General features: G+C 60.3%; 46 protein-coding genes, 2 tRNA genes and 1 pseudogene. 38 read left to right on the top strand and 11 right to left on the bottom strand.

Going from position 1 to position 57,671, the window contains the following annotated elements; all coding sequences use genetic code 11:
• Positions 1-10 precede the first annotated feature (10 nt).
• The 5 genes from AC1DIG_RS25435 to AC1DIG_RS25415 all read left to right on the top strand — a co-directional run bounded on the left by AC1DIG_RS25435 (position 11) and on the right by AC1DIG_RS25415 (position 6,777).
• Complete coding sequence (locus AC1DIG_RS25435) at positions 11-619, top strand: YqiA/YcfP family alpha/beta fold hydrolase (protein ID WP_477769505.1); 609 nt, start codon at positions 11-13, stop codon at positions 617-619.
• Positions 620-661: 42 nt separating this feature from the next.
• Positions 662-2,566, top strand: a complete 1,905-nt coding sequence (gene parE, locus AC1DIG_RS25430) for a DNA topoisomerase IV subunit B (RefSeq protein WP_477769504.1) — start codon at positions 662-664, stop codon at positions 2,564-2,566.
• Positions 2,566-3,549, top strand: a complete 984-nt coding sequence (locus AC1DIG_RS25425; RefSeq protein WP_477769503.1) for an esterase-like activity of phytase family protein — start codon at positions 2,566-2,568, stop codon at positions 3,547-3,549. The genes parE and AC1DIG_RS25425 overlap by 1 nt, the downstream gene beginning before the upstream one ends.
• Before the next feature lie 78 nt (positions 3,550-3,627).
• Positions 3,628-5,892 carry a DNA topoisomerase IV subunit A gene (parC, locus tag AC1DIG_RS25420; RefSeq protein ID WP_477769502.1) on the top strand — a complete coding sequence of 755 codons (2,265 nt, stop codon included), beginning with the start codon at positions 3,628-3,630 and terminating at the stop codon, positions 5,890-5,892.
• Between the two features lie 177 nt (positions 5,893-6,069).
• On the top strand, positions 6,070-6,777 hold the full coding sequence (locus tag AC1DIG_RS25415) for a PqiC family protein (protein ID WP_477769501.1): 708 nt from the start codon (positions 6,070-6,072) through the stop codon (positions 6,775-6,777).
• 309 nt (positions 6,778-7,086) lie between these two features.
• Here AC1DIG_RS25415 and AC1DIG_RS25410 read toward each other — a convergent pair whose 3' ends face one another.
• Complete coding sequence (locus AC1DIG_RS25410; protein WP_477769500.1) at positions 7,087-8,628, bottom strand: AhpA/YtjB family protein; 1,542 nt, start codon at positions 8,626-8,628, stop codon at positions 7,087-7,089.
• A gap of 134 nt (positions 8,629-8,762) precedes the next feature.
• Between AC1DIG_RS25410 and serB the strand changes: the two genes are divergently transcribed.
• A complete protein-coding gene (gene serB, locus AC1DIG_RS25405) occupies positions 8,763-9,977 on the top strand; it encodes a phosphoserine phosphatase SerB (protein ID WP_019691491.1) in 1,215 nt (404 codons plus the stop codon).
• A 143-nt stretch (positions 9,978-10,120) separates the two neighbouring features.
• Here serB and asd read toward each other — a convergent pair whose 3' ends face one another.
• From asd to AC1DIG_RS25390, 3 genes are read right to left on the bottom strand one after another with little or no spacing between them, the layout of a single operon-like run.
• A complete protein-coding gene (gene asd, locus AC1DIG_RS25400; protein ID WP_477769499.1) occupies positions 10,121-10,981 on the bottom strand; it encodes an archaetidylserine decarboxylase in 861 nt (286 codons plus the stop codon).
• Between the two features lie 18 nt (positions 10,982-10,999).
• A complete protein-coding gene (locus AC1DIG_RS25395) occupies positions 11,000-11,815 on the bottom strand; it encodes a rhodanese-like domain-containing protein (protein WP_477769498.1) in 816 nt (271 codons plus the stop codon).
• Positions 11,816-11,858: 43 nt separating this feature from the next.
• Positions 11,859-13,397, bottom strand: coding sequence for an HDOD domain-containing protein (locus AC1DIG_RS25390; protein ID WP_477769497.1), 1,539 nt, complete (start codon positions 13,395-13,397; stop codon positions 11,859-11,861).
• A gap of 166 nt (positions 13,398-13,563) precedes the next feature.
• Here AC1DIG_RS25390 and motA point away from each other — a divergent pair, with 166 nt between their 5' ends.
• Complete coding sequence (gene motA, locus AC1DIG_RS25385; protein WP_427534273.1) at positions 13,564-14,415, top strand: flagellar motor stator protein MotA; 852 nt, start codon at positions 13,564-13,566, stop codon at positions 14,413-14,415.
• 3 nt (positions 14,416-14,418) lie between these two features.
• Positions 14,419-15,465: a flagellar motor protein MotB gene (gene motB / locus AC1DIG_RS25380; RefSeq protein WP_477769496.1), complete on the top strand. Its 1,047-nt coding sequence runs from the start codon at positions 14,419-14,421 to the stop codon at positions 15,463-15,465.
• Positions 15,466-15,563: 98 nt separating this feature from the next.
• Here the strand turns inward: motB and rsgA are convergent, their stop codons facing one another.
• On the bottom strand, positions 15,564-16,595 hold the full coding sequence (rsgA, locus tag AC1DIG_RS25375; RefSeq protein WP_477769495.1) for a small ribosomal subunit biogenesis GTPase RsgA: 1,032 nt from the start codon (positions 16,593-16,595) through the stop codon (positions 15,564-15,566).
• Between the two features lie 107 nt (positions 16,596-16,702).
• Here rsgA and orn point away from each other — a divergent pair, with 107 nt between their 5' ends.
• Positions 16,703-17,245 (top strand): oligoribonuclease, encoded by a 543-nt coding sequence (gene orn / locus AC1DIG_RS25370; protein WP_477769494.1) that lies wholly within the window; start codon positions 16,703-16,705, stop codon positions 17,243-17,245.
• Between the two features lie 198 nt (positions 17,246-17,443).
• Positions 17,444-18,055: a trimeric intracellular cation channel family protein gene (locus AC1DIG_RS25365; protein WP_477769493.1), complete on the top strand. Its 612-nt coding sequence runs from the start codon at positions 17,444-17,446 to the stop codon at positions 18,053-18,055.
• A gap of 182 nt (positions 18,056-18,237) precedes the next feature.
• Here the strand turns inward: AC1DIG_RS25365 and queG are convergent, their stop codons facing one another.
• Entirely contained in the window at positions 18,238-19,311 is a 1,074-nt protein-coding gene (gene queG / locus AC1DIG_RS25360) for a tRNA epoxyqueuosine(34) reductase QueG (protein ID WP_477769492.1), read from the bottom strand.
• Between the two features lie 63 nt (positions 19,312-19,374).
• Between queG and AC1DIG_RS25355 the strand changes: the two genes are divergently transcribed.
• From AC1DIG_RS25355 to AC1DIG_RS25300, 12 genes are all read left to right on the top strand, one after another.
• The gene (locus AC1DIG_RS25355) at positions 19,375-20,874 is read left to right on the top strand and encodes an NAD(P)H-hydrate dehydratase (RefSeq protein WP_477769491.1); all 1,500 of its coding nucleotides are present in this window, start codon (positions 19,375-19,377) and stop codon (positions 20,872-20,874) included.
• Entirely contained in the window at positions 20,862-21,332 is a 471-nt protein-coding gene (gene tsaE, locus AC1DIG_RS25350) for a tRNA (adenosine(37)-N6)-threonylcarbamoyltransferase complex ATPase subunit type 1 TsaE (RefSeq protein ID WP_477769490.1), read from the top strand. The genes AC1DIG_RS25355 and tsaE overlap by 13 nt, the downstream gene beginning before the upstream one ends.
• Complete coding sequence (locus tag AC1DIG_RS25345) at positions 21,333-22,769, top strand: N-acetylmuramoyl-L-alanine amidase (RefSeq protein WP_477769489.1); 1,437 nt, start codon at positions 21,333-21,335, stop codon at positions 22,767-22,769. It abuts the gene before it with no gap.
• Between the two features lie 8 nt (positions 22,770-22,777).
• Positions 22,778-24,682, top strand: a complete 1,905-nt coding sequence (gene mutL / locus AC1DIG_RS25340) for a DNA mismatch repair endonuclease MutL (RefSeq protein ID WP_477769532.1) — start codon at positions 22,778-22,780, stop codon at positions 24,680-24,682.
• Complete coding sequence (miaA, locus tag AC1DIG_RS25335; protein ID WP_477769488.1) at positions 24,682-25,653, top strand: tRNA (adenosine(37)-N6)-dimethylallyltransferase MiaA; 972 nt, start codon at positions 24,682-24,684, stop codon at positions 25,651-25,653. Before mutL ends, miaA begins: the two co-directional genes overlap by 1 nt.
• Before the next feature lie 93 nt (positions 25,654-25,746).
• Entirely contained in the window at positions 25,747-26,007 is a 261-nt protein-coding gene (hfq, locus tag AC1DIG_RS25330) for an RNA chaperone Hfq (RefSeq protein WP_123423785.1), read from the top strand.
• Between the two features lie 12 nt (positions 26,008-26,019).
• A complete protein-coding gene (hflX, locus tag AC1DIG_RS25325) occupies positions 26,020-27,321 on the top strand; it encodes a ribosome rescue GTPase HflX (RefSeq protein ID WP_019691506.1) in 1,302 nt (433 codons plus the stop codon).
• Between the two features lie 96 nt (positions 27,322-27,417).
• Positions 27,418-28,584: an FtsH protease activity modulator HflK gene (gene hflK / locus AC1DIG_RS25320; RefSeq protein WP_477769487.1), complete on the top strand. Its 1,167-nt coding sequence runs from the start codon at positions 27,418-27,420 to the stop codon at positions 28,582-28,584.
• The gene (gene hflC, locus AC1DIG_RS25315) at positions 28,584-29,453 is read left to right on the top strand and encodes a protease modulator HflC (RefSeq protein ID WP_427547397.1); all 870 of its coding nucleotides are present in this window, start codon (positions 28,584-28,586) and stop codon (positions 29,451-29,453) included. Before hflK ends, hflC begins: the two co-directional genes overlap by 1 nt.
• Positions 29,454-29,770: 317 nt before the next feature.
• Positions 29,771-30,958: an ATP phosphoribosyltransferase regulatory subunit gene (locus tag AC1DIG_RS25310; protein ID WP_477769486.1), complete on the top strand. Its 1,188-nt coding sequence runs from the start codon at positions 29,771-29,773 to the stop codon at positions 30,956-30,958.
• A gap of 54 nt (positions 30,959-31,012) precedes the next feature.
• Positions 31,013-32,305 (top strand): adenylosuccinate synthase, encoded by a 1,293-nt coding sequence (locus tag AC1DIG_RS25305; RefSeq protein WP_123423781.1) that lies wholly within the window; start codon positions 31,013-31,015, stop codon positions 32,303-32,305.
• Positions 32,306-32,443: 138 nt separating this feature from the next.
• The gene (locus AC1DIG_RS25300) at positions 32,444-34,378 is read left to right on the top strand and encodes a methyl-accepting chemotaxis protein (protein ID WP_477769485.1); all 1,935 of its coding nucleotides are present in this window, start codon (positions 32,444-32,446) and stop codon (positions 34,376-34,378) included.
• 121 nt (positions 34,379-34,499) lie between these two features.
• On the opposite strand, the pseudogene AC1DIG_RS25295 reads toward AC1DIG_RS25300, so the two are convergent.
• The 3 genes and pseudogenes from AC1DIG_RS25295 to AC1DIG_RS25285 all read right to left on the bottom strand — a co-directional run.
• Positions 34,500-34,641, bottom strand: a pseudogene (locus tag AC1DIG_RS25295) (hypothetical protein); the annotation flags it as partial.
• 110 nt (positions 34,642-34,751) lie between these two features.
• Positions 34,752-34,838, bottom strand: a tRNA-Leu gene (locus AC1DIG_RS25290).
• A 165-nt stretch (positions 34,839-35,003) separates the two neighbouring features.
• Positions 35,004-35,090: transfer RNA gene (locus tag AC1DIG_RS25285), tRNA-Leu, on the bottom strand.
• Positions 35,091-35,315: 225 nt separating this feature from the next.
• On the opposite strand from AC1DIG_RS25285, the gene rnr reads away from it, so the two are divergent.
• The 15 genes from rnr (at position 35,316) to AC1DIG_RS25210 (ending at position 55,252) form a co-directional block, all read left to right on the top strand.
• Entirely contained in the window at positions 35,316-37,946 is a 2,631-nt protein-coding gene (rnr, locus tag AC1DIG_RS25280) for a ribonuclease R (protein WP_477769484.1), read from the top strand.
• Positions 37,943-38,710, top strand: coding sequence for a 23S rRNA (guanosine(2251)-2'-O)-methyltransferase RlmB (gene rlmB / locus AC1DIG_RS25275; protein WP_054595361.1), 768 nt, complete (start codon positions 37,943-37,945; stop codon positions 38,708-38,710). The genes rnr and rlmB overlap by 4 nt, the downstream gene beginning before the upstream one ends.
• A gap of 318 nt (positions 38,711-39,028) precedes the next feature.
• Positions 39,029-39,451, top strand: coding sequence for a 30S ribosomal protein S6 (gene rpsF / locus AC1DIG_RS25270; RefSeq protein WP_007939579.1), 423 nt, complete (start codon positions 39,029-39,031; stop codon positions 39,449-39,451).
• A 28-nt stretch (positions 39,452-39,479) separates the two neighbouring features.
• Positions 39,480-39,710, top strand: a complete 231-nt coding sequence (gene rpsR / locus AC1DIG_RS25265; RefSeq protein ID WP_002551829.1) for a 30S ribosomal protein S18 — start codon at positions 39,480-39,482, stop codon at positions 39,708-39,710.
• Between the two features lie 36 nt (positions 39,711-39,746).
• Positions 39,747-40,640 (top strand): hypothetical protein, encoded by an 894-nt coding sequence (locus AC1DIG_RS25260; protein WP_477769483.1) that lies wholly within the window; start codon positions 39,747-39,749, stop codon positions 40,638-40,640.
• A 19-nt stretch (positions 40,641-40,659) separates the two neighbouring features.
• Positions 40,660-41,106, top strand: coding sequence for a 50S ribosomal protein L9 (gene rplI / locus AC1DIG_RS25255; protein ID WP_008157007.1), 447 nt, complete (start codon positions 40,660-40,662; stop codon positions 41,104-41,106).
• A 137-nt stretch (positions 41,107-41,243) separates the two neighbouring features.
• On the top strand, positions 41,244-42,641 hold the full coding sequence (dnaB, locus tag AC1DIG_RS25250; RefSeq protein ID WP_427534445.1) for a replicative DNA helicase: 1,398 nt from the start codon (positions 41,244-41,246) through the stop codon (positions 42,639-42,641).
• A gap of 187 nt (positions 42,642-42,828) precedes the next feature.
• Positions 42,829-45,132 carry a YgiQ family radical SAM protein gene (locus tag AC1DIG_RS25245; protein WP_477769482.1) on the top strand — a complete coding sequence of 768 codons (2,304 nt, stop codon included), beginning with the start codon at positions 42,829-42,831 and terminating at the stop codon, positions 45,130-45,132.
• A 201-nt stretch (positions 45,133-45,333) separates the two neighbouring features.
• The gene (locus AC1DIG_RS25240) at positions 45,334-46,260 is read left to right on the top strand and encodes an NAD synthetase (protein WP_477769481.1); all 927 of its coding nucleotides are present in this window, start codon (positions 45,334-45,336) and stop codon (positions 46,258-46,260) included.
• Entirely contained in the window at positions 46,260-46,697 is a 438-nt protein-coding gene (locus tag AC1DIG_RS25235) for a hypothetical protein (RefSeq protein WP_477769480.1), read from the top strand. Before AC1DIG_RS25240 ends, AC1DIG_RS25235 begins: the two co-directional genes overlap by 1 nt.
• 102 nt (positions 46,698-46,799) lie before the next feature.
• A complete protein-coding gene (locus AC1DIG_RS25230) occupies positions 46,800-47,732 on the top strand; it encodes an NAD synthetase (protein ID WP_477769479.1) in 933 nt (310 codons plus the stop codon).
• A complete protein-coding gene (locus AC1DIG_RS25225; RefSeq protein WP_477769478.1) occupies positions 47,729-48,178 on the top strand; it encodes a hypothetical protein in 450 nt (149 codons plus the stop codon). Before AC1DIG_RS25230 ends, AC1DIG_RS25225 begins: the two co-directional genes overlap by 4 nt.
• Before the next feature lie 188 nt (positions 48,179-48,366).
• Positions 48,367-51,657: a transglutaminase family protein gene (locus AC1DIG_RS25220; RefSeq protein WP_477769477.1), complete on the top strand. Its 3,291-nt coding sequence runs from the start codon at positions 48,367-48,369 to the stop codon at positions 51,655-51,657.
• Between the two features lie 218 nt (positions 51,658-51,875).
• On the top strand, positions 51,876-54,362 hold the full coding sequence (locus AC1DIG_RS25215) for a circularly permuted type 2 ATP-grasp protein (protein WP_477769476.1): 2,487 nt from the start codon (positions 51,876-51,878) through the stop codon (positions 54,360-54,362).
• On the top strand, positions 54,362-55,252 hold the full coding sequence (locus AC1DIG_RS25210; RefSeq protein ID WP_477769475.1) for a transglutaminase family protein: 891 nt from the start codon (positions 54,362-54,364) through the stop codon (positions 55,250-55,252). The genes AC1DIG_RS25215 and AC1DIG_RS25210 overlap by 1 nt, the downstream gene beginning before the upstream one ends.
• 205 nt (positions 55,253-55,457) lie before the next feature.
• Here AC1DIG_RS25210 and AC1DIG_RS25205 read toward each other — a convergent pair whose 3' ends face one another.
• Both AC1DIG_RS25205 and AC1DIG_RS25200 read right to left on the bottom strand, forming a co-directional pair.
• Positions 55,458-55,649 carry a hypothetical protein gene (locus tag AC1DIG_RS25205; protein ID WP_019691520.1) on the bottom strand — a complete coding sequence of 64 codons (192 nt, stop codon included), beginning with the start codon at positions 55,647-55,649 and terminating at the stop codon, positions 55,458-55,460.
• Between the two features lie 68 nt (positions 55,650-55,717).
• The gene (locus tag AC1DIG_RS25200; RefSeq protein ID WP_477769474.1) at positions 55,718-56,305 is read right to left on the bottom strand and encodes an LOG family protein; all 588 of its coding nucleotides are present in this window, start codon (positions 56,303-56,305) and stop codon (positions 55,718-55,720) included.
• A 342-nt stretch (positions 56,306-56,647) separates the two neighbouring features.
• Between AC1DIG_RS25200 and azu the strand changes: the two genes are divergently transcribed.
• The gene (gene azu, locus AC1DIG_RS25195) at positions 56,648-57,094 is read left to right on the top strand and encodes an azurin (RefSeq protein ID WP_216744678.1); all 447 of its coding nucleotides are present in this window, start codon (positions 56,648-56,650) and stop codon (positions 57,092-57,094) included.
• Positions 57,095-57,671 lie beyond the last annotated feature (577 nt).

Raw genomic sequence — 57,671 nt, 5'->3', positions numbered from 1 at the left:
GGGAGCTCGCATGTCTGGTTCGATCCTTTATATCCACGGTTTCAACAGCGCACCCGCGTCGAAAAAGGCCTGTCAGCTGGTCGGCGTGATGGATCGTCTGGGTTTGGGCGACCAGTTGCAGGTGCCGGCCTTGCATCACCATCCGCGCGAGGCCATCGGCCAGTTGGAGCAGGCGATTGCCAGGCTGGGGCGGCCACTGCTGGTCGGCAGCTCCCTCGGCGGCTACTATGCCACTCACCTTGCCGAGCGCCATGGCCTCAAGGCCCTGTTGATCAACCCTGCCGTCAGCCCGCACCGGATGTTCGACGGATACCTGGGCACGCAGAAGAACCTGTATACCGAAGAGACCTGGGAATTGACCCACGACCACGTGACGGCCCTGGCCGAGCTGGAAGTACCGGCGCCCCAGGACCCGCAGCGGTTTCAGGTGTGGTTGCAAACCGGGGACGAAACGCTGGACTATCGCCTCGCCCAGCAGTATTACCGAGCCTGTGCCTTGCGTATTCAGGCTGGCGGCGACCATAGTTTCCAGGGATTCGCCGGGCAATTGCCGGCCTTGTTGAGTTTTGCCGGCATCGGCGCAGATGTGTACCAGGCGATCGATTTCACAGCACTGTGAACCCTCGCCCCTATTTTCATGAACGACTGACGACGAGACCCCATGGCCACTCCCAGCGCTAGCTCTTATAACGCAGACGCCATCGAAGTCCTCTCGGGCCTCGACCCGGTGCGCAAACGCCCCGGCATGTACACCGACACCAGTCGGCCGAACCACCTTGCCCAGGAAGTCATCGACAACAGTGTCGACGAAGCCTTGGCCGGGCATGCGACATCGGTGCAGGTCATTCTCCATGCCGACCACTCCCTGGAAGTCAGCGATGACGGCCGTGGCATGCCGGTGGACATTCACCCTGAAGAGGGTGTCTCGGGCGTCGAGCTGATCCTCACCAAGCTGCACGCCGGCGGCAAGTTCTCGAACAAGAACTACCAGTTCTCCGGCGGTTTGCACGGGGTGGGTATTTCGGTGGTCAACGCCCTGTCGACCCAGGTCCGGGTGCGCGTCAAACGCGATGGCAACGAGTACCAGATGACCTTCGCCGATGGCTACAAAGCCACCGACCTGGAAGTGGTCGGCACCGTTGGCAAGCGCAACACCGGGACCAGCGTGTACTTCGCGCCGGACCCGAAATACTTCGATTCACCGAAATTCTCCATCAGCCGTCTCAAGCACGTACTCAAGGCCAAGGCCGTGTTGTGCCCGGGGCTGCTGGTCAGCTTTGAAGACAAGGCCACCGGCGAAAAAGTCGAATGGCATTACGAAGACGGTCTGCGTTCTTATCTGGTAGACGCGGTCAGCGAATTCGAACGTCTGCCGAACGAACCTTTCTGCGGCAGCCTGGCCGGTAATAAAGAAGCGGTCGACTGGGCACTGCTGTGGCTGCCTGAAGGTGGCGACAGCGTTCAGGAAAGCTACGTCAACCTGATCCCGACGGCCCAGGGCGGTACTCACGTCAACGGTCTGCGTCAGGGCTTGCTCGACGCGATGCGCGAGTTCTGCGAGTTCCGCAGCCTGCTGCCGCGAGGCGTGAAGCTGGCGCCGGAAGACGTCTGGGAACGTATTGCTTTCGTCCTGTCGATGAAAATGCAGGAGCCACAATTTTCCGGCCAGACCAAAGAGCGCCTGTCGTCCCGCGAGGCGGCGGCGTTTGTTTCCGGTGTGGTCAAGGACGCCTTCAGTCTGTGGCTGAACGCGAATCCCGAGTTGGGCCTGCAACTGGCTGAGCTGGCGATCAATAACGCTGGCCGCCGTTTGAAGGCCAGCAAAAAGGTCGAGCGCAAACGCATCACCCAAGGACCGGCCTTGCCGGGCAAACTCGCCGATTGCGCCGGGCAGGACCCGATGCGTTCCGAGCTGTTCCTGGTGGAAGGTGATTCCGCCGGCGGTTCGGCCAAGCAAGCGCGGGACAAAGAGTTCCAGGCGATCCTGCCGCTGCGCGGGAAAATTCTGAACACCTGGGAAGTCGACGGCAGCGAAGTGCTGGCCAGCCAGGAAGTGCACAACATTGCCGTAGCCATTGGTGTCGATCCGGGCGCTGCGGACATGAGCCAGCTGCGTTACGGCAAGATCTGCATCCTCGCCGACGCCGACTCCGACGGCCTGCACATCGCGACCTTGCTGTGTGCCTTGTTCGTCCAGCATTTCCGTCCGTTGGTGGATGCCGGTCACGTCTACGTGGCGATGCCGCCGCTGTACCGTATCGACCTCGGCAAAGAGATTTACTACGCCCTCGACGAAGCCGAACGCGATGGCATTCTCGATCGCCTGGTGGCCGAGAAGAAACGCGGCAAGCCGCAGGTCACCCGATTCAAAGGTCTGGGTGAAATGAACCCGCCGCAACTGCGCGAAACCACCATGGACCCGAACACTCGACGCCTGGTGCAACTGACGCTGGATGATTTTGAAGCCACCTCGGAAATGATGGACATGCTGCTGGCGAAAAAACGCGCTGGCGACCGCAAGTCCTGGCTGGAGTCCAAAGGTAATCTGGCCGAGGTTCTGGGCTGATGCGGAGCGGTTTCGCCCTCGCATTGCTGCTGTTGGCGTCCGCTGTTGCAGCGGAGCCTGCGCCGGAACTGACACTGGTTGCCGAGCATGCCGTGGATGGCATGCGCGGCGGTAACTTGTCGGGGCTGGCGCAATGCGGCAAAGACCTGTGGGCGGTTTCCGATCGTGATGATGATCAGATCTACCGGCTCGATACCAGCGAACGCGTCTGGCAGGCCGAAACCGTGCGCATCAATGTGCCGCCGGTGCCTGACACCGGGTTGCCCTGGGGGCTGAAGTCGCGCACCTGGGCGGCATCGTTCGTGCGCGGTGGAAACCTCGACTTCGAGGGGATTACCTGCGACAAGGCCGGTAACCGCTACATCGTCAGCGAAGCCCATGCGGCGGTGCTGCAAGTACCGGTACAGGGGCCAGCCGCGTGGCTGAGAATTTCACCAATCATGGTTCGCGAAGCGCGAGCCAGTGGCATGTTGCTGCACTTCAACGCGCTGTTCGAAGGGTTGGCGATCAATCCGCAAGGTGATCAGCTATGGCTGGCGGCCGAGCGCGAGCGGCGCGGTCTGTTGCTGGTCAAGCGCCAACAGACCGTCTGGGATTGTGACGGCAGTTGTGTGCTGTTGAGCGAAGCTGGCAAGGAAATGCAGCCCGCGCAATTTCCCAACGCCAAGCCGGTATCCAAAGATTTTGCGGATCTGGCGCTGTTCAACGGCAAGCTCTTTACCCTGGAGCGCAACGCTTTTCAAATCTGTCGTCGCGATGCGCTGAGTGCCAAGGTCGAACGTTGCTGGTCATTTGCGGCTGAAGCCTTGCAGGAACATCGACGTTATTCACAGCCCTACGGTCTGGCCGAAGCACTGGTGGTCGATGCCGATGGCGCCTGGATCGGCATCGACAACAACAATGGTGTTCGCGCGGACGGCGAAGCCCGGCCGATAGTCTGGCGCTTTGCCGCACCGCAAAGTGGCTGGAGCGCGAAGCTGTGAGCGTCCTGAAAAAACTTGAATTTACCCAGCGCAGTGGCACCTTGTTGCTGCGCCAGACAACGAACTGATGAGGCCCGCATGAGCGACTCCCTGGATCTCAGCCTGGACGGCGTTGAACGCCGCTCACTGGCCGACTTCACCGAAAATGCCTACCTCAACTACTCCATGTACGTGATCATGGACCGTGCATTGCCGCACATCGGCGACGGCTTGAAACCTGTACAGCGGCGTATCGTCTACGCCATGAGCGAGTTGGGGCTGGACGCTGACTCCAAGCACAAGAAATCCGCGCGTACGGTCGGTGACGTGCTCGGCAAGTTCCACCCGCACGGTGACTCGGCGTGCTACGAAGCCATGGTGCTGATGGCCCAGCCGTTCAGCTACCGCTACACGCTGGTGGACGGGCAGGGCAACTGGGGTGCGCCGGATGATCCGAAATCCTTCGCCGCCATGCGTTACACCGAGGCGCGCCTGTCGCGTTATTCCGAAGTGCTGCTCAGCGAACTGGGCCAGGGCACGGCGGATTGGGGCCCGAACTTCGACGGCACCCTCGACGAACCGCTGGTATTGCCGGCACGTTTGCCGAACATCCTGCTCAACGGCACCACCGGCATCGCCGTGGGTATGGCCACCGACGTTCCGCCGCACAACCTGCGGGAAGTCGCCACGGCTTGCGTGCGTTTGCTCGATGAACCGAAAGCCACGGTCGAGCAGCTCTGTGAACATATCCAGGGCCCGGATTATCCGACCGAAGCGGAAATCATCACGCCGCGCGCCGACCTGCTGAAAATCTACGAAACCGGTCGCGGTTCGGTGCGCATGCGCGCCGTGTACCACATCGAAGACGGCGACATTGTCGTCACCGCATTGCCACACCAGGTCTCCGGCGCCAAAGTGCTGGAACAGATTGCCGCGATGATGCAGGCCAAGCCGTCCAAGGCACCGCAAGTGGCGGACCTGCGCGATGAGTCGGACCACGAGAACCCATGCCGTATCGTGATCATTCCGGTCAACAGCCGGGTCGATCATGAGGCGTTGATGCAGCACCTGTTCGCCAGCACCGAGCTGGAGTCGAGCTACCGGGTCAACATCAACATCATTGGCCTGGACGGCAAACCGCAGCTGAAGAACCTGCGGGCGTTGCTGGTGGAGTGGCTGGAGTTCCGGGTTCAGACCGTGCGCCGCCGCCTGCAATTCCGCCTGGACAAGGTCGAGCGTCGCCTGCACCTGTTGGACGGCTTGCTGATTGCGTACCTCAACCTGGATGAAGTGATCCACATCATCCGTACCGAGGAACACCCGAAAGCCAAGCTGATCGAGCGTTTTGCCCTGAGCGAAATCCAGGCTGACTACATTCTCGATACTCGCCTGCGTCAGTTGGCGCGACTCGAAGAAATGAAGCTGCGCGATGAGCAGGATGAACTGCTCAAGGAACAAGCCAAGCTGCAAGCCTTGCTGGGCAGCGAAGCCAAGCTGAAGAAGCTGGTGCGCAGCGAGCTGATCAAAGACGCCGAAACCTATGGCGACGACCGTCGCTCGCCGATTGTCGAGCGTGCCGAAGCCAAAGCGCTGACCGAACACGATCTGCTGCCGAACGAAAAAGTCACTGTGGTGCTGTCCGAGAAAGGTTGGGTGCGCTCGGCCAAGGGGCACGATATCGACGCCACCGGGCTTTCGTACAAGGCCGGGGACGGCTTCAAGACCGCAGCGTCCGGTCGTTCCAACCAGTTTGCGGTGTTCATCGATTCCACCGGTCGCAGTTATTCGGTGCCGGCGCACACGCTGCCATCGGCCCGTGGCCAGGGCGAGCCGCTGACGGGGCGTCTGACGCCGCCGCCCGGCGCGACCTTCGAATGCGTGCTGATGCCTGAGGACGATGGGCTGTACGTCATTGCCTCGGACGCCGGTTACGGTTTCGTGGTCAAGGGTGAAGACCTGCAAGCCAAGAACAAGGCCGGCAAGGCGCTGTTGAGCCTGCCGAACAACGCCAAGGTGATTCTGCCGCGCCCGGTCGCTGACCGTGAGCAGAACTGGTTGGCCTCGGTCACCACCGAAGGTCGCCTGCTGATTTTCAAAATCAGCGACCTGCCGCAGTTGGGCAAGGGTAAGGGCAACAAGATCATCGGTATCTCCGGCGAACGTGTGGCCAGTCGCGAGGAATATGTCACCGACATCGCGGTATTGCCGGAAGGCGCGACCCTGGTGTTGCAGGCCGGTAAGCGCACGCTGTCGCTTAAAGCCGATGACCTCGAACACTATAAAGGTGAGCGCGGACGCCGTGGCAACAAGCTGCCACGGGGCTTTCAGCGCGTTGATGCATTATTGGTAGAAGCTCTCAATTAAGCGGCCCAGGGCGCTCGATCTACGATTTAACCCGTAGATCGATACTTTCGCGCTGGAGTCGGAGGCCATATTCACGGATGATATGGCCTTTCAAACGTGGGGGTGGTCCTGCGTTCTTCATATTGATTGAGTATTTTTCACTGTGGCCGGCCTGTTGGCTGTCACTTGGATGGGATGATGACTGTTCTGCGCCTTCCTCTATTTTTGTTGCTCGCTGGCGTATTTGGCCTGGCGGGTTGCAGCGTTCACCAACCGGTGTCGCTGTATCAGCTGGACAGCGGAAGTCCGGCTCAGCCTGCGCAAAGCGCGGGCATGGCGGTTTTGTTGGGCCCGGTATCGATCGCCGATTATCTGCAACGTGAAACCCTGCTGCAGCGCCAGCCTGATGGCAGCCTGCAAGCGTCCATCGACGGTCGTTGGGCGGGCAGCTTGTCTTCGGACATCAATCAGCTTCTGTTGCGCCAGGTGGCCGGCCATCTGGACAGCCAGCGCGTAGTGCTGGCACCGGCGACCTTGGGTTTCACCCCGGATGTACAGGTTTTGCTGTCGATCACTCGCCTGGATTCGGGTGAGTCGCAACCGGCGATTCTCGATGCCCAGTGGCGTTTGATCGACCGTCGCGGCCAGGTGCGTGACAACCGCATCATTCACCTGCAAGAGCCACACGCCAGTGGTACGGCGGCTCAGGTGCAGGCCCAGGGCATATTGCTGCAACGTTTGGCCGAACAGCTGTCGGTCGCGCTCAAGCCGCTGGCCAATCAGCCACCGGTTGTCGAAGCACCGCGTAAGCCAGCGTCCAAACCAGCGGCGCCGGCAGAACCGGAGAAACCGAAGATCCCGATGGCTTCACCGATTCGCACGGACATGGAAGTGTTCAGGTTCTAAGGTGATTGCTGTACAGACAAAGCCCGCATTGATGCGGGCTTTGTTGTTTCTGCAGGATGGTGCTCGGACAGGTCTAACGCATGTAGCAGCTGCCGAGCCTGCGAGGCTGCGTTCGAGGACGAAGTCCTCGCAAATCCTGTGCACGCGGTTTGGCTGAAAGAACGAGTTGCCTGATTTCACGACCGCTTCGCGGCCGAACGCAGCCTCGCAGGCTCGGCAGCTGCTACGGATACGGTTTCTATACCGCCGGCAACAAAAAAGCCCGCAGACAATCACTCATCTGCGGGCTTTTGGGTTAGCGGGCCGGGTTCAGCTCTTGGCGCGTGTCTCATGCATGCGCGCCAGTTGCCGCTCCAGCATCGATGGGTAAGGCTCCATCAACCGTTCGACGCAGCAAGCGCCTTCCGGGCTGGCAATCGGGCGGATCCGCGCACGTTGACGGATCAGCCCATCGTCGCTGATCTTGCGTTCCACCAGCAGCAGGTTTCGGCTGTGTTGGGACAATGCGAGAGCGTCCTGAGCCGTTTCGGTCAGCAGCAGATCAATCTGGCTGAGGCCGAAGAGCCCTTCGCCCAAGGTCAGGCCCAGTTGCAATTGCAGGGTGATGCCGCTGTCAGCGACTTCGATCTGCAACTGGTGACCGAGCGCACGCAGCAGCTCACCGCAGCAGATGGCGTTGGTCAGGTAGTCGTCGCCGCTGTCTTCACTGTGGAACAGCATCAGCGTGCTGCCATCGTTCAGGGTGTGCAGTTCGCTTTCATACAGCGAAGCCGCCTGGTCCAGGCAGTCGCGATAACGCTCCAGCAGCTCGGTCAGGCGCGCACGCGGCAGGCGGCGCAGTTGATCCTGAGCACCTAGCTGCACCGCCAATACCGCGCTGTGCTGTGGTTGCGCCGGGGCAGCGGGCTTGTTGAGTTGCGGCTTGGCAGCGGGCGCGGCGGCAGCGGTGTCGCGCAGGTCGGCAAACGGATCTTCTTCGTCCAGTTCGTCTTCTTCAGCGCTGACCACGTGCCGTGCTGCCGGTTTCAGGCCGGCCACCGGAACACTCTCGTCGAAGCTCGGGTCGCGCAGATTACGCACTTCGAAGGTCGGCTCGGCCTCTTCAGTGTCTTCGAAATCGTCGAACTCAGGCTCTGGCTCGGGTTCAGGCTCGACCTTTTCAGGTGCATAACTGCTGTGGAGCTGGCGGGCCAGATCACCGATTTCGTCCTGGCGCTGAGTCGCCGGGGTGTGTTCGTCAATGTCGCGCAGCCAAACCCGCAATTGCAGCAGCGGCGTGGAGATGTGCCGACCCAGGCGCAAGCTCAGGGCCAGGGACAACGCCAGCAGGATAGCGCTGAGAATGCCCATGCTTTGCAGGCTGATGGTCATCGGCTGTTCGAACTGCGCCATGTCCAGGCTGATCCGCAGTTGACCGGCCGTCACGTCCTGAAAGGTGATCTTGCTCTCGTACATGCCTTCGGCTTCGCCCAGCAAGCCATGCTTGGGACGTTGTCCGGCCTCGGCGAGAATCCGGTTGTCCACACTATAAATAGCCGCGTGAGCCACCAACGGGTTCTTGGTCAGGTTGTTCAGCAACACGTTGAGACTGAGGATGTCGTTGGACACCAACAGCTCGGTTGCCGACATCGCTGTCTGGGTGGTCAGGCTCTGGCCGAGGGCATCCGCCTGCTCGTGCATGGCCTGCTTGAACTGCAGACCCATCACGCAGGCGTAGATCACCAGGGCCAATGCGACCAGGATCACGTTATGGCTGGCAATGCGCAATGCAATCGGTACACGGCGATGGCGCAGTGCCCGGAAGATCAGCAGAAAGAAGTTATCGGTTTTGACTGGCGTAGGCCGGTTCACTGAGCTCGGCTCTTTTGTCCGTGAAGTTGACGCGCAGTATAGCGACAGGCCCCAGACCGGCAAAGCGCTCGCTGTGCCCGATGGTCACTGAAAGTGGGTAGAATGCGGTTTTTTTCCACTTGCGGGGGTGCGCCTTGCGCGAAATCGTCCTGATAAACATCACGGGAGTCGACCGTCCGGGTCTGACTGCGGCCATTACCGGTGTACTGGCCCAGGGTGGTGTGAACATTCTCGACATCGGTCAGGCGGTGATCCACGACACGTTGTCGTTCGGCATCCTGGTTGAAATTCCCGACACCGAACAAGGTTCGTCGGTACTCAAGGACATCCTGTTCAAGGCTTACGAGCTGGGGCAACAGGTGCGTTTCACGCCGGTCTCCGAAGAGGATTACCAGCAGTGGGTCGGCGCTCAGGGCAAAAAACGCCACATTGTTACCTTGCTGACTCGCAAAGTGACGGCCGAGCAGTTGCAACGCGTGAGCTCGATCACCGCCAAATACGGGCTGAACATCGATCACATCGACCGTCTGTCGGGGCGTATGCCGCTGGACACGCCGGCCGACAAGGGCAAGGGCTGCATTGAATTTTCCGTGCGCGGCGAAGCGGCCGATCCGCAGGCCCTGCGTGCCGAATTCCTCAGCGTGGCTCAGGAGCTGAACGTCGATATCGCCTTCCAGGAAGATTCGCTGTTCCGTCGCAACCGTCGTCTGGCGGTGTTCGACATGGACTCGACACTGATCGAAGCCGAAGTCATCGACGAACTGGCCAAGGCCGCCGGGGTGGGCGAGAAGGTGTCGGAAATTACCGAGCGGGCGATGGCCGGCGAACTGGACTTCCGCGCCAGCTTCAAGGAGCGCCTGGCCTTGCTCAAGGGGCTGGACGTCAGCGTGCTGGACTCGATCGGGGCTTCCCTGCGCCTGACCGAAGGCGCTGAAACCTTGTTCGCCGAACTCAAGCGTCTGGGCTACAAGACGGCGATTCTGTCGGGCGGCTTCACCTACTTCGCCAAACAGCTGCAAGCCAAGCTGGGCATCGACTATGTGTTCGCCAATGAACTGGAAGTGGTCGACGGCAAAGTGACCGGTGTGGCTGTCGAGCCAATCGTCGATGCACAGCGCAAAGCCGATTTGCTGCGTGAACTGGCGCACAAGGAAGGCTTGCGTCTGGAGCAGACCATTGCCGTCGGCGACGGTGCCAACGATTTGCCGATGCTGGCGATTGCAGGTCTGGGGGTGGCGTTCCGTGCCAAGCCACTGGTCAAGCAGTCGGCCAAGCAGGCGATTTCGACCCTGGGTCTGGATGGCGTGCTGTATCTGCTGGGCTTCAGAGACCGCGACGGTCAGCTGTAACACCACGTGGCCTGAGTGAATGCAGGCCTTTGTGGGAGCGAGCTTGCTCGCGATGCAGGCACCGCGGTCTATCTGATAAACCGCGGTGATGCTATCGCGAGCAAGCTCGCTCCCACATTTCCCACATTGGATCTCTGTGTAGATCAGGCGTTCGGCAAGCCCATGCCTTGGCCCATCATCACTGGCGAACCAGCCGCAAGCTCTTCAGCCCACTTCACTTGATCCGGGCCAAACAGTACGACAGCCGTCGAACCCAGTTTGAAGCGACCCAGCTCCGCACCTTTTTCCAGGTGAATCGGCGCGCGGGCAGATTCGTCGTAGCGGAAGGTTTTCAGTTCGCGCTTGGGCGGCGTTACCAGCCCGGCCCAGACGGTTTCGATCGAAGCAACGATCATCGCACCGACCAATACCACAGCCATTGGCCCGCGCTCGGTGTCGAAGATGCACGCGACGCGTTCGTTACGGGCGAACAGCTCCGGAACGTTTTCCGCGGTGGTCTGGTTGACCGAGAAGATCCGGCCCGGAATGTAGACCATTTCGCGCAGGGTGCCGGCCAGCGGCATGTGCACGCGGTGGTAGTCTTTGGGCGACAGGTAAATAGTGGCGAAGTCACCGCCCATGAACGGCGCAGCGTTGGCCGCATCACCGCCGAGTAATTCCAGCACGCTGAAACTGTGGCCCTTGGCCTGGAACACCCGGCCGTGCTCGATCGGACCGAGCTGGCTGACGGCACCGTCGGCTGGGCTGAGGATTGCGCCTGGAGTCTGGTCCAGTGGGCGTGCGCCGTCTTTCAACGCACGGGTGAAGAATGCATTGAAGTGTTCGTAAGCGGTCAGGTCCTCGACCAGCGCTTGCGACATGTCCACCTGATAACGCTTGGCGAACCAGGCGGTGAAGGCGTTCTTGAACCAGCGCACGCGGCATTCGGCAATGCATCCGGCCAGACGCGACAGCAGATGATGAGGCAGCAGGTACTGACTGAGGATAAACAAACGCTTATTCATAACTTTCCTTAAAAAACCTTAAATCTCTACGGGCGTGTCAGGGTGATTGCCCCATTCGCCCCAGGAGCCGGCGTAGCCTTTGACCCGCGGATAACCGAGCGCCTTGGCCACCAGATAGGTGAAGCCAGAGCGATGGTGGGTCTGGCAGTGGGTAATCACTTCTTTGTCTTTGCTGATCCCGAGCTGCTCGAGGATCTGCGGCATGTCGGTGCGGATGCGCAGGTTGCGCGTCTTGTCCATGCCCGCGGTCCATTCGAAATTGACTGCGCCGGGAATGTGTCCGCCCTTGGCTGCGAGGACTTTCTCGCCGGAATACTCCAGCGGCCCGCGTGCGTCCCAGATCGCCAGATCGGCGGCGCCGAGACGGCTTTGCAGGTATTCGCGGGTAGCGGTGGGCTCGTCGTGCAAGGTCAGTGCAACCGGGCCGCCGACAGCCGCGGGAACCTCGGTCGAAACCGGCAAGCCTTCCGCCAGCCAGGCCAGCAGACCGCCGTCCACGTAGTGATATTTGCTGTGGCCGATGACATCCAGCAACCAGATGAAACGCCCGGCCCAGCCACCGCCTTCGTCGTCGTAGACCACGTAGACCGCGTCCGGGTTATGCCCCAGTTCGCCGAACAGGGCTTCAAGCGCAGCCTGCTGCGGCAGCAGGCCCGGCGCCGGCGCGTGACCCAATTGAGTACGTTTGGGGTCGACGAAGCGCGCACCGGGAATGTGGCCTTCGGTGTAGCGGGCGCTGCTGGTCAGGTCGACCAGAATCAGTTCGCGAGCATCGAGACGGGCGAGCAGGTCGCTCGGCTCGATCACCAGCGACAAGCCAGAGAAGTCAGACATGTGAGGTCTCCAGAGCACAAAGGGGAGGATTGTAGCGCAGGAACTACTGGCCGCGGTTGGTAAAGCTGTGCAGGGCCTTTTCGATGCATTGCGCGGTTTTGCCGAAGGCTTGCACGGTGATTTCCGAAAATGGCCCGCCACCCTGATCCGCCACGACCAGCATTATCACCCGGCCATTGTTAACCAGTGAGCGCAGCAGCAGGTGTTCGCCGCCGAACAGTGCACGCAGGCTGGCAGGCAGCAAGGCTGAAAATTGTGCGTTGTTGACTGGCGTCAGACGCACCTGAGCCTGTTGCGAGAGCAAGCGTTGCAGCACGGTGCTCTGGCTGGCCACAAAGTTCAGCATTGCGGCTTCTTTAGGCAGGCCGTGAATCTGGTGCACGCGCAATTGGCTGTGCGTGCGATCAGCCATCAGGATCATCACCCGACGCATGCCGCAGGCAACCAGCGCATCCCGGGCTGAAGTGGTCAGGTGCATGGCGTTGGTAAAGCGGCTAGGCTCCAGCAACAGTTCTGCGCATTGTTTGCGCCACTTTGTCAGGTCTTCGGCGGTGGGGGCGGGCGCCGGAAGCTGGCCGCGATGAAGGCGCCGCTCGTCCCACGGCCAGAGCAATGCTCCGGCCGGATGCCAGAGGTCCGGCATGGCGTGGTTGCGGGCGCTGAGTGCGGCTTGTTGGTGCAGTTGCTGCTGGACCTCGTCCATCGGCATTTGCAGGTAGAGGCTGGTCAGAAACTGCCAACGCAGGCAGTGAGGGCTGCTCCAGGCTTGCTGTGCCGATAACGCCAGACCGTTGGCCAGCAATACCGTGTTGGCGGGTTGGTTGAGCCAGCGGCGCAGCGTCGGGTCGTCATCAAGGCGGTTTTGCTGGCGCAGCGGGTGATCGGCGTCGCGGGCGATATGCACGACTTTCGCCAGTTCGCGTTGTTCATCCAGCAGCAATCGATAGCCTTGTCCCACCCAGATCGGCAGGCGCCAGAGTTCCACCAGTGCCTGGCCGAGTTCCAGCAGGCGTACGCCGAACAGTTCTTTTTCGACTTTGCTCGCTGGCTCGCGCTTGTGCAGGACGCGCAGTTCCCAGTCTTCCAGCAACTGCGGGAAGCTCAGGGCCAGTGGCCAGAACGGCGAGAGGAACAGCAGGCTGCCCCAGTGGATGTCCTGCCAGAGTCGTGCCAGGCGACTGGCAAAAAAACCGTTAGCCTGTTGGGTCGCGTGCTGACTGATCAATTGCAGTTGGCGCAGGGCCGGCGGGATTTCGTTCTCGGGCAGCGTGGGCAGGCGCGTAAGCAGCTCTTCGGTGCGCTTGAGACCGAGGCGATTGATCGCCACTTCCAGGTTCTCGCTGGGCTCGCTCATGCTGCCGTGGGTATGGCGATTGGCTTCGCGGATGACGCTGAGGGCCAGGGCCGGGCTGCCCTGCATCAATTCGGCAATATCGCGCAATGAGCTGCGATTGTCGGCGATTGCCTTGCAGACGCGATCATGGCTGGCTCGGGGCACGGGCAAGGTCACGCCATCGAGCAGCTTGACCCAGCCTTCGAGTGTGGTCGGTCTGGCAGTTGGAACGGTCGTTTCATTAGCCATGATTGGGCGCGATCATCGTCTGCATTAAACACGCCCGGAGCGGGCCAAATTAGCTTTTCGCCTTAACTGGCTATAGTCTGGCGCAGTTTTGCCGATAAGTAGAAGAAGAGATTTTTTAACTTCCGAATATGACCTTGAACCCGACTTAAGTAAGTACCTTCTACCTATGGCTAAAATTATCGGCATCATCGTCGTATTCGCGAGCGTGCTCGGCGGATACGTGCTTTCCCACGGCAAGATTGCCGCCCTGATTCAACCTTTCGAGGTGATGATCATCGGCGGTGCGGCGCTGGGTGCATTCCTTCAGGCCAACCCCGGTCACATGACGAAACATGTGCTCAAGAAATCCTTGGGCATGTTCAGTTCGCGTTTCAATCACACCTTCTACCTGGAGGTGCTGGGCCTGATCTACGAGATCCTCAACAAGAGCCGTCGCGAAGGCATGATGGCGATTGAAGGCGACATCGAAGACGCCGCTGCCAGCCCGATTTTCGCCAAGTACCCGGCGGTTCTCAAAGACGACCGCATGACCGCGTTCATCTGCGATTACTTGCGCATCATGTCGTCCGGCAACATGGCGCCGCATGAGCTTGAGGGCCTGTTCGACATGGAGCTGTTCAGCCTCAAGGAAGACCTCGAACACCCATCGCATGCGGTCAACGGTATCGCCGATGCCATGCCCGGCTTCGGTATCGTCGCGGCGGTACTGGGTATCGTGGTGACCATGGCCTCGCTGGGTGAGGGTGACCAGAAATCCATCGGTCTGCACGTAGGTGCCGCGCTGGTCGGTACCTTCTTCGGTATTCTCGCGGCCTACGGTTTCTTCGGTCCGTTGGCGCACTCCCTGGCTCACGATGCCAAGGAAGAGCTGAACATCTATGAAGCCATCAAGGCTTCGCTGGTGGCTTCGGCTTCCGGCATGCCGCCATCGCTGGCGGTGGAGTTCGGGCGCAAGGTTCTGTACCCGGCACACCGTCCGAGCTTCGCTGAGCTGGAACAAGCGGTGCGCGGTCGATAAGTCATGGAAAACAATCAGCCGATAATCATCAAGCGCGTCAAGCGCTACGCTGGCGGGCATCACGGGGGTGCGTGGAAAATCGCCTTCGCTGACTTCGCGACAGCGATGATGGCGTTCTTCCTGGTGCTGTGGCTGTTATCCACCGCCACACCGGAACAGAAGATCGCCATTGCCGGTTACTTCAAGGACCCGATCGGCTTCTCTGAAAGCGGTACGCCGTTCATTATCGACCTGGGCGGCACGCCGGTGCTGGCGCCGGACAAAACCCTCAATCCCGAGGTCAAGTCTCAGCCGCAACCGGACAAGGTCACCGTCGATACCGAGCAGGTCGAAGGCATGGCCGAACAGGTCGAGCACGAGCGTCTGGAACTGTTGCTGCAAGAACTGCAGAACAAGGTTGAAGAGAACCCGCAGCTGCAGAAGTTCAAGGATCAGATTCTTTTCGAAATCACCCCGGATGGTTTGCGCATCCAGATCATCGACTCTGAAAATCGGCCGATGTTCGACTCCGGCAGTGCGCGCTTGAAGCCGTACTTCGAAGACATTCTGCTGGCCATGGCCGACACCATCAAAGCGGTGCCGAACAAGATCAGCATCGGTGGCCACACCGACGCCAAGCCTTATGCGGGCACCGGTGAATTCGGCAACTGGGAGCTTTCGGCCAACCGTGCCAACGCCGCTCGCCGTGCGCTGGTCGCGGGCAGCTATCCGGAACAGCAAGTGGCGCGGGTGGTGGGTTACGCTTCGTCGACGTTGTTCGATCGTAAAAATCCGCTCAATCCGGTCAACCGCCGCATCGACATCGTCGTGCTGACCAAAAAGGCCCAGCGTGCCATCGAAGGTGAGCAAGGCGCGGAGCCGGCACCGACACCGACACCAGGGCAGGGCGCTCCGGGTGAGGTGCCTACCGTACCTGCCGATCCGAACGCCTTGCCGGCGGACAAGGAACCGCTGCCGGCGCATGAGCTTCGGGAACGCTTGAACCTGTTCGACAACCCGGCACCAAAAGCCGGCGACCCGGCCAAACCGGCTGAGCCGCCCAAGCAGTGACCCAATAAAAAGCCGCGATGATCGCGGCTTTTTATTGTCTGTCGGAGCGCCAGTGGGCGGTCAGCAGCCTTCAGTGTCGGGGCTGCTGAGCGCTCTGGTTAATAGCTGGTTTCGGGCAGGCTGGCGATGATCGAGCGGTAGCTGTTCATGCGCTGCTGTTGCACGCGGCCATCTTCCAGCGCCTTGAGCAGGGCGCAACCGGGTTCGCGGTCGTGCTTGCAGTCGCGGAAGCGGCAGGTGCCGATCAAGTCGTTGAATTCGATGAAACCGGCTTCGACGTCGGCACGGCTGACGTGGCCCAGGCCGAACTCCCGAATACCCGGGGAGTCGATCAGCTCACCGCCGCCGGGGAAGTGGAACAACCGTGCGGTAGTGGTGGTGTGGGTGCCCTGGCCGGACAGCTCGGACAACGGCCCGACGCGGGTTTCGACTTCCGGCAACAGGCTGTTGACCAGCGAGGACTTGCCGACGCCGGACTGACCGACGAACACGCTGATGCGCCCGTCCAGTTGCTCTTGCAACTGCTCCATGCCATTGCCGTGATGCGCCGAGACTTCCAGCACCGGGTAACCCAGCGTGCGGTAAACCGCCAGCAAGGCATTCAGTGCCGGCGCATTCTGCTCGTCGATCAGGTCGAATTTGTTGAGCAGCAGCAACGGACGAATGCCCGCGTGTTCGGCGGCGACCAGGTAACGGTCGATCAGGTTGGCGTGCGGCTCGGGCAGTGGGGCGAAGACAATCACGATCATGTCGACGTTGGCTGCGACCGGCTTGAGCTGGCCACGGCTGTCGGGACGGCACAGTTCGGTGTGGCGCGGCAGTTGCGCGACGATCACGCCGATGCCCTGGTTGCCGGCGCGCCAGACCACCTGGTCGCCGGTGACCAGCGCAGGCAGGTTGGCTCGCAAGTGGCAGCGGAACACCTGGCCGGCGAGTTCGCCGTCACGGGCTTCGACCTCGACCTGCACACCGAAGTGAGCGATCACCAGGCCCGTCTGCTCGGGGCCAAGATCACCGCCCTCGAGCGCTTCTACGGCAGAGGATTCGCGTTTGGCGGCGCGGGCAGCGCGCTCGCCTTGAATCTTTTCGATGCGCCAGTTTTGACGACGATTGAGTTGGCGTTTGGCCATGGGTGTTCCGTGTCGATAATGCAGCGATTAGGTAAAACGGCCGCGAGTTTAGCACGCCCCGAGAGTCCTCTAGGCTAAACTGCATGCCTACGCCGAGGAGCCGACACATGCAAAACCCGCAGAACCTGATTTGGATCGATCTGGAAATGACCGGTCTGAACCCTGACACCGACGTCATCATCGAGATGGCCACTATTGTCACCGACAGCAATCTCAACACCTTGGCCGAAGGCCCGGTGATCGCCATTCACCACAGCGATGAGATCCTGGCAGGCATGGACGAGTGGAACACCCGTCAACACGGTGGTTCCGGCCTGACCCAGCGGGTACGCGACAGCCGCATCAGTATGGCTGAAGCGGAAGCCGAGACCATCGCCTTCCTGGAAAAGTGGGTGCCGAAGGGCAAGTCGCCGATCTGCGGCAACAGCATTTGCCAGGACCGTCGCTTCCTTTATACGCACATGAAGGCGCTGGAAAGCTACTTCCACTACCGCAACCTTGACGTCTCGACCTTGAAGGAGCTGGCCGCGCGCTGGGCCCCGGACGTACGCGACAGCTTCAAGAAGGGCAGCACGCACCTGGCGCTGGACGACATCCGCGAGTCGATCGCCGAGCTGCAGCATTACCGTCAGCATTTCATCAAGTTCTGATCCTGCGGCGCCAGTTCCGGCCCCATCGCGAGCAAGCTCGCTCCCACACTGGGTTGCGTTGTTCCTGTGGGAGCGAGCTTGCTCGCGATGGCGTCCGCCCAGCCGCTGGGAATGGAACGGAAGTAGATTCTACTGCGCCCTCTTTTGGTGCCCTGACGATCTGAGTAGACTGCGCGCCTTCCCGTAAGGACCGCCGCCATGTTGTTGATGCTCTACCTGATTGCCATTACCGCTGAAGCCATGACTGGCGCGTTGTCTGCCGGTCGGCGTGGCATGGACTGGTTTGGCGTGGTGCTGATCGCGTGCGTGACGGCGCTGGGCGGTGGCTCGGTGCGTGACGTGCTGCTCGGGCACTATCCGCTGACGTGGGTCAAACACCCGGAATACCTGGTGCTGACCACCGTCGCGGCAATGGTCACGGTCTTTACGGCACGCTGGATGCGCCATCTGCGTTCGCTGTTCCTGGTGCTCGACGCCGTGGGGTTGGTGGCGTTTACCCTGATCGGCTGCATGACCGCGCTGGAAATGGGCCACGGCATGCTGGTGGCGTCGGTCAGCGGAGTGATCACGGGCGTGTTCGGCGGCATCTTGCGCGACATCTTCTGCAACGACATCCCGTTGATCTTCCGTCGCGAGCTCTACGCCAGCGTCTCGTTCGCTGCCGCGTGGTGCTACATGCTCTGCCTTTACCTGCAATTACCCGGCGAACAGGCGATTCTGATCACCTTGTTTGGCGGCTTCCTGCTGCGCCTGCTGGCGATTCGTTTCCACTGGGAAATGCCCAAGTTCGTCTATAACGACGAGCAATAAACCCGGCTGCAGCGATGATCACATGTAGCAGCTGGCGTAGCCTGCGTTCGGCTGCGCAGCAGTCGTGAAATCAGGCAGCGCGTTCTTTCAGGTAAACCGCGTGTGCAGAATTGGCGAGGACTGCGTCCTCGAACGCAGCCTCGCGGGCTCGGCAGCTGCTACGGGGGGGGGGCGGCTTGGTTCTATTGATTGGCGCGATGTTCGTGTTGTTTCAGCGCCCATTGCACATGCTCGCGCACCAGCTCTGACGGATAATCTGCACGCGCCTTCAGGGCTTCCAGCACTGGAATCGTTGAAGGCGCATTGCCAAGTCCCACTGCCAGGTTGCGCAGCCAGCGCTCATAACCGGCGCGGCGCAGCGGCGAACCTTCGGTGCTGCTCAGAAATTTCTCTTCATCCCACATGAACAGTTCGGCCAACTCGGCGTTGTCGAGGTTGTGCCGCGGTTTGAAGTCGCTTTCGCCGGATGGGCGGGCGAAGCGGTTCCATGGGCAAACGATCTGGCAATCATCGCAACCGAACACCCGATTGCCGATCAGCGGCCGCAAGTCTTCGGGGATCGCCGTTTTCAGCTCGATGGTCAGGTACGAAATGCAGCGGCGAGCGTCCAGCACATAGGGGCCGACGAAGGCCTTGGTCGGGCAGATATCCAGGCATGCCGTGCAGCGCCCGCAGTGTTCGGTGCTGTGAGGTGGGTCTACCGGCAGCGGCAGGTCGACGAACAGTTCGCTCAAAAAGAAGTAACTGCCGGCCTTGCGGTTCAGCACCAGGGTGTTTTTACCGATCCAGCCGAGGCCGGCTTGTTCGGCGATGGCTTTTTCCAGCACCGGGGCGCTGTCGACGAAAGCCCTGTAGCCGAAGGGGCCAATGACCTGCTGAATCTTCTCGGCCAGTTGCTGCACGCGCTTGCGGATCAGCTTGTGATAGTCGCGGCCCAAGGCATAACGCGAGACGTAGGCTTTTTCCGGTTGGCCCAGGCGCTTGGCCATTTCAGTGTCGCCCGGCAGGTAGTCCATGCGCAGTGAAACCACCCGCAACGTACCCGGCACCAGTTCTTCCGGGTGCGAGCGTTTGCTGCCGTGGGCACCCATGTAGTCCATTTCGCCGTGGTAGCCGGCTTCGAGCCAGCGTTCCAGGTGTTGTTCATGCTCAGCCAGGTCCAGACCACTGATGCCGACTTGTTGAAAGCCCAACTCGCGGCCCCAGTCCTTGATCGATTGGGCGAGAGCAGGAAGATCTGTGGTAATTGCAGGCATGAGACAGGGGAAACCGGAGCTGAGGTGCGTATAATTCTGCCAGACATCGGAGCCTGAAGACGCATGCCGCAGACAAAACACCATTTACCCGACGCGCTGTACAGCGCCGCACAGGTCCGGGCGCTCGACGCGCGGCTGATTGCGGCCGGAACACCGGGCTTCGAATTGATGCATCGGGCGGCTCGTGCTACTTGGCGGGCGATGGTCCGGCACTGGCCGACGGCCACTGAACTCAGCGTGTTGGCGGGCCACGGCAATAACGCTGGGGACGGTTATCTGGTGGCGGTATTGGCTCTGCGAGCCGGCTGGCAGGTGCGAGTGCTGGCGGTGGTTGAACCGGCGCGCCTGCAGGGTGATGCCGCGCTGGCGTATGCCGAAGCCCTGGCCGCCGGGGTTGTCGTCGAGGCCTGGTCACCTGCTATCGAGCTGCGAGGCGTGGTGCTGGATGCGCTGCTGGGCACTGGCCTGAGCGGTGAGGTGCGCGAACCCTATGTTGCCGCGATCGAGGCAATCAATGCTTGTGGCCTGCCCGTTGCGGCGGTGGATATCCCGTCCGGCCTGTGCGCCGATACCGGGCGAGTCCTCGGGGTTGCGGTTCGGGCCGACCTCACGGTGACGTACATCGGCCTCAAACTTGGGCTGTTCACCGGCGATGCGGCGGATCAGGTGGGGGAGTTACAGTTCAGCGATCTGCAAGCCGACCCGCAGGTTGTCGCTGAAAGCACCGTCAGTGCTTATCGCCTGAATCCTGGCAACCTGCCGCGCCTGGCGGCTCGGGTACCGAGCGCTCACAAAGGCCGGTTCGGTCACGTCCTGCTGATCGGTGGCGATCGCGGTTTTGGTGGTGCCATTCTCTTGAGCGCCCAAAGTGCCCTGCGCAGTGGCGCGGGCATGGTATCTCTGGCCACCCGCAGCGAACATGTGCCGGCCGCATTGGCGCGGGTGCCCGAGGTCATGGTGCTGGGTACGCATTCCGCCAACCAGCTGATGGGCCCGCTTCAGCAAGCCAGTGTGCTGGTGGTCGGGCCGGGTCTCGGCAAGGGCGCGTGGGGTCGTAGCTTGTTGTCGGCAGCGGCCAATGCCTCGTTACCGCAGGTTTGGGATGCCGATGCGCTGAATCTGCTGAGCCTGGGCGATGTGCGTCTGCCGAAGGATTGCGTGATCACTCCGCATCCGGGGGAGGCGGCGCGGTTATTGGGGATTTCCACGGCTGAGGTTCAAGCCGATCGCCCTGCCGCGGCCCATGCATTGAGCAAAAAATACACAACCACCGTCATTCTAAAAGGGGCCGGCAGCCTGATTGCCAGTCCCGATGGTCGTTTGGCGCTGTGTCATCAAGGCCATCCGGCCATGGCTACCGCGGGTCTGGGCGATGTACTGGCCGGACTGGTCGGTGCCTTGTTGGCTCAGGGCCTGAACGCATTCGATGCGGCTTGCCTGGCGGTCTGGCTGCACGCCAACGCTGGCGAACGTGAAGGTAAATATGGCCGGGGGCTGGCGGCCAGTGATCTGATTCCCGCCATTCGTCAGTTGCTGGAGGAGCAAGCACCGTGTCTGAAGTAACCCTGTATCTGGCCAATGAAGACGCCATGGTGGTGTTGGGCAACCGTATCGCTCAAGTGACCCAAGGGCACGGCATCATCTTTCTGGACGGTGACCTGGGGGCGGGTAAAACCACCCTGTCGCGGGGCATTATTCGTGGCTTGGGGCATGTTGGGGCGGTAAAAAGTCCGACCTTCACCTTGGTCGAACCCTACGAGATCGGTGACACCCGCGCCTTCCACTTCGACCTGTATCGACTGGTCGATCCGGAGGAGCTGGAGTTTCTCGGCATTCGTGACTACCTCGAAGACGATGCACTGTGCCTGATTGAGTGGCCCCAGAAGGGTGCAGGCTTTTTGCCAAAGCCTGACCTGACCATTACCATTAGCCCGCATGACAGCGGGCGTTCGCTGAATCTGTCGCCCCAGGGTTTGCGTGGCGAGTCCTGGTGTGCCGCTTTGGCATTGGAATTCAAATAAATGATGGGGTTAGGTATGCGCTTTCGCGCGTTGGTTGCTGTCGTAGGAATGCTGCTTACGGCACTGGCCGTCGACGCTGTGGCCGCGACAAAGGTCAACAGTGTTCGCTTGTGGCGGGCACCGGATAACACCCGACTGGTGTTTGACCTGTCTGGCCCGGTCCAGCACAGCGTCTTTACCCTGACGGCTCCTGATCGTCTGGTGATCGACATCAATGGCGCCGTCCTTGGCGCACCGTTGAAGGTCTCTACCGCCAATACCCCGATTACCGACATGCGTTCGGCTCAGCGCACGCCGACCGATCTGCGGGTGGTCATCGACCTGAAAAAAGCCGTCACCCCGAAAAGCTTCGTGCTGGCGCCGAATGCGCAGTACGGCAACCGACTGGTGGTCGATCTGTTCGACAACGCCGCCGATGCCGCGCCACCACCTGCGCCGACCCCGGCCCCAACCGTTGCCACCGTGCCTGCGGTGCCGGTGGCTCCGGTTGAGCCGGCAATCAAGTTGCCGCCTGCTCCGGCCGGCAAGCGCGACATTATCGTGGTCATCGATGCTGGTCACGGCGGCGAAGACCCGGGCGCTTCCGGTTCCCGTGGCCAGCACGAGAAAGACGTAGTGCTGGCCATCGCCCGCGAACTGCAGCGCCAGGTCAACGGCATGAAAGGCTTCCGGGCCGAGCTGACCCGTACCGGCGACTACTTCATTCCATTGCGTGGCCGTACCGAGATCGCCCGCAAGAAGGGCGCCGACCTGTTCGTCTCGATTCACGCCGACGCGGCACCCTCCGCCGCAGCGTTCGGCGCTTCGGTATTCGCCTTGTCCGAGCGCGGCGCAACATCCGAGACCGCCCGTTGGCTGGCCGACAGCGAAAACCGTTCCGACCTGATCGGCGGTGCCGGCAACGTCAGCCTTGACGACAAGGACAAGATGCTCGCCGGCGTACTGCTTGATCTGTCGATGACCGCGTCGCTGACCTCCAGCCTGAACGTCGGCCAGAAGGTGTTGAGCAACATTGGCCGTGTCACCTCATTGCACAAACAGCGCGTCGAGCAGGCCGGGTTCATGGTGTTGAAGTCGCCGGACATTCCGTCGATCCTGGTCGAAACCGGGTTTATCTCCAACGCCAACGAAGCCTCGAAACTGGCTGCGTCTGGTCACCAGCAAGCGCTGGCCCGTTCGATCAGCGCGGGTGTGCGCCAGTTCTTCCAGCAGAACCCGCCACCGGGCACCTACATCGCCTGGCTGCGTGATTCCGGCAAAATTGCCCAGGGGCCGCGTGACCACACGGTGCGTCCGGGTGAAACCCTGGCGATGATCGCGGTGCGTTATCAGGTCTCGCCGGCGACCCTGCGCAGCGCCAACGGCCTGCAATCCGACGAACTGAAAATCGGCCAGCACCTGAACATCCCGGGCACCGAATTGGCGGCCAAGGAATGAACGACGCCGTGAACACCGCCGCGCGTATCGAGCTGCTCAGCCCGCGACTGGCGAACCAGATTGCCGCCGGTGAGGTGGTTGAACGCCCGGCTTCGGTGATCAAGGAGCTGTTGGAAAACAGCCTCGACTCCGGCGCCAAGCGTATCGATGTCGATGTCGAGCAGGGCGGCGTCAAGCTGCTGCGGGTTCGCGACGATGGCAGCGGTATCTCCTCCGATGATTTGCCGCTGGCGCTGGCGCGACATGCCACCAGCAAGATTCGCAATCTCGAAGACCTTGAGCAGGTGATGAGCCTCGGGTTTCGCGGTGAGGCCCTCGCGTCGATCAGCTCCGTGGCGCGTCTGACCCTGACGTCCCGCACCCGAGGTGCCGATCAGGCCTGGCAGGTCGAGACCGAAGGCCGGGACATGGCACCTCGCGTCCAGCCAGCGGCCCACCCGGTGGGTACTTCGGTTGAAGTGCGCGACTTGTTCTTCAACACCCCGGCGCGGCGCAAATTCCTCAAGACCGAAAAAACCGAATTCGATCACCTGCAAGAAGTGATCAAGCGTCTGGCGCTGGCGCGCTTCGACGTGGCGTTCCATCTGCGCCATAACGGCAAGACCATCCTCAGCCTGCACGAAGCCCATGACGACGCGGCTCGCGCCCGGCGTGTGGCGGCGATCTGCGGCGCGGGCTTCCTGGAGCAGGCGCTGCCAATCGAGATCGAGCGCAATGGCCTGCATTTGTGGGGCTGGGTCGGGTTACCGACCTTTAACCGCAGCCAGGCAGACTTGCAGTATTTCTTTGTGAATGGCCGTGCGGTGCGCGACAAATTGGTGGCCCACGCGGTGCGCCAGGCGTACCGCGACGTGCTGTTCAACGGGCGGCACCCGACGTTCGTGCTGTTTTTCGAAGTCGATCCGGCGGGCGTCGACGTCAATGTGCACCCGACCAAACACGAAGTGCGCTTCCGTGACGGGCGCATGGTCCACGACTTCCTCTATGGCACCTTGCACCGCGCCTTGGGCGACGTGCGTCCGGAAGATCATTTGGCTGCGCCTGTCGCGACGGCCGTGGTCAGGCCGACCGGCATCGAAGCCGGCGAGTTCGGCCCGCAAGGTGAAATGCGTCTGGCGGCCAATGCGTTGCTGGAGCAGCCGCAGGCACAGCCATCCTTTAATACAACGGCGGGCTCAAGCTCGGGCGCCGGCGCTGGTTATCAGTATCAATACACGCCGCGTCCGCAGTCGGGCGTGCCGGTGGCCGAAGCGCAGGCTGCCTATCGCGAGTTTTTTGCGCCACTGCCTGAGGCGAATGCCGCCGCGCTGCCAGACGGTCAGGGTGATATCCCGCCGCTGGGGTATGCGCTGGCACAACTCAAAGGCATCTACATTCTTTCGGAAAACGCCCAAGGGCTGGTGCTGGTGGACATGCACGCCGCGCATGAGCGGATCATGTATGAACGTCTGAAAATCGCGATGGCCAGCGAAGGCCTGAGCGGCCAACCGCTGCTGGTGCCGGAGTCGATTGCGGTCAGTCAGCGTGAAGCCGATTGCGCCGAAGAGCACGTCAGCTGGTTCCAGCGCCTCGGTTTTGAACTGCAGCGTCTGGGCCCGGAAACCCTGGCGATCCGGCAGATTCCGGCGTTGCTCAAGCAGGCTGAAGCCAATCGTCTGGTTCACGACGTGTTGGCGGACCTGATGGAATACGGCACCAGCGACCGGATTCAGGCACACCTGAACGAACTGCTCGGGACCATGGCCTGCCATGGCGCCGTTCGCGCCAACCGGCGCCTGGCCTTGCCGGAAATGAACGGTCTGCTGCGGGACATGGAAAATACCGAGCGCAGCGGTCAATGCAACCATGGCCGACCGACCTGGACCCAACTGGGTCTGGACGATCTGGACAAACTGTTCTTGCGCGGTCGTTGATGAGCCAGCTCCCTCCAGCGATATTCCTGATGGGCCCGACCGCTGCGGGCAAGACCGATCTGGCCATCGAGCTGACCAAGGTTCTGCCGTGCGAGCTGATCAGTGTCGACTCGGCGCTGGTTTACCGAGGCATGGACATCGGCACGGCCAAGCCTTCGAAGGAACTGTTGGCCGAGTTTCCTCATCGGTTGATCGACATTCTTGATCCGGTCGAGGCTTATTCGGCGGCTGATTTTCGCCGGGATGCCCTGCAGGCCATGGCCGAAATCACCGCGCGCGGCAATATTCCGCTGCTGGTCGGCGGCACAATGCTCTATTACAAGGCTTTACTCGAAGGTCTGGCGGATATGCCGGCGGCCGATCCGCAGATTCGCGCTGAAATCGAGGAAGAGGCTGCACGCCTTGGCTGGCAAGCCCTGCACGATCAGTTGGCGCTGATTGATCCGGTGTCGGCGGCGCGAATTCACCCCAATGACCCGCAGCGACTCAGTCGGGCATTGGAAGTTTATCGGGTCAGCGGCCAGAGCATGACCGAACTCCGCGCACGACAATCTGCGCAAAGTACTGAAGCAGGCGCTTCGGGTCGCCCACAATTGCCCTATACTGTCGCGAACTTGGCTATCGCTCCGGCGAACCGTCAGGTATTGCATGAGCGTATTAAACAAAGATTCACACAAATGTTGGAACAGGGATTCATTGACGAGGTCGTAGCCCTGCGTAAAAGAAGTGACCTGCATGCCGGGTTGCCGTCTATACGCGCTGTAGGCTACCGACAAGTCTGGGATTACCTGGATGGCAAGCTGACGTCAGCCGAGATGCAGGAGCGTGGGATCATTGCCACGCGCCAATTGGCGAAGCGCCAGTTCACCTGGCTGCGCAGTTGGGATGATTTACACTGGCTGGACAGCCTCGATTGCGACAATCTGCCACGCGCCTTGAAATACCTGGGAACGGTCTCCATATTGAGCTGAGTCCTTGCAATTGCCGTCTATCCTTGGGGGTGTGACGGCCTAAGCCACCTGTTTACCTATTTTTATTATTGAATCCTTAAAGGAGTGCGGCACATGTCAAAAGGGCATTCGCTACAAGACCCTTACTTGAATACATTGCGTAAAGAGAAAGTTGGGGTTTCCATCTATCTGGTCAACGGAATCAAACTGCAAGGCACGATCGAGTCGTTCGACCAGTTCGTTATCCTGCTGAAAAACACCGTCAGCCAGATGGTTTACAAACACGCTATCTCTACAGTGGTGCCGGTTCGTCCAATTCGTCTGCCTAGCGCAACCGAAACCGAACAAGCAGACGCTGAGCCAGGTAACGCCTGATAGGAGTCTCCTTTGTTCTTTGAGCGCCACGGTGGTGGTGAGCGAACCATTCTCGTTCACTTGGATGGTCAGGACCCTGAGGCGCGCGAAGATCCGCAGGAGTTTCAGGAGTTGGCAATTTCGGCCGGCGCCGAGACCGTCGCGTTTGTTAACGTGCCGCGTCATCGGCCAACCGCCAAATACCTGATTGGCAGTGGCAAGGTCGAGGAGTTGCGCGACCAGGTCAAAGCCGAGAAGGTCGATCTGGTCATATTCAATTCCGTCCTCACGCCCAGTCAGGAACGTAACCTCGAACGTGTTTTCGAGTGTCGCGTGATTGACCGTACCGGCCTGATTCTCGATATCTTCGCCCAACGCGCCCGCACCCATGAAGGCAAGCTCCAGGTTGAACTGGCCCAGCTTGAATACATGAGTACGCGACTGGTCCGCGGCTGGACTCACCTTGAGCGGCAGAAAGGCGGTATCGGTCTGCGCGGTCCGGGTGAAACCCAGTTGGAAACCGACCGGCGTCTTCTGCGGGTTCGCCTGCGGCAGATCAAGGGTCGTCTGGAAAAGGTCCGCAGTCAGCGTGATCAGGCGCGTCGTGGCCGCAAGCGTGCGGATATCCCGTCGGTTTCACTGGTGGGCTATACCAACGCCGGCAAGTCGACGCTGTTCAACTCGGTCACCGATTCCGATGTATTCGCCGCCAACCAGTTGTTCGCGACCCTCGACCCGACCTTGCGCCGGCTCGAACTCGCCGACCTCGGTCCGATCGTGCTGGCTGATACCGTGGGTTTCATTCGTCATCTGCCGCACAAGCTGGTCGAGGCATTTCGGGCTACGCTCGAAGAGTCGAGCAACTCTGACCTGCTGCTGCATGTGATCGACGCCCATGAGCCGGAGCGGATGGCCCAGATCGAACAGGTCATGGTGGTGCTCGGTGAGATCGGTGCACAAGACTTGCCGATCCTGGAGGTCTATAACAAGCTCGATTTGCTCGAAGGCGTAGAGCCGCAGATCCAGCGTGATGCCGACGGCAAGCCGCAGCGGGTCTGGTTATCAGCGCGTGACGGTCAGGGCCTGGACCTGCTCAAGCAGGCGATTGCGGAATTGCTCGGCAACGATTTGTTCGTTGGCACCTTGCGCTTGCCGCAGCGTTTTGCTCGACTGCGTGCACAGTTCTTTGCGCTCGGTGCCGTACAGAAAGAAGAACACGACGAAGAAGGCATCTGTTTGCTGGCCGTTCGTTTGCCGCGAGTCGAGCTCAATCGACTGGTGAGCCGCGAGGGAATGCAGCCGTTGGAATTCATCGAGCAACACACTTTGCAATAAAAGCCTGAAAAAGCGGTTGTGCCGCTGTGGCAGGCATTCTGTAGCATTGGTCGGCGCGCCGTGGGTGCGTCTTTGCTTTATCAGATGGAGAGCGCTATGGCTTGGAATGAGCCGGGTGGCAACTCGAATAATCAGGATCCTTGGGGTGGTAAACGCCGCAATAATGGCGACCGCAAGGGGCCACCAGATCTCGACGAGGCCTTTCGAAAGCTGCAGGAAAGCCTGAATGGGTTGTTCGGTGGTAGCAAGAAACGCGGTGATGATGGCGGTGGTTCGGGCAAGGGCGGCGGTTACGGCCTGCTCGGCATCGGCCTTGTCGTGCTGGCGGCCGTCTGGCTGTACAGCGCGGTTTATGTCGTCGACGAGCAGGAGCAAGCCGTGGTGCTGCGCTTCGGCAAGTACTACGAAACCGTCGGACCGGGCCTGAACATCTACTTCCCGCCGATCGATCGCAAGTACATGGAAAACGTCACGCGTGAGCGTGCCTACACCAAACAGGGTCAAATGCTCACTGAAGACGAGAACATCGTCGAAGTGCCGCTGACCGTGCAGTACAAGATCACCAATCTGCAGGACTTCGTGCTGAACGTCGATCAGCCGGAAATCAGCCTGCAACACGCGACCGAGAGTGCCTTGCGCCATGTGGTGGGTTCCACCGCCATGGACCAGGTGCTGACCGAAGGTCGTGAATTGATGGCCAGCGAAATCAAGGAGCGTCTGCAACGCTTCCTCGATACCTATCGCACCGGTATCACCGTCACTCAGGTCAACGTTCAGAGCGCAGCGGCACCGCGTGAAGTCCAGGAAGCCTTCGATGACGTGATCCGTGCTCGTGAAGATGAGCAGCGTTCGCGCAACCAGGCTGAAACCTACGCCAACGGCGTCGTGCCGGAAGCCCGTGGTCAGGCCCAGCGCATCATTGAAGATGCCAACGGTTACCGCGACGAAACGGTATCGCGCGCCAAGGGTGAAGCAGATCGCTTTACCAAGCTGGTCGCCGAATATCGCAAGGCTCCGGAAGTCACTCGTCAGCGTCTGTACCTGGACACGATGCAGGAAGTATTCAGCAGTACCAGCAAGGTTCTCGTGACCGGCAACAAGAATGGCCAGAACAATCTGCTGTACTTGCCGCTGGACAAGATGATCGACAGTGGTCGTAGTGGTGCAGCGCCGGTAACCAGCGCGGCCGCGACCAGCAATGAAGGGCATGCGCGTTCGGCAACTGATCTGCAACAGCCGGCACGTACCAGGGAGAGTCGCTGATGAGCAATAAATCGCTGATCGCCCTTATTGTCGGCGTCGTCGTGGCGATCGCAGCCTGGAACTGTTTCTACATCGTGGCTCAGACCGAGCGTGCGGTGCTGCTGCAGTTCGGGCGCGTGGTTCAGACTGATGTTCAGCCGGGCCTGCATGTGAAAGTGCCTTACGTTAACCAGGTGCGTAAATTCGACGCACGCCTGATGACGCTGGACGCACCGACACAGCGTTTCCTGACACTGGAAAAGAAAGCCGTCATGGTTGATGCCTACGCCAAGTGGCGCGTCAAGGATGCCGAGCGTTTCTACACTGCGACTTCCGGCCTCAAGCAAATTGCAGACGAGCGCCTTTCGCGTCGCCTGGAATCGGGCCTGCGTGACCAGTTTGGCAAGCGCACCCTGCACGAGGTGGTGTCCGGTGAGCGTGACGCGCTGATGGCGGACATCACGGCTTCGCTGAACAAGATGGCGGAAAAAGAGCTGGGCATCGAAGTGGTCGATGTTCGGGTCAAGGCCATCGATCTGCCGAAGGAAGTGAACCGCAGCGTGTTCGAACGCATGAGCACCGAGCGTGAGCGTGAAGCGCGCGAGCACCGTGCCAAGGGTAACGAGCTGGCCGAAGGCATCCGTGCCGACGCCGATCGTCAGCGCCGCGTACTGCTGGCTGAAGCCTATCGTGAATCTGAAGAGGTTCGCGGTGACGGTGATGCCCAGGCCGCGGCGATCTACTCCAAGGCCTACGGCCAGGATCAGGAGTTCTACGGTTTCTACCGTAGCCTGCGTGCCTACCGTGAAAGCTTCGCGAACAAATCCGACGTCATGGTTCTGGACCCAAGCAGCGACTTCTTCCGTTACCTGGAAAAAGCCAAGCCTTGATCCGACACTGATCTTGGGGACCCCCGCCGAGCGGCTAAAACCTCTCGCGGGGTGATCCTTTGAGAAAACGTGTGTATGATGCGGCAGCCGGGAAATTCCCGGCTTTTTTGCGTCTGCACGTTTGATTGCGGTTTTTTATTGCAAGACTCGAGTTGAACAACTCGACAGGTTTTTCGAGGAAAGTGTTTGGCGAGGCCGATTCCAGGCCGATCGCCGCGTTGTTCATGCGCGCGACTTATGCGTATGGTTCAGACATTTTCTGCTTCACTCAAGGCCAGCCTGAGGGTTGGCGGCCCGGATCATAGGGGAATGGCGTAATGGCAACGGTAGACCGCTGGCTGCTGCCAGATGGCATCGAAGAAGTACTGCCACCAGAGGCGGCGCGCATTGAAGTCGCGCGTCGTCAGGTGTTGGATCTGTTCCAGAGCTGGGGTTACGAGTTCGTCGTGACCCCGCATATCGAGTACCTGGAATCCCTGCTGACTGGCGCAGGCCAGGACCTCGATCTGCGGACCTTCAAGGTCATCGACCCGCAGTCGGGCCGGCAGATGGGTTTCCGTGCCGACATTACGCCGCAAGTGGCGCGCATCGATGCGCACACCTTGCGTCACGAAGGCCCGAGCCGTCTGTGCTACGCCGGTAGCGTGCTGCATGCGCAGCCGCGGGCCTTGTCGTCCTCGCGCAGCCCGATTCAGCTGGGCGCCGAGCTGTACGGCGATGCCAGCCCGAGCAGCGACGTGGAAGTCATCAGCCTGATGCTGGCCATGCTGCAACTGGCCGACGTGCCGGATGTGCACATGGACCTTGGGCATGTCGGCATCTACCGTGGCCTGGCGCGTGCCGCCGGTTTGTCCGGTGAGGTCGAGCAACAATTGTTCGATGCCCTGCAACGCAAGGCTATCGATGAGGTCATTACCCTGACCGAAGGCCTGCCTGCCGATTTGTCGGGCATGCTGCGGGCGCTGGTTGATCTGTGTGGCGGCCGCGAAGTGCTGGCTGCCGCTCGCGAACGTCTGGCCAACGCGCCTGCGCCTGTTTTGGCGGCGCTGGACGACTTGCTGGCGATTGCCGAGCGTTTGTCCGTGCGTTTCCCGGATCTTCCGCTGTACTTCGATCTGGGCGAGTTGCGCGGTTACCACTACCACACCGGTGTGGTGTTCGCGGTATTCGTACCGGGTGTCGGCCAGTCCATTGCTCAGGGCGGTCGTTACGACGACATCGGCGCCGACTTCGGTCGCGCCCGTCCGGCGACTGGCTTCTCTACCGATTTGAAAACCCTGGTGACCCTGGGGCGTGCTGAAATCGAGCTACCGTCTGGCGGTATCTGGATGCCTGACAGTACGGATGCAGCACTCTGGCAGCAGGTTTGCCAGTTGCGCAGTGAGGGTCAGCGTGTCGTCCAGGCATTGCCTGGGCAACCATTGGCCGCCGCCCGTGATGCGGACTGCGACCGGCAATTGATTCAGCAGAACGGGCTTTGGCAAGTATTGCCGCTGGCTTCTTGAGTTTTCCTGCCGGCGGCTGCCGGCACCAAGTTTGCGCGAATGAGGACAAGTGTTATGGGTAAGAATGTCGTAGTCCTGGGCACCCAATGGGGTGATGAGGGCAAAGGCAAGATCGTTGATCTGCTGACCGAACATGCTGCCGCCGTAGTGCGCTACCAAGGTGGCCACAACGCTGGCCACACGCTGGTGATCGACGGCGAAAAAACCGTCTTGCACCTGATTCCGTCGGGCGTGCTGCGCGATGGCGTGCAGTGCCTGATCGGCAACGGCGTGGTGGTTGCACCTGACGCCCTGCTGCGCGAGATCATCAAGCTGGAAGAGAAGGGTGTACCGGTGCGCGAGCGCCTGCGCATCAGCCCGTCCTGCCCGCTGATCCTGTCTTACCACGTAGCGCTGGACCAGGCTCGTGAAAAGGCCCGTGGCGAGCTGAAGATCGGCACCACCGGTCGTGGCATCGGCCCGGCTTACGAAGACAAGGTTGCGCGTCGTGGCCTGCGCATCGGTGACCTGTTTCACCGTGAGCGTTTCGCCGCCAAGCTGGGCGAGTTGCTGGACTACCACAACTTCGTACTGGTCAATTACTACAAAGAGCCGGCCATCGACTTCCAGAAGACTCTCGACGAGTGCATGGAATACGCCGAGCTGCTCAAGCCGATGATGCTCGACGTCACCGCCGAACTGCATAACCTGCGTCGCGATGGCAAAGACATCATGTTCGAAGGCGCCCAAGGTTCCCTGCTGGACATCGACCACGGTACCTACCCGTACGTCACCAGCTCCAACACCACCGCTGGCGGCATCGCGACCGGTTCGGGTTTTGGCCCGATGTACCTGGATTACATCCTCGGCATCACCAAGGCCTACACCACTCGCGTTGGCTCGGGTCCGTTTCCGACCGAGCTGTTCGACGACGTCGGTGCGTTCCTGGCCAAACGTGGCCACGAGTTCGGTGCAACCACCGGCCGTGCCCGTCGTTGCGGCTGGTTCGATGCCGTTATCCTGCGTCGCGCCATCGACGTCAACAGCATCTCGGGCCTGTGCCTGACCAAGCTGGACGTGCTGGACGGTCTTGAGACCATCAACATCTGCGTGGGCTACAAGAATCAGGAAGGTGCCGTGATCGATGCACCGACCGACGCCGACAGCTACATCGGTCTGGAGCCAGTGTACGAACAAATGCCGGGCTGGACCGAGTCGACCCTTGGCGCCAAGACCCTGGAAGAGCTGCCTCAGGCTGCTCGTAACTACATCAAGCGCGTCGAAGAGTTGGTCGGTGCGCCGATCGACATTATTTCGACAGGCCCGGACCGCAACGAGACCATCGTTCTGCGTCACCCGTTCGCTTAATAAGTCGTTGATGTAAAAAGCAAAGGGCCCTTAATCGGGCCCTTTGTCGTTTATGCCTGTTGAGCGGCATGACCTTTGCTGTGAATCTCTCTTCCAGAGTGCCATCAATTTAATGGCGTGCAAGTAGAGGGATTTCCTGTGTCGGCCGTTCTCTCACTGTTACAAAGCCGTTTGTTGCGGCCTGTGTTCGTTACCCTCGGTATCGCCCTGTTGGTGCAAGTGTTGGTGGCTGTCGCACTGACTCGGAGCACAGTGACCGCATTGGAAGCTGATTTGGGCAATCGTCTCGGCGTTGATAGCCAGAAACTCTCTGGCGAGCTCGAGCAGGCCGGGCGTGAAGTCACTTCCAGTCTTGATAACCTCTCCACCAGTACCCGTCAGCGCCTGACCACCGGCTTGTCCTCGCGACTCAAGGACGAGCAGGCGCAACTGCGTGCGGCCCTGGAAAAGGACCTGAAGGACTCGGCCAATGACATGGCTCAGCTCCTGGCATCGGTCGCACCCCGCGCGATGTGGGACAGCGACGTTCCTACGCTGTCCGAATTCGCCCGTCGGGCCCAGCGCAATCCGAACGTACTGTTCGTGGTGTACGACGACGCCACCGGCCAGCACCTGACCCGTTACCTGAACCGGGAAAATCCGATCAACGCTGCCCTTGTGGAAAAAGGCCAGGGTGATCGGGCGCTGGATAAGGTGCTGGATGCGGCAAAACACGATCCTTCGGTCTACTACCTCGAAGCCTCGATCAACCCCAATGGCGTGGAAATCGGCAAGGTGCTGATGGGCGTCTCCACGGCGTCGGTGGAAACTGACCTGGCGGCCCTCGACAAGCGCTTCTCGGCGCTGATCGCCAGCAGTGATCAACTGGTCGGCGACAGTCTCAAAGGCGCTGCTGCCGATAGCGCCACGGCCATGCGCTCGCGCTTGCAGTCGGCGCAGTCTACGGCCACTGAAATGAAAGCCAATACCGCCAGCACTGTTCAGGAAGCGGCGGCGACCTTGCGCTGGCGGATCGGCATGGCGCTGGCGCTGGTCGGCTGCGGTGTCTTGCTGCTACTGGCGGTCGTGCTTGGGCGGCGTGTAGTCAATCGCCTGAAGCTGTTGATCGCGGCAATGGAGGATCTTGCCGCGGGTGATGGTGACCTGACCAAGCGCGTGCAAATCAATAGCAAAGATGAAATCGGCGACATGGCGTCGGCGGTCAACCGCTTTGTGGATAAGTTGCAGCCGATCGTTCGCGAGGCGGGTGACGTGGCCCAGCGTACTGGCGTGGAAATCGGTGCCATGAGCAAGCGCAATGCCGGTGCCGATGCGGCGGCGAAATCCCAGCGCGATGAAGTGGCGGAGAGCTTGCGTGCCTTGTCGCAAATGGCTGACGAGGCACAGGCCGAAAGCCACGCGATGCAGGCGGCGTTGCAGCAGGTGGTGGATATTCGTCAGGCAACGGATGAAAACACCCGCACCTCGGCGCAGGTTGGCAACTTGATCGAAGCCTTGGCTGGACAAGTCGATACCGGGGCCAAGGTCATCGAGCGCCTGGCGCAGCAGAGCGAGCAGATTGAAGTGGTGCTGGAGGTGATTCACGGAATCGCCGAGCAGACCAACTTGCTGGCACTGAACGCGGCGATCGAAGCGGCGAGGGCTGGTGAGACTGGACGTGGTTTTGCGGTGGTGGCCGATGAAGTGCGGGCGCTGGCCAGCAAGACTCAAAGCTCGACTGGCGACATTCAGGCGCACATCGGGGCGTTGCAGCAAGGCGCCCGCGAGGCCGTAGCGGCGATCGGGCAGGCGGGGCGTCAGGCCAGCGAAGGGTTGCTGGTATTGCGCGACAGTGCGCGCTTGCAGCAATCGGTGCAGGTTTCCGTCGAGCAGGTGCATGCGGCCATCGGTCTGGCGACCCAGGCGGCGGCCCATCAGGCCAAAGGCGCACACGCGGTGCGTGGGCGGGTCGAGACCATTCATGCCCAGGCCGAGCGTGCGGCGCAGGCAGTGGTGGAAACCACCGCTAGCGGCAAGGTGCTCGACAGCCTGGCGGCACAGCTGAAAGCGAGCCTGGGGCAGTTTCGGGCTTAAGATTTTTGTTGGTTGGGTTGACGTCATCGCGAGCAAGCTCGCTCCCACATTTGATCTCCGGTGTTCACAAATTTTGTGTTCGCTGAAGATCAGTGTGGGAGCGAGCTTGCTCGCGATGACGTCAGCGGCTCAAATGCATCCGCGTCGTGAGTAGATAGATCGGCAACCCCGACACCAGAATCAACAGCGCTGCAAACTCGACATTCGCGGTGTGCGCCCGCACCTCTGATTCCGGTTGGGCTCAACAATAGCGTCGCTATCAGCTACAGAGGCTGTGTCGGTATATGCGTGAGATTTCCGAACGTCAGAAACGCAAAAACCCGCTTTCGCGGGTTTTTGTGAGATTCAAGATCGTTGACCTTGAACCTTGAATTGGTGCCCAGAAGAAGACTCGAACTTCCACGACCTTGCGGTCACCAGCACCTGAAGCTGGCGTGTCTACCAATTTCACCATCTGGGCAATATCTTCAGCGTTGCCGCTGTTGATGTGGCGCACTATACGGAGAGCGTTTTGATCTGTAAACCCCTGATTTAATTTTAATAAATCAAATGGCTAGAATGCAAAAACCCGCTTTCGCGGGTTTTTGTGTGAGCCTTGAAATTGAACTAATCTCAAGCTCGAAATTGGTGCCCAGAAGAAGACTCGAACTTCCACGACCTTGCGGTCACCAGCACCTGAAGCTGGCGTGTCTACCAATTTCACCATCTGGGCAGTATCGAGATGCGTCTGCGTCGTCGATGGCGCGCACTATACGGAGCGTCCTTTTAACTGTAAACCCCTGAACTCAAAAAAACCTGGAAAATTTTACGAGCGGTGCTTAATGCTGTCTTTCCAGGCGGAGGAAGGGACTTTTAGGGCCTCCAAGAGCCTGAAATTTCCCGTTTCATTACGCCTATGCCAAACTAACCCGCATATAGACAAGGTGAAAACTCTCTAATGGCCGATTGGCAGTCCCTCGATCCCGAGGCCGCTCGTGAAGCGGAAAAATATGAAAACCCTATTCCTAGCCGCGAACTGATCCTTCAGCACCTTGCTGATCGGGGTTCGCCTGCTAACCGCGAGCAACTGGTCGAAGAGTTTGGTCTGACCACAGAAGACCAGATCGAAGCCCTGCGCCGCCGCCTGCGCGCCATGGAGCGCGATGCTCAACTGATCTATACCCGTCGCGGCACTTACGCGCCGGTAGACAAGCTCGATCTGATCCTGGGCCGCATCAGCGGCCACCGTGACGGCTTCGGCTTCCTGATCCCGGACGATGGCAGTGACGACCTGTTCATGAGCCCGGCGCAGATGCGCCTGGTGTTCGATGGCGACCGTGCGCTGGCACGGGTTTCCGGCCTCGACCGTCGTGGTCGCCGCGAAGGCGTGATCGTCGAAGTGGTGTCGCGTGCTCACGAAAGCATCGTCGGTCGTTACTTCGAAGAAGGCGGCATCGGCTTTGTGGTGGCCGACAACCCGAAGATCCAGCAGGAAGTGCTGGTCACGCCGGGGCGTAACGCCAACGCCAATATCGGCCAATTCGTTGAAGTGAAGATCACGCACTGGCCGACTCCGCGCTTCCAGCCGCAAGGCGATGTGGTAGAGGTGGTCGGTAACTACATGGCGCCGGGCATGGAAATCGATATTGCCCTGCGGACCTACGACATTCCTCACGTCTGGCCGGAAGCGGTGCTCAAGGAAGCCGCCAAGCTCAAGCCGGAAGTCGAAGAGAAAGACAAAGAGAAGCGCATCGACCTGCGCCATCTGCCGTTCGTCACCATCGACGGTGAAGATGCCCGCGACTTCGATGACGCGGTCTACTGCGAAGCCAAGCCAGGCAAACTGCGGCTGTTCTCCGGTGGCTGGAAGTTGTACGTGGCGATTGCCGACGTTTCCAGCTACGTGAAGATCGGTTCGGCGCTGGATGCCGAGTCCCAGGTTCGTGGCAACTCGGTGTACTTCCCCGAGCGCGTGGTGCCGATGCTGCCAGAGCAGCTGTCCAACGGCCTGTGCTCGCTGAACCCGCTCGTTGATCGGCTGGCCATGGTTTGCGAGATGACCATCTCCAAATCCGGTGAGATGACCGACTACTGCTTCTACGAAGCGGTGATTCACTCCCACGCCCGCCTGACCTACAACAAGGTCAGCGCAATGCTGGAGCAGCCGAAAACCACCGAGGCTCGTCAGCTTCGTGGCGAATACACCGACGTCGTGCCGCACCTCAAGCAGCTCTACGCGCTGTACAAGGTGTTGCTGGCGGCCCGCCACGTGCGCGGCGCGATCGATTTCGAAACGCAGGAAACCCGAATCATCTTCGGTTCCGAGCGCAAGATCGCCGAAATCCGTCCGACCGTGCGCAACGACGCGCACAAGTTGATCGAGGAATGCATGCTGGCGGCCAACGTGGCCACCGCCGAGTTCCTGAAAAAACACGAAATCCCTGCGCTGTACCGGGTTCACGATGGTCCGCCACCAGAGCGTCTGGAAAAACTCCGCGCCTTCCTCGGTGAGCTCGGCCTGTCCCTGCACAAAGGCAAGGATGGCCCGTCGCCGAAGGATTACCAGGCGTTGCTGGCCGGGATCAAGGATCGTCCGGATTTCCACCTGATCCAGACCGTCATGCTGCGTTCGTTGAGCCAAGCGGTGTACAGCGCTGATAATCAGGGCCACTTCGGCCTGAATTATGAAGCCTATACCCACTTCACCTCGCCGATTCGCCGTTACCCGGACTTGCTCACGCACCGGGCGATTCGCAGTGTCATCCACTCCAAGCAAGACACGCCGCACGTGCGTCGTGCCGGGGCGATGACCATTCCGAAAGCGCGCATCTATCCGTACGACGAAGCGGCGCTGGAACAGCTCGGCGAGCAGTGCTCGATGAGCGAGCGCCGTGCCGACGAAGCGACCCGCGATGTGGTGAACTGGCTCAAGTGCGAGTTCATGAAAGATCGCGTGGGCGAATCGTTCCCGGGTGTGATCACAGCCGTAACCGGTTTTGGCCTGTTCGTCGAGCTGACCGACATCTACGTCGAAGGTCTGGTCCACGTCACGGCTTTGCCGGGCGATTACTACCACTTCGACCCTGTGCATCACCGCCTGGCCGGTGAGCGTACCGGTCGCAGCTTCCGTCTCGGCGATACCGTCGAAGTGCGCGTGATGCGGGTTGACCTGGACGAGCGCAAGATCGACTTCGAGATGGCTGAAAAAACCATCAGCGCGCCGATTGGCCGCAAGAAGCGTGGTGCAGAGACCTCGGCGCCTGCTGCCAAGACTGCTGCTGAACCTGCGCCGGCCAAAACCGGTCGTCGTGGTCCGGCGAAGGAAAAGGCGGTCGAGGCTTATCGTCCGAGCGATGCCGCGGCGAAAAACGCCGAAGTGCGCAAAAGTCGTGAAATGAAACAGGCGTTGCTGGCCGAAGCGAAGAGCGGCGGTAAAGCGGCGTCTGGGGGAAAGACCGGGCGGTCGGCGCCTGAAAAGGCCTCCGGCGGCAAACCAGCCAAACCGAGTAAACACCGTAAAGGCCCGCCAAAAGCGGGCTCGGCTCCAGCCAAAAGCGGCGGGGCACGTAAACCTAAGGCCAAGTCATGAGTCAGTTGGAAAAAATCTATGGCGTGCATGCCGTAGAAGCGTTGCTGCGTCATCACCCGAAACGCGTCAAGCAGATCTGGCTGGCCGAAGGCCGCAGTGATCCGCGCGTTCAGACGCTGATCGAACTGGCCAGCGAAAACCGCGTTGCGGTCGGTCAGGCCGAGCGTCGTGAGCTGGATGCCTGGGTTGAAGGCGTGCACCAGGGCGTGGTGGCGGAAGTGAGTCCGAGCCAGGTCTGGGGCGAGGCAATGCTCGACGAGCTGCTCGACCGTACCGAAGGCGCGCCGCTGCTGTTGGTGCTCGACGGCGTAACCGATCCGCACAACCTCGGTGCTTGCCTGCGTTCTGCCGACGCGGCGGGTGCTTTGGCGGTGATCGTTCCGAAAGACAAGTCGGCCACCCTGACCCCGACTGTACGAAAAGTCGCCTGTGGCGCCGCGGAAGTGATTCCGTTGGTAGCCGTGACCAACCTGGCGCGCACCCTGGAAAAGCTCAAGCAACGTGGCTTGTGGGTTGTCGGCACGGCGGGGGAGGCCGAGCAGGATCTGTATCAGCAGGATCTGACCGGTCCTACCATCCTGATCATGGGCGCGGAAGGTAGCGGGATGCGTCGCCTGACTCGCGACCTTTGCGACTACCTGGTGCGTTTGCCGATGGCCGGCAGCGTCAGCAGCCTCAACGTTTCCGTAGCGACCGGCGTCTGTCTGTTCGAGGCCTTGCGCCAGCGCGGCGTCAAAGCTGCCGCAACCGCCAAGAAGTCTTAAGCCGGGCACGATCCAAATGTGGGAGCGGGCTTGCTCGCGAAAGCGGTGTGTCATTCAGCAAAAATGTTGGATGTGATGCCGCATTCGCGAGCAAGCCCGCTCCCACATTGGTTCTGCGCTATGGTGCAGATCGGTGATGTGAACGAGCTGTTCAAATAATCACCAATTGCCTTGCGCCGCTTCTGTCCCTTCTCTACAATTGCGCCCCTTGCTGTGACGGCAGGCACGCATGTGTCTATCGCCGGCAAGTCCATAAGTGTCATTCACTCCTTGTCTGACCGCTTTTGAGCGGCAGGCTACAACCCGTAAGGAGCATTCATGCGTCATTACGAAATCATCTTTTTGGTCCACCCGGATCAAAGCGAGCAAGTCGGCGGCATGGTTGAGCGTTACACCAAGCTGATCGAAGAAGACGGCGGCAAAATCCACCGTCTGGAAGATTGGGGCCGTCGTCAACTGGCCTACGCAATCAACAATGTTCACAAGGCTCACTACGTGATGCTGAACGTTGAGTGCACTGGCAAGGCCCTGGCCGAGCTGGAAGACAACTTCCGCTACAACGATGCAGTGATCCGTAACCTGGTCATCCGTCGCGAAGAAGCCGTTACCGGCCAATCCGAGATGCTCAAGGCTGAAGAAAACCGCAGTGAGCGCCGTGAGCGTCGCGACCGTCCTGAGCACTCCGACGCTGAAGGCGTTGACAGTGATGACAGCGACAACAGCGATAACGCTGACGAGTAATCCACGGACCTTTTGAGGAGCCTATTACATGGCACGTTTCTTCCGTCGTCGTAAATTCTGCCGCTTCACCGCTGAAGACGTGAAAGAGATCGATTACAAAGATCTCAACACTCTGAAAGCTTACGTATCCGAGACCGGCAAAATCGTTCCAAGCCGCATCACCGGTACCAAAGCACGTTATCAGCGTCAGCTGGCCACCGCTATCAAGCGCGCCCGCTTCCTGGCCCTGCTGGCCTACACCGACAGCCACGGCCGCTGAGACCGGGCAGTCGACACGTAGCAAAGGATTGAATGCATGCGCGCCATAGCTGAGTTCATCATGCGCGGTCGTATGCAGGCCACTCTTGTAGTGGCTGGATGCGCGGCATTGCCGTTGTTGTACTGGTTGGGTGCTGCCGCCGGGAGCCTTGTGCTGCTGCGGCGCGGATTGAAGGACGCCCTGGGCGTTCTTGCTCTGGGAATACTGCCGGCATTGATCTGGTGGCTGTATTCCGATGATCCACGCGCACTCATGGTGCTGCTGGGGTCTTCGGGCCTTGCGTTGGTTTTGCGCGCAAGTGAGTCCTGGAACCGCGTGCTGCTGGTCAGCATAGCGATGGGATTGGTGTTTTCAGTGGTGCTGGGTGCGGCTTACCGCCCCCAGATCGAGATGCTGTCGCAGGAACTGGTAAAGATCCTGCCGCTGGCCCTCGGTGACCTCTACCAGCAATTGTCGGTAGAGGAGCGAGCGCGTCTCGCCGCCCTGATTGCCCCGGTCCTGACCGGCCTGATAGCGGCCTTGTTGCAAATCGTCAGTGTGCTGAGCCTGATTGTCGGGCGCTACTGGCAGGCGTTGTTGTACAACCCTGGTGGTTTTGGTCGCGAGTTTCGCGCCATCCGAATCCCGCTGGGGCCGGCGATGTTGCTGCTGGCGTGCATGCTTCTGGGGCCGAACTTCGGTTCCCAACTGGCCATGTTGACGCCGTTGTGCAGCGTACCGCTGGTGTTCGCCGGGCTGGCCCTGATTCATGGGCTGGTGGCTGAAAAGCGACTGGCCAAGTTTTGGCTGGTGGGGTTGTACGTAACGCTGTTGCTGTTTATGCAGCTGATCTATCCGTTGCTGGTGGTCCTGGCCATTGTCGACAGCCTGATTGATTTTCGCGGTCGTTTGACGCCGAAAGACGTCGATAGCGCGAACGGTGAAGGTTAAAAGTTAAGAGGATTTTCACATGCAACTGATCCTTCTGGAAAAAGTCACCAACCTGGGCAACCTGGGTGACAAAGTGAACGTTAAGGCTGGTTACGGTCGTAACTACCTGCTGCCTTACGGCAAAGCTACCGCTGCGACCGCTGCCAACCTGGCTGCGTTCGAAGAGCGTCGCGCTGAGCTGGAAAAAGCCGCAGCAGACCGTAAAACTTCGGCTGAAAACCGTGCTGCCCAACTGGCTGAGCTGGAAGTGACCATCACTGCCACCGCCGGTGACGAAGGCAAGCTGTTCGGTTCGATCGGCACCCACGACATCGCTGATGCACTGACCGCCTCTGGCGTTGAAGTTGCAAAAAGCGAAGTTCGTCTGCCGAACGGCACCATCCGCAACGTAGGCGAATTCGACGTAGCCGTGCACCTGCACGCTGAAGTTGAAGCCACCGTACGCGTTGTCGTGGTAGCAGCTTAAGCAACACTTGTCGGCTGGCACCCTCGGGTGCTTGCCGGTAACATCGGGCACGATCCTGTTTACAGGTCGTGCCCTTTGTCTTTCTGCAGTTCCTGATTTTTTACAACCCCTGCTTTTCCTAAAGAACCCAAGTGGCCATGAACGATATCTCCGCTCCTGAGCAATACGATCTGCAAACCGCCGCGCTGAAAGTGCCGCCGCATTCCATCGAGGCCGAACAGGCTGTGCTCGGTGGTCTGATGCTGGACAACAACGCCTGGGAGCGCGTGCTCGATCAGGTCTCGGACGGTGATTTCTATCGACATGACCACCGCCTGATCTTCCGTGCGATCGCCAAGCTGGCCGATCAGAACATGCCGATCGACGTCGTGACCCTGGCCGAGCAATTGGACAAGGAAGGTCAGACCTCGCAAGTCGGCGGTCTTGGATACCTGGGTGAGCTGGCGAAAAACACGCCGTCGGTCGCCAACATCAAGGCCTACGCTGCAATCGTTCGTGAGCGGGCGACCTTGCGCCAGTTGATCGGCATCAGCACCGAAATCGCTGACAGCGCCTTCAACCCGGAAGGCCGCACCGCCGCCGAGATCCTCGACGAAGCCGAACGGCAGATCTTCCAGATCGCCGAGGCCCGCCCGAAAACCGGCGGCCCAGTGAGCGTCAATGACCTTTTGACCAAGGCCATCGACCGTATCGACACCTTGTTCAATACCGACAACGCCATCACTGGCCTGTCGACCGGTTACACCGACCTCGACGAGAAGACCAGCGGCCTGCAACCGTCTGACCTGATCATCGTCGCCGGCCGTCCATCGATGGGTAAAACCACCTTTGCGATGAACCTGGTGGAGAACGCCGTGTTGCGCAGCGAGAAGGCGGTACTGGTTTACTCACTCGAGATGCCAGGCGAATCGCTGATCATGCGTATGCTTTCGTCCCTCGGTCGGATCGACCAGACCAAGGTCCGGGCCGGTCGCCTGGAAGACGACGATTGGCCGCGCTTGACCTCGGCGGTCAACCTGCTCAACGATCGCAAGCTGTTCATTGATGACACCGCCGGCATCAGCCCGTCGGAAATGCGTGCGCGGACCCGTCGCCTGGTGCGCGAACACGGTGAGATCGGTCTGATCATGATCGACTACCTGCAACTGATGCAGATCCCGGGCTCCAGCGGCGACAACCGGACCAACGAGATTTCCGAAATCTCCCGTTCCTTGAAAGCCCTGGCCAAGGAATTCAACTGTCCGGTAGTGGCGCTGTCCCAGCTCAACCGTTCCCTCGAACAGCGGCCGAACAAGCGACCAGTGAACTCCGACTTGCGGGAATCCGGAGCGATCGAGCAGGACGCCGACGTCATCATGTTCGTGTACCGGGACGAGGTGTATCACCCGGAGACCGAACACAAAGGCATCGCCGAGATCATCATCGGCAAGCAGCGGAACGGCCCGATCGGCTTTATCCGCCTGGCCTTCATCGGCAAATACACCCGATTCGAAAACCTTGCGCCGGGCAGCTATAACTTCGACGATGATGAGTAACCTCTTCATCGCTTGGAAGGGCCTCATCGCGAGCAAGCTCGCTCCCACACTGGAATGCGTTCCTCTGTGGGAGCGAGCTTGCTCGCGATAGGGGCGACACCAATTTCCGACCATAGCCGTCGGAATTGGTTAAATTTTGTGCTATATTCCGCGCCCGCGATTTTTCATCTCAACACCGGTCATCGTCATGCAAACAGCCAAGCCGTTATTTGACTATCCCAAGTACTGGGCCGAATGTTTCGGTCCAGCGCCATTCCTGCCAATGAGCAGGGAGGAGATGGATCAGCTTGGCTGGGATTCCTGCGACATCATCATCGTCACCGGTGATGCGTACGTTGACCACCCGTCGTTTGGCATGGCAATTATCGGCCGGCTGCTGGAGTCCCAGGGCTTTCGCGTCGGGATCATTGCCCAGCCAAACTGGCAGTCCAAAGACGACTTCATGAAGCTCGGCGAGCCGAACCTGTTCTTCGGTGTCGCGGCCGGCAACATGGACTCGATGATCAACCGCTACACCGCCGACAAGAAAATCCGTTCCGATGACGCCTACACCCCCGGTGGCCTGGCGGGCAAACGTCCGGATCGCGCGAGCCTGGTTTACAGCCAGCGCTGCAAGGAAGCCTACAAGAATGTGCCGATTGTTCTCGGTGGCATTGAGGCATCCCTGCGCCGCATCGCGCACTACGATTACTGGCAGGACCGGGTGCGTAACTCGATCCTGATCGACGCCTGCGCCGACATCCTCCTGTACGGCAACGCCGAGCGGGCGATCGTCGAAGTTGCCCAACGTCTGTCCTACGGTCACAAGATCGAAGACATCACCGACGTGCGCGGCACCGCGTTCATTCGTCGCGATACGCCGCAAGGCTGGTACGAAGTCGACTCCACGCGCATCGACCGTCCGGGCAAGATCGACAAGATCATCAACCCGTACGTCAACACCCAGGACACCCAGGCCTGCGCCATCGAGCAGGAAAAGGGGCCGGTCGAGGACCCGCAGGAAGCCAAGGTCGTGCAGATCCTGGCGAGCCCGCGGATGACCCGCGACAAGACCGTGATCCGTCTGCCGTCGGTAGAAAAGGTTCGAAACGACGCCGTTCTGTACGCCCACGCCAACCGCGTGCTGCACCTGGAAACCAACCCGGGCAACGCCCGCGCGCTGGTTCAGAAGCACGGCGAAGTCGACGTCTGGTTCAACCCGCCACCGATTCCGATGACCACCGAAGAGATGGACTACGTGTTCGGCATGCCTTACGCACGTATTCCGCACCCGGCGTATGGCAAGGAGAAGATCCCGGCCTACGACATGATCCGTTTCTCGGTGAACATCATGCGCGGCTGCTTCGGCGGCTGTACCTTCTGCTCGATTACCGAGCACGAAGGCCGGATCATCCAGAACCGTTCCGAAGAATCGATCATTCGCGAAATCGAAGAGATCCGCGACAAGGTCCCAGGTTTTACCGGCGTCATTTCCGACCTCGGTGGCCCGACCGCGAACATGTACCGCATTGCCTGCAAGAGCCCGGAAATCGAATCCGCGTGCCGCAAGCCGTCGTGCGTGTTCCCCGGCATTTGCCCGAATCTCAACACCGATCACTCGTCGCTGATCCAGTTGTACCGCAGCGCTCGCGCCTTGCCGGGTGTGAAGAAGATCCTGATCGCCTCCGGCTTGCGTTACGACCTTGCGGTCGAGTCGCCGGAATACGTCAAGGAGCTGGTGACCCACCACGTCGGTGGTTACCTGAAGATCGCCCCGGAACACACCGAGGAAGGTCCGCTCAACCAGATGATGAAACCGGGCATCGGCAGCTATGACAAGTTCAAGCGGATGTTCGAGAAGTACTCCAAGGAAGCCGGGAAAGAGCAGTACCTGATTCCGTACTTCATCGCCGCCCACCCCGGCACTACCGACGAAGACATGATGAACCTGGCCCTCTGGCTCAAGGGCAATGGTTTCCGTGCGGATCAGGTGCAGGCGTTCTACCCGTCGCCGATGGCCACCGCCACCGCCATGTATCACTCGGGCAAGAACCCGCTGCGCAAGGTCACCTACAAGAGCGACGCCGTGACCATCGTCAAGAGCGAAGAGCAGCGTCGTCTGCACAAGGCGTTCTTGCGTTACCACGATCCGAAAGGCTGGCCAATGCTGCGTGAAGCGCTGACCCGCATGGGCCGCGCCGACCTGATCGGGCCGGGCAAGAACCAGCTGATCCCGCTGCACCAGCCGGCCACCGACAGTTACCAGAGCGCCCGTCGCAAGAACTCGACGCCAGCCGGTAGCCATAAAGTGGCTGGGGAAAAGACCACCAAGATCCTCACGCAACACACCGGCTTGCCGCCGCGTGCCAGCGATGGCGGTAACCCGTGGGACAAGCGTGAACAGGCCAAGGCCGCGGCATTCGCCCGCAACCAGCAGGCAGCGAAGGAACGCAAGGACGCTGCCAAAGGCAAAGGGCCAAAGCCTGCGCGCAAGCCAGTCGTGCCGCGTTGATCGCAGCCTAGCAAGCAAAACGCCAGCCTCGTGCTGGCGTTTTGCTTTATAGGCGCTGGAGAACTTGTTTGTTAAGGTGGCGCGCATTAATTGCCATCGCAGGCAGCCAGCTCCCACAGGGGAATGCATTCCAGATGTGAGAGTCGGGCTTGCCCGCGATGAGGCCGGCATGGCCACTATCTACTTCAAGGACGAACACCCATGAGCAACCCCCTGCTCGGCATCGGCATGGACTCCAACCGCTCCCAGTTCATGGCGCGCCAGCGCATCGAGAGTGAAATCAACCTGCCGCGTATATTTGCTGCCATCGACGCCGATCCCAGCATCGTCGGCGCAGGGGTGGTGTATATCGACGCCGACTTCAACGTAGTTACCCTGCGTGAGTTCAAGCCGATTTGCAGTATCCAGCCCAAGCGCATCATCGTACGTGAGGCGCAGAAATACGTCGCTCCCGCACAATTCGCTGACCAAGTGGTGAATAACCCGCGAGAGTCGCGATTGATCAGCGAAGCTTTCAACACCACGTTGTCCTGTGGCAGCGCGGTCCTGGGTTGGCTGGTGATGTTAAGTGGCACCATCGCGGTGCCGTTCACCGCTGGCGCCAGTGCGGTCATCACGGTCATTGGCTATGCCAGTGCTACAGCCAGTACGGCGTCATGCCTGATGGGCGCATTTCGCACCCGCAATGAAATCGTCAACCCTGGCATGAATGACTATCTGGATAACGAAGAGTGGTACCAGGCCGCTACCAAGATCATGGACGGCGCCGCCTTGGTCGGTGTGGGCGCGTCTGCGCTGACCACGGTCAAGCTGGTCAATGTCGCCCGTGCGTCCACCGGTAAAACCCTGCGCCAGGTGCTTAAAGGCCTCAATGGTCAAGAGCGAGAAAAACTGACTAAAGAACTGTTGAAAATTGCCGACCCGCAGATGTCGACCAAGATGCGCAAGCTGCTGCAACTGCGCGGTGACTTGCCCAAGCGCTTCACTCACACCCAGCTCAAGCATTCCACCATCGTACAGTTGGGCGATGCCTTCAGTGCAGGGCTGAGCGTCTGGGGCCTGGCGCGCTCGGATAACCCGAAGCAGCTCAAGACCCTGGCGATAGGCCTGTATGAGGAGTTAGAGTGATGAATGATGTTCCGTCGTTAAAACCGTTTTTGCTGGAACATTTCCCATCGTTCATCGGCGTGATTCTCGCGGGTTGCCTCGGTGGCTCTGGCGCAATTTCCTTAGCGGCCAGCACCTATTTCGCCGATGTGCCCATGGCTACGAATGCCACTGTGTCCTGGTTTGTGGTGATATTCGCTGCATTGTTTGTGGTCAACAGCAACTTCCTGATTGTGCGTGGGCGGGCCTGGGCCGTGTGGGGGATGGTGGCGTTTTTCGTGGTGTGCCTGCTGGTGGTATTGCCGACGCTGCAATACCGCCCGCATTGGTTTATCTACAGTGAATGTTTGTTCTGGCCACTGCTGGGCTTGTTGTTACTCAACAGCAAAGGCTATCGCTCGATGGTGCGCAAACTTGTGGAAGTACGTCGGTTGCGCCAGGCGGCCAAGGCGGGTTGATTGGGCAGATTCACCACCCACCCCTTCAAGTCTAAACATACAAGCCGGGCTTGCCCCCGATGAGGCCGGTATGGCCACTATCCACTTCAAGGACGAACACCCATGAGCGGCCCCCTGCTCGGCATCGGCATGGACTCCAACCGCTCCCAGTTCATGGCGCGCCAGCGCATCGAAAGTGAAATCAACCTGCCGCGCCTGTTCGCGGCCATCGATGCCGACCCCGGCATTGTCGGCGCGGGTGTCGTGTATATCGACGCCGACTTCAATGTGGTCACCCTGCGCGAATTCAAACCCCTCTGCAGCATCAAGCCCAAGCGCATCATCTTGCGGGAGGCACAGAAGTACATTGCGCCTGCGCAGTTTGTGGAGCAGGTGAAGACCAACCCAAGGGAAGGGCGCCTCATGAAAGAGACGTTCGATATGGGGTTGTCATGCACCGCCGCAGTGATCGGCTGGATAGTGGTCTTCAGCGGCAGCGTAGCGGTGCCGTTTACGGCGGGCGCTAGCGCATTTGTAGTAGGCATCGGCGTGACGGCGGCACTGGCCAGCAGCGCGCAATGTGGGTTTGGTGTGGCGCGTACCTATAACGAAATACTTGATCCAGACGCCAACGACCGCATGGATGATGCTGAATGGTACGGCGCTGTTTCACCCATCCTGGATGCCGCTTCTTTGGTGGGTATTGGAACAGGCGCCCTGACCACGGTGAGGCTGCTGAAAGCTAACAAGGCCGCCGCGTTGGGCAAGAGTTGGTATGAGTTACTCAAGGGCCTGAGTCGCCAGGAGCGCAAGAAGTTGACCAAGGAACTGCTCAGCCTGAAAGATCCAAGCCTGTCGCCCAAATTGCTAAAATTGCAGCAGCGCGCGGGCAAACTCACCAAGAGCTTTAGCTCCACTGAAATTCGTCACGCAACCCAAACCCAAATGAAAGATGCATTGGGTGGCATGTTGGGCCTCGTCGGCAGCTACCGTACCGGTAATGTGGGCACAGCCCGCACCATTGCAATCGGCTTGTATGAGGACCTGACGGAATGAATGGCTTCCCCGACATGGGCAGTTTCCTCGCCCGCTATTTCCCGGTATTCATGGGAACAATTTTCATGGCGATTTTTTCCGGGGCATCAGCTGTTTCCCTGGCGGGCGTGACATATTTGCGCGGTGTTGATCCGGAGCTCAAATCCAGCTACTCCGGGCTTGCCATTCTGGTGCTGGTTGCAGTGATAGTGTTTGGCAACGTGATGATTTCGCGCGGACGCCCGTGGGCCACTGCCCTGGTGGTGGGTTATCTGGGATGTTGCCTGCTGTTCGTACTGCCGATGATTCAGTACCACCTCCACGTGCTGGTCTATGGCTCGGCAGTGCTCTTCCCGTTATTGGGATTGTTGCTGCTCAACAGCAAACGCCACCGCGAAATGCGCCAGAAGCTGCTCGAAGTGCGGCATCTGCGCGAAGCCGTGATTGCCAAGCGCAACGCCCGTTGACTGGATAGATTCACGACCCACCCTCACACACTCGCCACAAATATGTGCAACCCTCGCACCACGGCACCCACCTTGGCGCCGCTTTGGTGCTGCACTGCACCGGGTCTTACGATAAAGCGCAATGACCGCCGCTCTGGCATAAGTCTTGCGCGCTTTCCGTTACGCTCAAGGCTCGCAGGAGGCACGCCATGTCGATTCATGTCGCATTGCACCATGTCACGCATTACCGTTACGAGCGCGCCGTCGAACTCGGCCCGCAGATCGTTCGCCTGCGCCCGGCTGCCCACAGCCGTACGCGGATTCTTTCCTATGCGTTGAAAGTGTCGCCAGAGCAGCACTTCATCAATTGGCAGCAAGACCCCCAGGGCAACTACCTGGCGCGGTTGGTGTTCCCGGAGAAAACCACGGAGCTGCGGATCGAAGTCGATCTGCTGGCCGAGATGGCGGTGTTCAACCCGTTCGATTTCTTCCTTGAGCCCTACGCGGAAAAGATCCCCTTCGCCTATGCCGCCGACGAACAGCGTGAGCTGGCGCCATACCTGGAAACCCTGCCGCTGACCCCGACGTTCAAGGCTTACCTTGACGGCATCGACCGCACGCCGCTGCCTGCCGTGGATTTTCTGGTGGTGCTCAACCAGCGCCTGAGCGAAGACATCAGCTACCTGATCCGCATGGAACCGGGCGTGCAAACCCCGGAATACACCCTGGAACACGCATCGGGTTCTTGCCGCGACTCGGCCTGGTTACTGGTGCAACTGCTGCGCAACCTCGGGCTGGCGGCGCGATTTGTTTCCGGTTACCTGATCCAGCTCACCGCTGACGTCAAAAGTCTCGACGGTCCTTCCGGCACCGAGGTGGACTTCACCGACCTGCACGCCTGGTGTGAGGTTTACCTGCCCGGCGCCGGATGGATCGGCCTGGACGCTACTTCTGGACTGTTTGCCGGCGAAGGGCATATTCCATTGGCCTGTAGCCCTGATCCGTCCTCGGCGGCGCCGATCAGTGGCCTGGTCGAACCGTGCGCGTGTGAATTCAGCCACGAAATGTCGGTGGAGCGCATTTGGGAGGCCCCACGCGTTACCAAACCCTACACCGAAGACCAGTGGCTGGCGATCCAGGTGCTGGGCCGGCAGATCGACGCCGACCTGCAAGAGGGCGATGTGCGCCTGACCATGGGCGGCGAGCCGACGTTCGTCTCCATCGACGACCCGGACGGTGCCGAGTGGAACACCGCCGCGCTAGGACCTGACAAGCGTCGACTGTCCGCCGAGCTGTTCCAGCGCATGCGCAAACATTACGGACCCAAGGGTCTGGTGCATTTTGGCCAGGGCAAGTGGTACCCCGGCGAGCAACTGCCGCGTTGGTCGCTGAACTGCTACTGGCGGCGAGATGGCGTGCCGATCTGGAACAACAGCGCGCTGATTGCCGATGAACAGCAAGACTACGGTGCCGATGGCAAATTGGCCGGGCGTTTTCTGGCGAGTGTCGCCGAGCGATTGAAACTGCCCACGCGCTTTGTATTTCCAGCCTACGAAGACAACCTCTACTACCTCTGGCGCGAAGGCGCGTTGCCGGTCAACGTCAGCGCTGAAGACTCACGGCTGGGCGACGAACTCGAGCGCGCGCGCCTGCACAAGGTCTTCAGCCAAGGTCTGGACAAGGTGATTGGCCAGGTCCTGCCGCTGGCGCGCACGGCCAAGGGCGATCAATGGCAGAGCGGTCGCTGGTACCTGCGTGACAGCCATTGCCGACTGGTGCCGGGAGACTCACCGCTGGGCTATCGCTTGCCGCTGGCTTCGCAACCGTGGGTGACGGCGGCAGAGTATCCGTTCGTGCACCCGGTCGACCCGAATCAGGATTTGCCGGAGCTGCCCGACACCGCCAGTTTGCAGGTGCATGGCGAGCCGGCCACCGCCGATGAGCGCACACCGAAAATCGACCAGTCCGCCGATTGGCTGACCCGCACCGCGCTCTGCGCCGAGGCTCGGGAAGGGCGGCTGTACCTGTTCATGCCGCCGCTGGAACGCGTCGAGGATTACCTCGAACTGGTCAGCGCCATCGAAGCCACCGCCGAGGAGCTGCATTGCCCGGTGTTGCTGGAAGGTTATGAACCGCCGAGCGATCCACGCCTGAGCAACTTCCGTATTACTCCGGACCCCGGCGTTATCGAAGTCAACGTGCAGCCGTCCGCCAGTTGGGACGAGCTGGTGGAGCGCACTGAGTTCCTCTACGAAGAGGCGCGCCAGACCCGGCTGACCACCGAGAAATTCATGATCGACGGTCGGCATACCGGCACGGGTGGCGGTAACCATTTCGTACTCGGTGGCGCGACGCCGGCCGACTCACCGTTTCTGCGTCGTCCGGATCTGCTGCGCAGTCTGATCAGCTACTGGCATAACCACCCGTCGCTGTCCTACCTGTTTTCCGGTCTTTTCATCGGCCCGACCTCGCAGGCTCCGCGGGTGGACGAAGCGCGCAACGATGCGTTGTACGAGCTGGAAATCGCCTTCGCGCAGATGCCGAACCCCGGCGAAGAGTGCGCGCCGTGGCTGGTGGACCGCTTGCTGCGCAACCTGCTGATCGACGTCACGGGCAACACCCACCGCGCCGAGTTCTGCATCGACAAACTCTATTCGCCGGATGGCGCGACCGGGCGCCTCGGTCTGCTGGAACTGCGCGCCTTCGAAATGCCGCCCCACGCACGCATGAGCCTGGCTCAGCAACTGTTGCTGCGGGCGCTGGTGGCGCGGTTCTGGCGCGAGCCGTATGCGCCGGCCAAGCTGGCACGCTGGGGCACCGAGTTGCACGACCGTTTCCTGTTGCCGCACTTTATCGAGCAGGACTTCGCCGATGTGATCGTCGACCTCAACGCCGCCGGCTATGCGCTGCGCGCCGAGTGGTTTGCCGCGCATCTGGAGTTCCGCTTTCCCAAGGTCGGCGATTACGCAGTCAGCGGTATCGAGCTGGAACTGCGTCAGGCGCTGGAGCCGTGGCATGTGCTGGGGGAGGAGGGCTCGGCCGGCGGCACGGTGCGTTATGTCGACTCGTCGCTGGAGCGTTTGCAGGTCAAACTCACTGGCTTGGCACCGCAGCGTTATGTGCTGACCTGCAACGGCATTCCGGTACCGCTGCAACCGACCGGGCGGGTTGGCGAGTTTGTCGCGGGCGTGCGGTTTCGCGCCTGGCAACCGGCCAACTGCCTGCAACCGACCATCCCGGTGCACGCGCCGCTGGTGTTCGACCTGCTCGACACCTGGATGCAACGCTCGCTGGGCGGTTGTCAGTACCACGTCGCCCATCCGGGCGGGCGCAACTACGACAGCCTGCCGGTGAATGCCAATGAGGCCGAGAGCCGGCGAATGGCGCGGTTCTTCCGCCTCGGCCACAGCCCGGGAACCTTGCCAGTGTCAACGCTGAGCATTAACGACGAACTGCCAATGACGCTCGATTTACGCCGATTTGCGAAAAAAAATGAGTGAACGCGGTGCTGCAACAACGGACACCCAATGTGGGAGCGAGCTTGCTCGCGATAGCAGTAGCCCAGCCGGCATCAATGTTGACTGTTGTGACGCTATCGCGAGCAAGCTCGCTCCCACAGGGATTTCCACGGTTGTTCGCTTTGGGCCAGCCTTTGCCCACTGGATTTGCAGCGTTTGTGAGTTAATCTGACTTTTCCTGAGCACCTGCCGAGCTTTCCATGCCTGACCTGCTTGACCGTTACCCGCTTACGCCGGGCACCTATCATGAACTGCTCGACGACAGCGGTGCCGTGCGCCCGCACTGGCGACGGCTGTTCGATCAGTTGCAACGCAGCACGCCCGCGCAACTGCTGCAGCGGCAAGCCTTGCTGGCACGACAGATTCAGGAAAACGGCGTCACCTACAATGTTTACGCCGACCCCAAAGGCGCTGATCGTCCATGGGAACTGGACCTGCTGCCCCATGTGATGGCGGCTGATGAGTGGCAGCAGTTGTCTGCCGGGATCACCCAGCGTGCGCGTTTGCTCAATGCGGTACTGGCGGATCTGTATGGCCCGCAGCGCTTGATTGCCGAAGGCCTGTTGCCGGCAGAACTGGTGTTCGGTCATAACAATTTCCTCTGGCCCTGTCAGGGCATTCAACCGCCGGACGGGGCTTTTCTGCATCTGTACGCCGTGGACCTGGCGCGCACGCCCGACGGGCGCTGGTGGGTGACAGCGGACCGGACTCAAGCGCCATCCGGTGCCGGTTACGCGCTGGAAAACCGCACCATCGTGTCGCGGGCCTTTCCTGAGTTGTACCGCGATATGCAGGTGCAGCATTTGGCCGGGTTCTTCCGCACCTTGAAGGAAACCCTCACGCGTCAGGCCCCGAGTGCCGATGAAGTGCCGCTGGTGGTGTTGCTGACGCCGGGACGATTCAACGAGAGCTATTTCGAACACCTGTACCTGGCTCGCCAACTGGGTTATCCACTGGTCGAGGGCGGCGATCTGACGGTACGCGATGCCACGGTTTATCTGAAAACCCTCAGCGGTTTGCGTCGGGTTCACGCGATCATGCGTCGGCTCGACGATGATTTCTGCGATCCGCTGGAGTTGCGCACTGACTCGGCGCTCGGCGTGCCGGGCCTGCTTGACGCGGTGCGACAGGGACGGGTGCTGGTGGCCAATGCCTTGGGCAGTGGCGTACTGGAATCGCCGGGGTTGTTGGGCTTTCTGCCGAAGATCAATCAATACCTGTTCGGCGAAGAACTGCTCCTGCCGTCCATTGCCACCTGGTGGTGCGGCGAGCCTCCGGTGTTGGCACAGGCCCTGGAAAAAATGCCTGAACTGCTGATCAAGCCGGCGTTCCCCTCGCAGAGCTTTGCCTCGGTATTGGGCCGTGACTTGAGTGAAAAACAGCGCCAGGACCTCGCCGAGCGCATGCAGGCACGGCCTTATGCCTATGTGGCGCAAGAACTGGCGCAGCTGTCGCAGGCGCCGATCTGGCAAGCCGAAGACGGCCAGTTGCAGCCTCGGGCCATTGGCATGCGCGTTTACGCGGTGGCCAGTCAAGACGGCTATCGGGTGCTGCCCGGCGGCTTGACCCGGGTTGCGGCGGAACCCGATGCCGAGGTGGTGTCGATGCAGCGCGGCGGCGCGAGCAAGGACACCTGGGTGTTGGGCGAGCGAGCGCCGATCGGCGAGCAATGGAAAGCCCAGCGAACCCTCGGCGTGCACGATCTGGTGCGACGTGATCCCTACCTGCCGTCGCGGGTGGTCGAAAACCTGTTCTGGTTCGGTCGCTATTGCGAGCGCTGCGACGACAGTGCGCGGCTGCTGCGGATCATGCTCACGCGTTACGTCGATGGCGACGATCCGCAAGCCTTGCAGGCCGCGGTCGATCTCGGTGAAAGCCTGATGCTGCTGCCCGACGAAGGTGAATTGCCCGAGCGTTTGCTGACGGCATTGTGTGGTGATGACTGGGCCTTCAGCCTGCGTTCCAACCTGCAACGCTTGCAGTGGGCGGCCTCCCAGGTGCGCGGCAAACTCTCGCGAGAGAACTGGCAGGCGTTGGTGGAGTTGCAGCGCGATGCCATGGAGCTGGAAACCGAAGAGCCGGATTTTGGCGAGCGGCTGGATTTCCTCAATCGCCTGGTGATGTCGCTCGCGGCGCTGTCGGGCTTTGCGCTGGACGACATGACCCGCGACGAAGGCTGGCGCTTTTTGATGATCGGGCGACGGATCGAGCGATTGCAGTTTCTCGGCAGCAGCCTGGCCGCGTTCCTGCGCGGCGCCGGGGCTTTCGATCAAGCCGGGCTGGAATGGCTGCTGGAGCTGGGTAACAGCAGCATCACCTACCGTTCCCGCTACCTGGCAGTGGCGCAATTGATTCCGGTGCTCGATGTGTTGCTGCTCGATGAGCAGAACCCTCACGGCGTATTGTTCCAGCTGAAACTGGTGACCCGGACTCTCAAGCGCTTGAACGACGATTTTGCTGTGCCGCGAGATCTGGCATTGCCTTCGTTGGTCGAGCGTCTGGCGCGATTCGATCTCGGTTGCCTGGAGAACGGGTTGTTCGGCGAAACCAGCGTTCGCGCAGCCCTCATTGGATTGGCGGATCTGCTGCAAGAAATCGCCGATGTCAGCAATCAGGTGTCTGATCGCCTCGCATTGCGGCACTTCGCCCATGTCGATGATGTCAGCCAGCGCACGGTGTCCGTCTGATGAGCGCCCGTTACCAGATTCTCCACGACACCCATTATCACTACGACAGCCCGGTGTCGCTGGCCCAGCAACTCGCCCATTTGTGGCCACGGCACTGCGCCTGGCAGCGTTGCATCGATCAGCAATTGCAGATCAGCCCGGAGCCGACTTCGCGCCGCGATGAGCTGGACGTGTTTGGCAATCCGCTGACCCGGCTGGCGTTTGAAAGGCCTCACGACGAACTGCTGGTCAATGCCCGGCTGACGGTCGAAGTGCTGAGCCGGCCAGTGCGCGATTTCAGTCAATCGCCGGCCTGGGACATGACTCGCAGTGCGTTGACCTACAGCAGTCAGCCGATTGCTCCCCAGCTAATGGATGCGTGCCGCTATCGATTTGAGTCACCGTATGTGCATTTGAAGAGCAGCTTCGTCGAGTTCTCCGAAAGCTGTTTTCCGCTGGGCCGTCCATTGATGCTGGGCGTTCAGGCGTTGATGGAGAAGATCTTCAGCGAATTCACCTTCGATGCCGAGGCGACCCAGGTCGCGACGCCGCTGGTGGAAGTGCTGGAGCGTCGGCGTGGGGTCTGTCAGGACTTTGCGCACTTGATGCTCGCCTGCTTGCGTTCCCGCGGGTTGGCGGCGCGTTACGTCAGCGGTTACCTGCTGACCCAGCCACCACCAGGCCAGCCACGGTTGATCGGTGCCGACGCGTCCCACGCCTGGGTCTCGGTATTTTGCCCGGTGCTGGGCTGGGTTGATTTCGACCCGACCAACAACGTGCAACCGGCGCTGGAGCACATCACTCTGGCCTGGGGCCGGGATTTCTCCGATGTCTCGCCATTGCGTGGGGTGATTCTGGGCGGCGGCAGCCATGACCCGGAGGTGCAGGTGACCGTGATGCCGCTGGAGTAATGGAGATCGAGTGTGGGAGCGAGCTTGCTCGCGATGACGGAGGCACATTCAGCACCGAAGTGACTGAGAAATTGCTATCGCGAGCAAGCTCGCTCCCACAGGGATTGTGGGGTATTGCAGACTGGCCTGTGAGGGCCGGCAGCATGACTGCCGACCCTGGACACAGATCCGGTGGGTTTGATCAGAACGTCAAACCCTGTGGGTCTCAGGCGTCGGGCGCCTGATCTTTCGGTGCTTCAACAGCGTCATCAGCAACCACTTCACCTTCTGCATCGGGGTTCAGTGCGCCGGCTTCTTCATCGGCGGCAGCTTTCTTGCGTTGCAACTTTTCCTCTTTCTTCTGCTCTTTGGCCAAGTCTCTTTGACGTTTGGCGAAGGAGTAATTAGGTTTAGCCATGGGCGATCCTCTGGGGTCGAAGGTGAGGTTGAGCGGCGCGTATTCTGCCTTTAAACCGGGGCCAAGGGTTAGCTGGGTTTTTGCCCGGCCCATTTTGGTGCTACCACCGGTTGCCAGGCATCCAGCGCATCCAGCAGATCCTGCGGCGATTCGCTCATTTGCAGCATGTCACGGTGATGCCCGCGAACGAAGCCTTCGCCGACGACATGATCAAGAAATGCAGTGAGTTTGCTGTAGAACCCGTTCACTTCCAGCAAGCCCAGCGGTTTGCCGTGGTAGCCAAGCTGGCCCCAGGTCCAGACTTCGAACAGCTCTTCAAAGGTGCCGAGACCGCCCGGCAGAGCGATAAACGCATCGCTCAGCTCGGCCATGCGCGCCTTGCGCGCGTGCATGCCGTCGACCACTTCCAGGCGCGTCAGGCCCGTATGGCCGATTTCCGAATTCTTCAGGCTTTCGGGGATGATCCCGATCACTTCGCCACCCGCTGCCAGTGCAGCGTCGGCGACGATACCCATCAAGCCGACAGCACCGCCGCCATACACCAGCGTCAGCTTACGCCGGGCCAGCTCCTGGCCGAGGGCGATCGCGGCGTCCCGATAGGCCGGGTTGGTGCCGATGCTGGCGCCGCAAAATACACAAACAGACGCTAAAGACATGCCTTACTCCATGGTCGGTGATGACTCCAGAGTAATGGCTGCCCTTGAGCGTTCCAAGGGCTAATCCTCGCCGCGAGGCCTTTCATAGGTGCCACTGGCGCCACAGGCGTAGGCGGCGAGCAAACTGCACAACAGGCTATTGAAGGACATGACAGGCGCTCCAGAGTGGGATGACACGCCGATCATAGGTGCGCGCCAGAGGTCTGGCCGGTTAATTGTTTCGATCAGTGTCATAGCCTGAAAGTTGTATACAATTCTTGATGCAAGTCATAGGCACTACGAAAAAATTCAGGCAGTCTTTATGCCCTACGGATTTTGTTAACCCTGCCTTGGAGATTCACCATGTTTGCCAAACTCGTTGCGGTATCCCTGCTGACACTGGCCAGCAGCCAATTGATGGCTGCAGAGTGCAAGGTCGATGTCGACTCCACCGATCAGATGTCCTTCACTACCAAGGAGATCACTATCGACAAGAGCTGCAAAACCTTCACCGTCAACCTGACCCACTCCGGCAGCTTGCCGAAGAACGTCATGGGTCATAACTGGGTGCTGAGCAAAACCGCAGACATGGCTGGCATCACTACCGATGGCATGGCCGCAGGCATCGACAAGAACTACCTGAAAGAAGGTGACACTCGCGTCATCGCCCACACCAAAATCATCGGTGCCGGCGAGAAAGACTCGGTGACCTTTGACGTGTCGAAGCTGACCGCTGGCGAAAGCTACCAGTTCTTCTGCTCGTTCCCGGGCCACAACTCGATGATGAAAGGCGCTGTTGTGCTGAAGTAATCAGCTTCAAGTAACTCCCCCAAACGCCGCTGCGAGGCTCTCGCAGCGGCGTTTTTTTGTCTGGGGCAATCCACCATTTTCTGGCGGACAAAAAAACCTTCACCCAACGAGGTATGAACCGCTGGTCGGATAACAAGGTCGACCTGTTATTTCTAACAGTAGACGGAAAATATGACCGGGTATCAGATGCACAAGGACGTCGTAGCCTTTTGCTGCGGCGATGCAATCGAATACACAGGGAGTATGTTCATGACCAGTATGCAATCCCTACCGCTGGTCGGAAACCACGGCCTACCTGTTATTTCTGACAGTGGTCAGCGCCTCGGGGCGGGGTGTTAGATGAGCGTCAGCCCTGCCGCTCATGTTGCGGCGACTTTTCTGAGATCCGCGCGCTTCGTACGAGAGTCTTGTGTTGCCATTCGGGTCGTCGGATCCCAGGTCCTTGAATCTGGACCTATTGTTCGTCGCTTTTAACCTGGGCCTAACGATCGAGGTGGAATACACCGTCAACCGTAAGGGTGAAGACTCGGTAACGTCCAAGCCGCTCGTATTGAACGTCCTCGACATTGCGCCGGAG

Source organism: Pseudomonas sp. 05N431, from assembly GCF_056397005.1.
This window is presented reverse-complemented; position numbering and strand designations above follow the sequence as displayed.

What these genes read in the sequence shown, in the direction of transcription:
- AC1DIG_RS25435 (WP_477769505.1), top strand. Translation starts at nt 11, where the DNA reads ATGTCTGGTTCGATCCTTTATATCCACGGTTTCAACAGCGCACCCGCG.
- parE (WP_477769504.1), top strand. Translation starts at nt 662, where the DNA reads ATGGCCACTCCCAGCGCTAGCTCTTATAACGCAGACGCCATCGAAGTC.
- AC1DIG_RS25425 (WP_477769503.1), top strand. Translation starts at nt 2,566, where the DNA reads ATGCGGAGCGGTTTCGCCCTCGCATTGCTGCTGTTGGCGTCCGCTGTT.
- parC (WP_477769502.1), top strand. Translation starts at nt 3,628, where the DNA reads ATGAGCGACTCCCTGGATCTCAGCCTGGACGGCGTTGAACGCCGCTCA.
- AC1DIG_RS25415 (WP_477769501.1), top strand. Translation starts at nt 6,070, where the DNA reads ATGACTGTTCTGCGCCTTCCTCTATTTTTGTTGCTCGCTGGCGTATTT.
- asd (WP_477769499.1), bottom strand. Translation starts at nt 10,981, where the DNA reads ATGAATAAGCGTTTGTTTATCCTCAGTCAGTACCTGCTGCCTCATCAT.
- AC1DIG_RS25395 (WP_477769498.1), bottom strand. Translation starts at nt 11,815, where the DNA reads ATGTCTGACTTCTCTGGCTTGTCGCTGGTGATCGAGCCGAGCGACCTG.
- AC1DIG_RS25390 (WP_477769497.1), bottom strand. Translation starts at nt 13,397, where the DNA reads ATGGCTAATGAAACGACCGTTCCAACTGCCAGACCGACCACACTCGAA.
- motA (WP_427534273.1), top strand. Translation starts at nt 13,564, where the DNA reads ATGGCTAAAATTATCGGCATCATCGTCGTATTCGCGAGCGTGCTCGGC.
- motB (WP_477769496.1), top strand. Translation starts at nt 14,419, where the DNA reads ATGGAAAACAATCAGCCGATAATCATCAAGCGCGTCAAGCGCTACGCT.
- rsgA (WP_477769495.1), bottom strand. Translation starts at nt 16,595, where the DNA reads ATGGCCAAACGCCAACTCAATCGTCGTCAAAACTGGCGCATCGAAAAG.
- orn (WP_477769494.1), top strand. Translation starts at nt 16,703, where the DNA reads ATGCAAAACCCGCAGAACCTGATTTGGATCGATCTGGAAATGACCGGT.
- AC1DIG_RS25365 (WP_477769493.1), top strand. Translation starts at nt 17,444, where the DNA reads ATGTTGTTGATGCTCTACCTGATTGCCATTACCGCTGAAGCCATGACT.
- queG (WP_477769492.1), bottom strand. Translation starts at nt 19,311, where the DNA reads ATGCCTGCAATTACCACAGATCTTCCTGCTCTCGCCCAATCGATCAAG.
- AC1DIG_RS25355 (WP_477769491.1), top strand. Translation starts at nt 19,375, where the DNA reads ATGCCGCAGACAAAACACCATTTACCCGACGCGCTGTACAGCGCCGCA.
- AC1DIG_RS25345 (WP_477769489.1), top strand. Translation starts at nt 21,333, where the DNA reads ATGATGGGGTTAGGTATGCGCTTTCGCGCGTTGGTTGCTGTCGTAGGA.
- miaA (WP_477769488.1), top strand. Translation starts at nt 24,682, where the DNA reads ATGAGCCAGCTCCCTCCAGCGATATTCCTGATGGGCCCGACCGCTGCG.
- hfq (WP_123423785.1), top strand. Translation starts at nt 25,747, where the DNA reads ATGTCAAAAGGGCATTCGCTACAAGACCCTTACTTGAATACATTGCGT.
- hflK (WP_477769487.1), top strand. Translation starts at nt 27,418, where the DNA reads ATGGCTTGGAATGAGCCGGGTGGCAACTCGAATAATCAGGATCCTTGG.
- hflC (WP_427547397.1), top strand. Translation starts at nt 28,584, where the DNA reads ATGAGCAATAAATCGCTGATCGCCCTTATTGTCGGCGTCGTCGTGGCG.
- AC1DIG_RS25310 (WP_477769486.1), top strand. Translation starts at nt 29,771, where the DNA reads ATGGCAACGGTAGACCGCTGGCTGCTGCCAGATGGCATCGAAGAAGTA.
- AC1DIG_RS25305 (WP_123423781.1), top strand. Translation starts at nt 31,013, where the DNA reads ATGGGTAAGAATGTCGTAGTCCTGGGCACCCAATGGGGTGATGAGGGC.
- rnr (WP_477769484.1), top strand. Translation starts at nt 35,316, where the DNA reads ATGGCCGATTGGCAGTCCCTCGATCCCGAGGCCGCTCGTGAAGCGGAA.
- rlmB (WP_054595361.1), top strand. Translation starts at nt 37,943, where the DNA reads ATGAGTCAGTTGGAAAAAATCTATGGCGTGCATGCCGTAGAAGCGTTG.
- rpsF (WP_007939579.1), top strand. Translation starts at nt 39,029, where the DNA reads ATGCGTCATTACGAAATCATCTTTTTGGTCCACCCGGATCAAAGCGAG.
- rpsR (WP_002551829.1), top strand. Translation starts at nt 39,480, where the DNA reads ATGGCACGTTTCTTCCGTCGTCGTAAATTCTGCCGCTTCACCGCTGAA.
- AC1DIG_RS25260 (WP_477769483.1), top strand. Translation starts at nt 39,747, where the DNA reads ATGCGCGCCATAGCTGAGTTCATCATGCGCGGTCGTATGCAGGCCACT.
- rplI (WP_008157007.1), top strand. Translation starts at nt 40,660, where the DNA reads ATGCAACTGATCCTTCTGGAAAAAGTCACCAACCTGGGCAACCTGGGT.
- dnaB (WP_427534445.1), top strand. Translation starts at nt 41,244, where the DNA reads ATGAACGATATCTCCGCTCCTGAGCAATACGATCTGCAAACCGCCGCG.
- AC1DIG_RS25245 (WP_477769482.1), top strand. Translation starts at nt 42,829, where the DNA reads ATGCAAACAGCCAAGCCGTTATTTGACTATCCCAAGTACTGGGCCGAA.
- AC1DIG_RS25240 (WP_477769481.1), top strand. Translation starts at nt 45,334, where the DNA reads ATGAGCAACCCCCTGCTCGGCATCGGCATGGACTCCAACCGCTCCCAG.
- AC1DIG_RS25235 (WP_477769480.1), top strand. Translation starts at nt 46,260, where the DNA reads ATGAATGATGTTCCGTCGTTAAAACCGTTTTTGCTGGAACATTTCCCA.
- AC1DIG_RS25230 (WP_477769479.1), top strand. Translation starts at nt 46,800, where the DNA reads ATGAGCGGCCCCCTGCTCGGCATCGGCATGGACTCCAACCGCTCCCAG.
- AC1DIG_RS25225 (WP_477769478.1), top strand. Translation starts at nt 47,729, where the DNA reads ATGAATGGCTTCCCCGACATGGGCAGTTTCCTCGCCCGCTATTTCCCG.
- AC1DIG_RS25220 (WP_477769477.1), top strand. Translation starts at nt 48,367, where the DNA reads ATGTCGATTCATGTCGCATTGCACCATGTCACGCATTACCGTTACGAG.
- AC1DIG_RS25215 (WP_477769476.1), top strand. Translation starts at nt 51,876, where the DNA reads ATGCCTGACCTGCTTGACCGTTACCCGCTTACGCCGGGCACCTATCAT.
- AC1DIG_RS25210 (WP_477769475.1), top strand. Translation starts at nt 54,362, where the DNA reads ATGAGCGCCCGTTACCAGATTCTCCACGACACCCATTATCACTACGAC.
- AC1DIG_RS25205 (WP_019691520.1), bottom strand. Translation starts at nt 55,649, where the DNA reads ATGGCTAAACCTAATTACTCCTTCGCCAAACGTCAAAGAGACTTGGCC.
- AC1DIG_RS25200 (WP_477769474.1), bottom strand. Translation starts at nt 56,305, where the DNA reads ATGTCTTTAGCGTCTGTTTGTGTATTTTGCGGCGCCAGCATCGGCACC.
- azu (WP_216744678.1), top strand. Translation starts at nt 56,648, where the DNA reads ATGTTTGCCAAACTCGTTGCGGTATCCCTGCTGACACTGGCCAGCAGC.